Source organism: Acuticoccus sediminis, from assembly GCF_003258595.1.
Classification (GTDB): domain Bacteria; phylum Pseudomonadota; class Alphaproteobacteria; order Rhizobiales; family Amorphaceae; genus Acuticoccus; species Acuticoccus sediminis.
The window spans coordinates 1-55,837 of the sequence record NZ_QHHQ01000006.1 but is presented as its reverse complement, the minus strand read 5'-3'; the positions used below and the strand labels follow the sequence as shown (position 1 = coordinate 55,837).

Sequence of the window (55,837 nt, the reverse complement as noted above, 5' to 3'; positions counted from 1 at the left end):
CCGCCGCCCAGCCCGAGTAGGAGTTCAGCATCGACACCACGACCGGCATGTCCGCGCCGCCGATGGGGATGATGATGAGGCCGCCCAGCGCCAGCGCCGCCAGCACGATGACCCAGAACAGGAAACGCTGTGTCAGCACCATCTGGTCGGCGCCCACGAACCAGACGACGACCATGAGGAGGAAGATCAGCAGCCCGGCGTTGATGAAGTGGCGCAGCGGCAGGATGATCGGCTTGCCGGACATGCGCCCGTCGAGCTTGGCGAAGGCGATCACCGAGCCGGTGAAGGTCAGAGCGCCGATCGCCGCGCCGATCGCCATCTCGATCAGCGACAGCGTCTTGATGTGGTAGGGCGTGCCGATCCCGAACGCCTCGGGCGCATAGAGCGCGCCGGCGGCCACGAACACCGCGGCGAGGCCCACCAGAGAGTGGAAGGCGGCGACGAGCTGCGGCATCGCCGTCATCGGGATGCGCCGCGCCATGATGGCGCCGATCGCCCCGCCGATGCCGACACCGACGATGATGAGGAGCCAGCCCATGATGTCCGGCGCCGCCAGGACCAGCGTGGTCAGGATGGCGATCGCCATGCCGATCATGCCGAAGCGGTTGCCCTGACGGCTGCTTTCCGGATGCGACAGTCCCCGCAGCGCGAGGATGAACAGCACGCCGGAGATCAGGTAGAGGATGGCGGCGAGGTTGGGGCTCATCTCGGGTCAATCCGATTATCGTTGGCGCGCGGAGCGCAAGAATTGGCAGCGCGCGAAGCGCCGTGGCTCATTCCGCGACAGGTGCGGGAGTCGAGGGGGGCCGGCCCACCGTCATCGCTTCTTCTTGTACATCGCCAGCATGCGCTGGGTGACGAGGAAGCCGCCGAAGATGTTCACCGACGCGAGGATGAGCGCGATGAAGCCGAACAGCTTGGCCCACAGCGCGCCCTCCGCGTCGGCGAAGGAGACGCCGGTGGCGAGCAGGGCGCCGACGACGATCACCGAGGAGATGGCGTTGGTGACGCTCATCAGCGGCGTGTGCAGCGCCGGCGTCACCGACCACACGACGTAGTAGCCGACGAAGATCGCCAGCACGAAGATCGCGAGGCGGAAGATGGTCGGGTCGATCTGGCCGTGGGTGGCGGCGCTGGCCGCCGCCGCGAGAGCGTCGGCCTGGAGCGCGGCATGACCCGCCGCATCCGCCGCGATCGAGGCCGCGTGGGATGCGTCGGCCGCCTGCGTGGCCGCCTTCGCAGCGGCCGTCGCGGCCTGCGCGGCGTCGCTCGACCGCGCGGCGGCTTCGGCGGCGGTGCGCGCCGCTTCCATGGCGGCGCCGGCGTTGTCCTCGTTCATTCGCTCTTCCCTGGTCGCCGTTCCGGCATCACTGGCCGCGGCTCAGATATCGTTGGGTCGATCGGGCGTCAGCCCGCGGTGCTCGCGCTCTGGGCGGGTGCTGCCGGTGCCGTGCCGCCGAACCGCGGATGCACCATCGCACCGTCCTTGGTCAGCAGGGTCGCCGTCATCAGCTCGTCGTCCCACTTCGGCGCGAAGGCCTTCTCCTTGTCGAGGAGCACCGTGTCGACGAATGTGAAAAGGTTCTTGGCGTAAAGCAGCGACGCGGAGGCCGCGATGCGGCCCTGAACGTTGCGGTGGCCGATGATCGTCGTCGGACCGACGGTCACCACCTCACCCGCGACGGAGCCCTCGACGTTGCCGCCGCGCTCGACCGCGAGGTCGACGATCACCGAGCCCGGCTGCATCGAGGCGACCATCTCGGACGAGATCAGCTTCGGCGCCGGCCGGCCCGGAATGAGGGCCGTGGTGATGACGATGTCCTGCTTGGCAATATGCGTGGCGACGAGCTCGGCCTGCTTCCTGCGATAGCCCTCGCTCATCTCCTTGGCGTAACCGCCGGCGGTTTCCGCGGCCTTGAACTCCTCGTCCTCCACCGCGATGAACTTCGCGCCGAGCGAGGCGACCTGCTCCTTCGCGGCCGGACGCACGTCCGTCGCGGAGACCGCGCCACCGAGCCGGCGCGCCGTCGCGATCGCCTGGAGGCCGGCGACGCCCGCACCCATCACGAAGATCTTGGCGGCGGGCACGGTACCGGCGGCCGTCATCATCATCGGGATGGCGCGGTCGTAGACCTCGGCGGCGTCGATCACCGCCTGGTAGCCGGCGAGGTTCGCCTGGCTCGACAGGATGTCCATCGACTGCGCGCGGGTGATGCGCGGCATGAGCTCCATCGCGACCGTGGAGAGACCGGCCTCGGCCATCGCCTTGAACCCGTCGAGGTCGCCGTAGGGATCGAGCGCGCCGATGACGAAGGCACCCTTCTTCGCCGCCGCCACGACGGACGGGGACGGACGGCGCACCGTCAGGATGACATCGGCACCGCCGACGGCCGCCTCGGCCGTCGGAGCGATGGTGGCACCGGCTGCACGATACGCCTCGTCGGGCACGCGCGACTGTGCGCCCGCCCCGCTCTCGATTGCGACCTCGGCGCCGGCATTGACGTAGCGCTTCACAACGTCCGGTGTTGCGGCAACGCGCGTGTCTTCGGCCTCGGCCGGAACGGCGATCTTCAAGCGTAACCTCCCGTCGCGAACTTAACTGTCGCGTGCGTTATTATAGGAGGAAGACGGCCATGGCGATCAAGATGACCACGATGATTCCGACCCCCCACTTTATGAGCGAGATAAACGCCTCGTAGGTCTGCACGTGTTCCTCGAACTCCGTGCGCGGCGGGTTCCCGTTATCGTCGACGAGGGCGTAAGTCGGTTCACTGGCCATAAGAATCCTCCCGTTCAGCGCGTTCTACTGGCGCGCCATGACGCTGGCAAGAAAACGACGCCAAGCCAAGCGCGGTTAGGCCCAATCCTTTGGTTGGGTGTGTCCTAGACCAAAGTACGGACCCCGGATTGCGCCACGCGGTCGAGGAACCGCGCGTAGGTCTCGTCGAGCGCGGCCAGGATCTCAGGGTCGATCTCGACCTCGGTCCGGTCCGCGTAGCCGACGTAGGTGCGGCGTTGCTCCGGCTCCGCCGGCTCCTCGCCCTTCAGCACCTTCACCACGTTGCCGACGGAGCGCGCCATCCGCTCCTGCGCCACCACCGTGATCCGCTCGGCGGGAAAGACGCGTGTCAGCTGGTCGAAGAAGAGGTCGACCCGGAAGCGGTGGACGCTCTTGCGGTAGTAGTCGTCGACCGAGCAGTTGGCCCAGAACTCCGGTTCCCGGTGGACGAAATGGTTCGGATGCGTGCCGTTGCGGGCGATGCGCCGGTGCATGTTGTGCCAGGAGAGGAGCACCCGCGGCAGCGGGCGGAAACACAGGACGATGTCCGCCCCGCCCACCTGGTCACGCAGCGCCTCGAGGTCGGTCCGGCTGAGGACGTAGGACGGGCACTTGTGCACGACGAGCTTGTCGTCCGGCAGGTTGGTCCGGTCGGGGAAGCATGCGTCGACGGAGCCGTTCGGGGAGCGGATGACGTGAACGTCGTCCTCCTTCTCGAACCCGCGGATGAGGGCCGACGTCCCGCATTTGGGGAAACCGACGATAACGATCTCTCGCATGCGCGCCTTCGAACCGGACCAGCAACTTATCCGTGTTACTAAAGGCGCTTGCGCTTGTCAGCCCACCAGCACCGCGCGCCGGAGCCGGAGCGCGCCTAGAAGTGCTGGAACCGTCCGTCGAGGACCTCGGCGGCGTGGCCGTCGCGCAGGAGCGTCACGCGCGGCTCCCCGCTGCGGATCGTTCCGACCGGGGTCGCTGTGAACCCCAGCGCCTCGATCGCGGCGACGTAGCCGGCCACCTGCCCGTCCGGCATGGTGGCGAGGATCTGGTAGTCGTCGCCGCCGGTGACGGCGCGGTCGAACGCCGACGGATCGGCCGCGACCGCCGCCCGCACCGCCGCCGACAGCGGGACCGCCGAGAGGTCGAGCTCGGCGCCCGCGCCGGCCGCGCGGCACATCTTGGCGAGGTCGCCGATCAGCCCGTCCGAGACGTCCATCGCAGCGCTCGCGAACTCGCGCACCACACGCCAGGCCGCAACCGGCGGATCCGGCCACAGGTACGCACGGTCGAGCGCCTCGGCGTGCGAGGCGTCGATGGCATAGGGTGCCGCGAGCCGCGCCTGCAGGCCGAGCGCTGCGTCGCCGACGGTTCCTGTCACGACGATCCGGTGGCCCGGCCGGGCCGCCCTCCGCCGCACCGTCGCGCCGCCGCCCGTGCGCCCGAACGCCGTCACCGTGATCGTCGCGCCGCCGCCCGGCGAGGCGCGCAGGGTGTCGCCGCCCAGCAGGGTCACACCGTAGCGCGCTTGATCGGCCGCGAGACCCGCGGCGAACTCGCGCGCCCAGTCGCCCCGACAGTCCGCCGGGAGCGCCAGCGCCAGCAGGTAGGCGAACGGCTCCGCGCCCTTGGCCGCGAGGTCGGAGAGGTTCACCCGCAGCGATTTCGCCGCGATCGCCGCCGGCGGATCGTCGGGGAAGAAGTGCACGCCCGCCGCCAGCGCGTCGCAGGTGACGACGATGTCCCCCGCCCCGCCGGCGAAGGACGCCGCGTCGTCACCCAGCCCGTCCGCGCCGGCATCCGTCGCGAGCGGCGCGAACACCGTCGCAATCAGCGTATCCTCGTCCACGCCCCGTCAGCCGAGGAAGTCGAGGATGTGCCGCGCCACGACGTCCGGCGCCTCACGCGGAGGAAAGTGGTTGAGACCGGCGAGGACATGGCGCTCGTAGCGCGCGGCGAAGAGATCGCCCTTGCCGTCCGACGTCGCCGCCGCGGTGACCGGGTCGGCCTCGCCGTGCAGCATCAGCGTCGGCACGCGGATCGTCATGTCGGCGCGCTGTGCCGCCCGGAGCGCGTCGTACTGCGGATTCGGCGCCGCGTTGCCCCAGCGCACCGAGTAGGAATGGATCGTCACGTCCGGCCAGTCCGGATTGTCGAACACCGGCGCGGTCGCCTCGTAGGTCGCCGCGTCGAACGGGAAGTCCGGCATCCAGATCGTCCAGATGTAGTGGGCGAAGCCGCGCGGGTCGTCCTTCAGCCGCTTCGCCCCGTACGGCGTCGCGAAGAACCAGTGGTACCAGTAGTTCTGGACCTGGCCGAGCGGCATCGGCTGGTCCGCCGTGTTGGTGCCCCAGCCGACGGAGATCGCGACGCACGCGGTCACCCGCTCCGGCGCCGCATGGGAGGCCACGTATGCCGCGCGCGCGCCCCAGTCGTGGCCGACGAGAACGGCCGTGGCGAGGCCCAGCCCGTCCATCAGGTCGAGGACGTCCTGCCCCAGCGCCTCGAGGTCTCCGGACACGGTCGCGCCGGGGCGGAAGGTCGTCGCCCCGAAGCCGCGCAGACAGGGAACGATGGTCCGGTACCCGGCCGCGTGCAGCGCCGGCCGCACCGCGTCCCAGCAGCGCGGACCGTCAGGCCAGCCGTGCAGGAGGATGATCGGGCTCCCGTCCTCGGGGCCCGACAGCTCCGCGGTGATGACGAGCGTCGGCGTCTCGACCGTCACCACGGAAGCGGCTTCAGCCACCGATCGCCTCCGGGCGCACCTTGCGCGCAATCGAATCCAGCACGCCGTTGGTGAGGCGGGGTTCGTCCTCGCCGAAGAAGGCCTTCGCGACCTCCACATATTCCGACACGATCACGCGCATGGGCACATCCTCGCGGTACATCAGCTCGAATGTCCCCGCCCGGAGCAGCGCGCGCAAGGTGAGATCGATGCGCCGCAGCGGCCATCCAGACTTCAGCGCCTCGTCGATGGCGCCGTCGATGTCGCGCTGGTTCGCCACCACGCCCGACACGATGCCGTCGAACCAGTTCATGTCGATGGCGCGCAGCTCCTCGCCGTCGAGGTCCTGCTTCAGGCGGAAGATCTCGAATTCCTTGACGATGTCGCGCGCGCCGGAGCCGGTCACGTCCATCTGGTAGAGCGCCTGCACCGCCGCGAGGCGCGCGACGGCCCGCTTGTTGGCAGGTTTCGCCTTATTCTCCTTGCGCGGCGGTCTCATCGGGTGAGCGCTTCGCGAAGGTCGTAGAGGGCGATCGCCGCAGCAGCCGCATCGCCGCCCTTGTCCTTCTGCTTCGGGTCTGCCCGCACCAGCGCCTGCTCCTCGTTCTCCACCGTCAGAATCCCGTTGCCCAGCGGCAGCCGGTTCGCCACCGTAAGGTCCATGATCGCCCGATTTCCTTCGTTGGCGACAATCTCGAAATGGTACGTTTCGCCGCGGATCACGCAGCCCAGCACCGCGAAGACGGAGTACGGCAGATCCCGCCGCCGTGCCGACGTCAGCGCCATCGACAGCGCCGTCGGGATCTCGAGCACACCCGGGACGCTGATGACGTCCGCCTCGAACCGGCGCTTGGCGAACTCGGCCTTGGCGCCCGCCAGAAGCATGTCCGCGATGTGATTGTAGAAGCGGGCTTCGATGATGAGCGCGCGAGAAGCCATGATGTCGTCCTTCGAAACGCCGCGCGAGGCGGCTGTCGCCCTGTCGATCGCCGACGGGCCGCTTTGCTAGCCGGCTATCCGTGCGCCAACAAGGCGGGCGACGTACCGCGCAATCGTGTCGACTTCAATGTTGACGAGATCGCCGGGCCGCCGATCCGCCCAGGTGGTGACCGCCAGCGTGTGCGGAATCATCGCCACCGTGAAGGTCTCCCCGGGCTCGTTCAGGCCGGAATGGGGGATGGGCGCGGTCGCGATGGTGTCCGTCGGGTCGTTCACCGTCAGCGAGGTGCCGTCGAGCGCCACGGAGCCCTTGTGGGCCAGCAGCGGCATGAGCTGCGGCGGCGGGGCGAAGCGGAAGGTGGTCATCTCCTCCCCGTCGACCCGCTCGACGATCTCGGCCCGGCCGTCCACGTGACCCGAGACCAGGTGGCCGCCGAGCTCGTCCCCGGCCTTCAGCGACCGCTCCAGGTTGATGCGGTCGCCGGTCTTCCAGCTGCCGATGGTCGTCTTGTCCATGGTCTCGCCCGACACGTCGACGCTGAAGGCCGAGCCGGTGCCGTGCGGCTCCAGCGTCGTCACCGTCAGGCAGCAGCCGGAGCAGGCGATCGATGCGCCGATGGCGATCGACTCGACCGGGTAGGCCGACGCGATGGTGAGCCGTGCACCGTCCCCGAACGCCTCGCAGCGGGTGATGGTGCCGACGTCGGTGATTATCCCAGTGAACATCTATCGCAGCCAGTGAAGCCATCGGTCGTCGCCGACGGGTGACACGTGGCCCAGTGCGAAGCGTTGCGCAAGCCTTGAACGCCCCTCCCCGCCGAATGGGCGGACCAGATCCCCGCCGAGCGCATGGGGCCCCTCGATCCACACCACCTCGTCGATGAGATCGGCCGCCCACAGCGCCTCGGCGAGAGCCGCGCCGCCTTCCACCATCAGCCGCGTCACCCCGGCCGCCGCGAGGGTGGCGAGGGCCGCGGCCGGGTCGATCCGCCGGTCCGCGCCCCGGGGCACCGCGACCACCGTCGCCCCCGCCGCCTCCAGCGCGGCGACACGGCCCGCGTCGACGTCGGGAGCGGCGAGGATCGTCGGCCCGGCGACGGTGCCGAAGGTCTTGGCGGGGCCGGCGAAAATCGCCGCGGTCGGCGGCGTGCGCGCCTCGGTGTCGAACACCACGCGCTGGGGCGAGAGTCCGGCCATGCCCGGCAGGCGGCATGTCAGCGCCGGATCGTCGGCGAGGACGGTCCCGGATCCGACCGCGATGGCGTCATGCTCGGCCCGCATCACATGCACGAAGCGGCGCGTCAGCGGCCCCGTGACGGCGACCTGCCCCGCTCCGAGCCGGCCGATGGCGCCGTCCGCCGATACCGCGAGCTTCAGCGTGACGTACGGACGGCCGAGGCGCATGCGGGTGAGATGGCCGGCCATGTCGCGCGTCGCCTGCGCGGCGCCGAGGCCGACATCGACGTCGATGCCGGCCGCGCGCAGCCGGCTGGTGCCGCGCCCGGCGACTTCCGGGTTGGGGTCCTCGATCGCCACCACCGCGCGGGCGATGCCGGCGGCGATCAGAGCGTCCGCGCAGGGCGGGCTCTTGCCGAAATGAGAGCAGGGTTCGAGCGTGCAGTAGACCGTCGCGCCGCGCGCCGCGTCGCCGGCCTGCCGCAGCGCCACCACCTCGGCGTGCGGGCGTCCGCTGTCCGCCGTGCGCCCGAGCCCGACCACGACCCCGTCCTTGACGATCACGGCACCGACCGACGGATTGGGCGCGGTGCGCCCGTTCCCCTGCCGGCCGAGCGCCAGGGCCGCCGCCATCCACGACTGGTCCGAGCGGCGCGTCCCGGTGTCCCATGCGGCACGGGTCAGCATAGTCGATCCTTCCGGGTGTCCGTCCTGGCGAGCATGACACGCTGTGTAGATCGTCGCCGCCGCCCGGAACACCGCCGCGGCGCGTCCATCCTCAGCTCGCGCGTCGTCGCGCGGTTGCCGCGCCCGCTACTCGGCCGCGTCCTCGGCGTCGTCCGCGGCCGCGGCCTCGGCGGGCCCGCGGACCTGGCCGACGCTGTGGGCGAGCTCGGTCACGAACGCCTCGAAGTCCCGCGCCTCCGAGAAGTTGCGGTACACCGAGGCGAAACGCACGTACGCCACGTCGTCGATGCCCTTCAGCGCGTCCATCACGCGGTCGCCGATCTCGGCCGCCGTCACCTCGCTCTCCCCCGTCGCCTCGAGCTGGCGCACCAGGCCGGAGATCATCCGCTCTATGACCTCCTCGTCGATGCAGCGCTTGCGGGTGGCGATCTGGATGGAGCGGGCGAGCTTGTCGCGGTCGAACGGCTCGCGCTTGCCGGAACGCTTCACCACGGTGAGCTCGCGCAGCTGCACGCGCTCGAACGTGGTGAACCGACCGCCGCACACCGTGCAGGCCCTGCGGCGGCGGATCGCGGCCCCCTCCTCGGTCGGCCGCGACTCCTTCACCTGGCTGTTGTCGGCCCCGCAGTACGGGCAGCGCACGTCCTACTCGGCGTAGATCGGGAAGCGCGCCGTCAGGGCGTGCGCCTCGTCCTTCACCTTCTTCGACACCGCCTCGTCGACGTTGCCGCCCTGGTCCATGGCGTCGACCACCTCGGCAATCATGCGCGCCACGTCCTGGAACTCGGCGACGCCGAAGCCGCGAGTGGTGCAGGCCGGGGTGCCGACGCGGATGCCCGACGTCACCATCGGCTTCTGCGGGTCGTTCGGCACGCCGTTCTTGTTGGTGGTGATCGACGACAGGCCGAGGCCCTTCTCGGCGTCCTTGCCGGTCACCCGCTTCGGACGCAGGTCGACGAGGATCACGTGCGTGTCGGTCCCGTTCGAGACGATCTCGAAGCCGTGGCCCTTGAGCGCCTCGGCGAAGGCCTTGGCGTTCTCGACCACCTGGTGGGCGTAGGCCTTGTAGGCCGGCTGCAGCGCCTCGCCGAAGGCGACGGCCTTGGCGGCGATCACGTGCATCAACGGACCGCCCTGGAGGCCGGGGAAGATCGCCGAGTTGATCTTCTTCGCCATGTCCGGGTCGTTGGTCAGGACGATGCCGCCGCGCGGGCCGCGAAGGGTCTTGTGCGTCGTCGAGGTGACGACGTGGGCGTGCGGGAACGGGCTCGGGATGACGCCGCCGGCGACGAGGCCGGCGAAGTGGGCCATGTCGACGTGGAAGGTCGCGCCCACTCTGTCGGCGATCTCGCGGAACTTCGCGAAGTCGATGAGGCGCGAATAGGCCGAGCCGCCGGCGATGATGACGGAGGGCTTGTGCTCCTCGGCGAGCGCGGCGACCTGGTCGTAGTCGATCAGGCCGGTGGCCGGGTCGAGGCCGTAGGCGACCGCGTTGAACCACTTGCCGGACAGGTTGACCTTCGCGCCGTGGGTCAGGTGGCCACCCGCGTCGAGACCCATGCCGAGAAGCGTGTCACCCGGCTTGGCGCAGGCGAGCAGCACCGCCTGGTTGGCCTGGCTGCCCGAGTTGGCCTGCACGTTGGCGAACTCGCACCCGAACAGGCGCTTCACCCGGTCGATGGCGAGCTCCTCGGCGATGTCGACGAACTGGCAGCCGCCATAGTAGCGCCGGCCCGGATAGCCCTCGGCGTACTTGTTGGTCAGCACCGTGCCCTGCGCCTCGAGCACCGCCCTGGAGGCGATGTTCTCGGACGCGATCAGCTCGATCTCGTTCTGCTGCCGCTCCAGTTCGAGAGCGACGGCGCGGGCGATCTCGGGGTCGCTGTCGGCCAGCGACCTCTCGAAGAAGGGGCGGGTCTCTACGGCGTCACGCAAGCTCATATGGGCCTCCAAGCACTGTGGCGGGTGGCGTCTCCGCCGAGGTCATCGAGATAGCCAGCGTCCGGAGCCGGCGCAATGCGCCAGGCGACGGACCGGTGGCACGATTGCGACAGCGTGCCGACAGCCGTGCGGCCGCGCCATCGCGGTGAACGTTTCGCCCGAGGGGCGGAGCGCTTCGGGCAACGCGCCGGCGCGCCGGGCCGGCGCCGGCGATGCCGGGCGGCCGCGGGACGGGCACGGGGCGCTGGTAGCATCGCGCGTCGACGCGATCCAGAACGGCGCTGTGGATGAGAGGCATTGCGCACGCGGCGAGGCGGCCGGACACGGCACTGCGGGCGGAGCGGCCCGGTCGCGTCGTCGGCCGCCGGGCGGATCGGATCGGTCACGATCGTCCCTATCTGCGCGTGCGGGCCGGTCCGGTGGCGGTACGCGGCGCGCGAGGGGTCCCGGCAGCGGTCCCTGCGCGGTGCCGGCGGCGCGGTCCACGGCCCGGACGACGGGCGGAACCGGCGGCGGGGGCTCCCGGTCTGCTGCACGGTGCCAAAAGCAAAATAGCCGCGGGGCAAACCACGCGGCCATCTCAAGTTCCCACAGGTCTGCGAAACGTCAGTGAAGAAGTTCGCCACCCCTGTCGTAAGTCCTCACTGCGATCTCCGCCGCAGCTGGACTTCGGATAGTCTGATGCCCCTGCCCTGTCAAGTTAACTCGACCGGAACGGGCGACGGCGACCGGGCGCATCGCGCTCCGGCGGCCGGTCAGCGGACCGTCGTGCCGCCGCTGTAGGCGACCGTCTCGGTGCCGTCGCGGTTGTAGATGTCGTCGCGGAAGTGGACGACGCCGTCCGCGTTCACCCAGGCGGTGATGTAGGCGAACATGATCTGCGTCTGCAGCTTCAGCGGAACGTCGAGGCGCTCGCCGGTGCGGATGACCTGATCGACCTGGGCACGGTCCCAGCCGTTGGGGGCGAGCAGCCAGGTGATCAGCTCACGCACGTTCTGCACGCGCACGCAGCCCGAGGAGTGGAACCGCGCGCCCTCGCCGAAGAGGCCCTTCTGCGGCGTGTCGTGCAGGTACACCTGATGGGTGTTGTGGAAGTTGATCTTCACCGTGCCCAGCGAGTTCAGCTCGCCCGGCTCCTGGCGGAACATGTACTGCGTCGCCTCGTCGGTGTTCCAGTCGATCTCGTTGTACGAGTACTCGCGGGACTCGTTGCCCCACTTGTAGATCCGGATCTTCTGGTTCGCGAGGTAGGACGGGTCCTGCTGCATCTTCGGGATCAGGTCGCGCCGCACGATGGAGACCGGGACGGTCCAGTACGGGTTGAAGTTGATCTCGTGGATGCGGGACGTCAGCAGCGGGCTCGGCCGGTCGACCTTGCCGACGACCGCCGTGTGACGGGAGCGCACGCGCCCGTTCTCGACCGCCTCGATCTCCGCGGCGGGGATGTTGACCAGCACGTAGCGGTCGCTCAGCCCCTTGGAGAGGTCCTGGATGCGGTTGAAGTTCGACTCCAGCTGGCGCACCCGCACATGGGCCGGAATGTTCATCGCGATCAGCGTCGGCGCGTCGAGGATGCCCGTCGCCGGGAGGCCGTGGCGCAGCTGGAAGCGGCGCACCGCGGTCGCGACGTAGGAGTCGTAGACGTCCTGCCGTCCGCCGCGCTCCTGGAGGTCGCCGGTGATGATCAGCCGCTGGCGCAGGACCGGGACGTTCTTGTCACTGGTGCCGAGGCGCAGCGCCTGCTTCGGGGAGTTGACCTCGGGCCAGCCGCCGGACGCCGCGATGGTGCGATACTGCTCGATCACGAGCTGCATGCGGCCGAGGGCCTGCGGCGAGAGTGTCGGAAGCTGCGAATTGACCGCGTTGACTTCCGGCAGCGTCGCGTCGAAGCGCTCGGACCACTCGGCCTGGTGCTTGTAGTCCTGCAGTGCAGCGAGCGGGCTCTGCCCGAAATCCTGTGCCGAAGCCGGCCCGGACAGGGCCATCATGGCAAGACCGACACTCAAGGCGCCCAGACGGGCGAAGACAGAACGACGTGGCAAAACAGTCACGCGACCCCCCGGAACTCACGGAACTCACGTCGCGGTACCACGCAAACGCACAGCGAACAACGTATGATCATGCGAAAGGGGTGCGCAAGACCTGCGCTCACGACTTGGTGAGCGCGTTCACCGGGAGAGCCCGGCCGCTTCGCGCGCGGCCAAGCGACAGTCGGTCACAGGCGGTAGAGCACCTGGTCCTTCCAGAACCGGTCGAGGCGCTTCAGCGTCTGCGTCGCGCTCTCGAGCTGCTCGGAATCGACGCCGCCGATGGCGCCGAGCGACTGCATGTGCCGGTTGATCAGACTGTCGACCAGAGCCGCGATCTCGGCGCCCTTCTCCGTCACCGAGATCCGGACCGTGCGCCGGTCGCGGTTCGAGCGGCGCTGCTGAAGGTAGCCGAGCTCGTTCAGCTTCTTCAGGTTGTAGGAGACGTTGGAGCCGAGATAGTAGCCCCGCGTCTTCAGCTCGGAGGGCGTCAGCTCCTCCTCGCCGAGATTGTGCAGGAGGACCGCCTGCACGTTGTTGACCTCGTCCCGGCCGACCCGGTCGAGCTCGTCCTTGACGACGTCGAGGAACCGGCGGTGCGCGCGTTCGATCAGCCGGATCGCCTCCACGTACGCCTCGTTACCCCGTGGGGTGACGGGCGCATCCATCGCCCGGTCACATTCCGTCTGCCGCACCACAAAATTCATGGTTCTGCCTCATCGGTTACCGGCCCGTTCGGGCGCTTTTCCGCGAGGTTGGCCCCATGCGCTAAAGCGGTCCTTAAGCCGCAGCGTTAACCAAAGGTGAACGCGAGGCACGTGGCATTTGCGTCACAAGGCCTTAGCCGCCGTTCGGCAGCATTGACGCGATCGGGCAGACCGGCCCGACGCCGTTTCGGAATCGCCTCTACACCGCTTCGGCGGGTCCGCCTAGAGCCGGAACGCCCTGACACGATGTCTCAGGGCGGCGGACCCGTTCAGCGCGGCCCGTCGTGCCGCTTCCAGGTCTTCAGAACGGCCAGTCCGACGGCGAGCGCCAGCGCCGCGATGTTGCCCACGAGCGCCAGGATCCCGAACGGCACCGAGTCCGGCGACAGGATCGCGGCGACGACGGCGGCCAGCAGCGCGCTCGCCCACAGGACGATGCCCCACGGCGCCGCGAGCCAGAGGCCGACGGAGATCACCGGCATCACCACGGCGGCGACGGCGGTCGAGATCCACGGCCCGCCGGGGTTGTGCCAGCTCGCGACGATCACGTCCGTCTCGTAGCCGACGAGGCGCATCCAGACGATCACCGCCCCCGCAAGCCACACCGCCGAGGTGATCCGCACCACGGTCGCGAGGGCGATGCCGAGCGGGTCGTGGCCGTCGTGGTGGCCGGCCATCGCCGCGTGGATCGCGGCGAGCGACATCGGCGCGGTGCGCGACGTGGTCTGGCGCGGCGGCCTGGCGTCCCGTGCCGTCTTGGCCGGCACTGACTTCGCCCCCGCCGAACCGTTCTTCGCCGGAACCTTCCCGGTCTCGGCCTTGTCGGCGACCGTCGCCGGGACCTGGGCGGCCGACGCCTGCGCCTCGCTCACCGGGACCGGGAGCTGCGCGCCGGCCGGACCCGACGGCCCGTCATCGGGCGGTGGCAATGCAGGAGAGCCGCCGGGGCCTGAGGCCGCCGGAGCCACCGCGCGGCCCGCCGCCGTCGGCGCGCCGGCGGGCCGCGCGGTGCGCGTCGTCGCCGGCGGTTTCGCCGCGTCGGGCCGGGGCGCTCCCTTGCCGCCCTCGCCCCGGGTCGCGTCCCGGGGGCCGGCCGGGTCCTTCGGCTGGGTCCCGCCGGACCGGACGGGGGCGGCGGCGCGGGCGGTGGTCGCCGGTCCCTCCGCCGGCGCGCTGGTACGGGTCGGGGCGGTGGTGCGCATCAGACCGCGCGAGGATGCCGCCGCGGCGGTCTTCGCGGCGTCGTCGTCAGCAGGTCCGTCGGACGAGGCTTCGGGCGGCATCTCAGGCGCCATGGGCCGACCGGCCCGCCATGTGCTTCAGCCCCAGCTCGCCGTGCGGGCTCGGCGCGAAATGCGCCAGCACCTCCCCCGGATCCACCCGGTCGAGCTCCGCCGGATCCCACTTCGGCGCATTGTCGCGGTCGATCAGCACCGCGCGGATCCCCTCGTAGAGATCGTGCCCGTCAAGGATCTTGCAGACGATCGAGAAGTCCATCTCCAGAACCTCCGCCGGGTCGAGGTCCTTCGCGCGGCGGATCTGCTCGAAGGTCACCGACAGGCTCATCGGCGAGCGCAGGCGGATCTCGTCGGCGGCGATCTTGGCGAACTCGTTGTCCCTGCCGGCCTTCTCGAGCCGCTCCATGACCTCGATGACGCTCGGCGCCGCGAAGGCGTGCGCCATCACCTTCCGGTCCCCGGCATCGAAGGGCTCGGTCTCCACCGTCAGCTCGGCGAGCGCGCCGTCGAGGTCGCGGGCGTGCGCGACGCGGTCGAGCGCGGCGTCGAGCGAGCCTTCCACGGGGTGCGTCACGTAGCCGACGGCGGCGGCCATGTCCCGCTTGATGCGGTGGCCGGTGAGGCCGAGCCACATGCCCGCCTCGTCCTCCATCCGCGACAAAAGGTGCGTGGCGCCGACGTCGGGGAAGAGGCCGATCGCCGTCTCCGGCATCGCGAAGGTCAGCGTCTCGTTGGCGATACGGTACGGACCGTGCGCCGACAGCCCGACGCCACCGCCCATGCACACGCCATGGATCAGCGCCACGTACGGCTTCTGGTACTGCGCGATGCGGTTGTTGGTGCGGTACTCGTTGGCGAAGAAGTCCGTCGCGCCGGCGCGGCGATCGTAGACGGAGCGGATGTCGCCGCCGGCGCAGAACGCCTTCTCCCCCTCGCCGCGCACGGCGACCCGGGCGATGCGGTCGTCCTTCGCCCACTCGTCGAGCGCCTCGCCGAGCTCCAGCACCATGGCCTCGGTCAGCGCGTTAAGCGCCTTGGGCCGGTTCAGCGTGACGAGCCCCGCCCGGCCGACCGTGTCGAAGTTGATGTCGCTCATCGGTTGGAGGGCTTCAAAAGATGACGGGCGATGATGACGCGCATGATCTCGTTCGTACCTTCCAAAATCTGGTGGACGCGGAGGTCCCGCAGGAGTCGCTCCAGTGGATAGTCCCGCAAATAGCCATACCCGCCATGAAGCTGAAGGGCGTCGTTGACGATCTGGAAGCCCGTGTCGGTCGCGAGACGCTTGGCCATCGCGGCCAGCGCCGTCGCGTCGGGCGCACGGCGGTCCACCGCGCTGGCCGCTTTGTGCAACAGAAGACGCGCCGCCTCCAGCCCCGTCGCCATGTCGGCGAGGCGGAACTGCAACGCCTGGAACGCCTCCAGCGGCTTGCCGAACTGCACCCGCTCCTTCATGTGCGCGGCGGCGAGCTCCAGCGCCTCGGCGGCCGCGCCGAGCGAGCAGGCGCCGATGTTGAGCCGACCGCCGTCGAGCCCGGCCATCGCGATCTTGAAGCCATCCCCTTCCGCGCCGATGCGGTTTGCGGCCGGCACGCGGCAGCCGTCGAAGATCACCGCCGCCGTCGGCTGGGAATGCCAGCCGAGCTTCTCCTCCTGGGCGCCGAAGGAGAGCCCCGGCGTCCCGCCCGGCACGACGAAGGCGCTGATGCCGGCGGCCCCCTCCCCGCCGGTGCGCGCCATCACGAGATAGATGTCGGACGCCCCGCCGCCGGAGATGAACGCCTTCGCCCCGTCGAGGACGTAGTCGTCCCCCTCGCGCCGGGCCCTTGTGCGCAGCGACGCGGCGTCGGACCCGGCGTTCGGCTCGGTCAGGCAGTAGCTCGCGAAGTGCTCCATGGCGCAGAGGCGCGGCAGGTACCGGGCGCGCTGCGCCTCGTCGCCGAAGCGGTCGATCATCCCCGCGACCATGTTGTGGATGGAGATATAGGCCGCCGTCGACGGGCAGGCCCGCGCCAGCTCCTCGAAGATGATCGCTCCGTCGAGACGGGTCAGCCCCGACCCGCCGTGCGCCTCCCCGACGACGATCCCGCCGAAGCCGAGCGCGGCGGCCCGGCGCAGGACATCGACGGGAAAGGTGTGGTCGCGGTCCCAGTCGGCGGCGCGCGGCGCGATCTCCGTGCGCGCGAAGTCGGCGGCCAGATCCTTGATGGCCGCCTGCTCTTCGGTCAGGTCGAAATCCATTCCATCCTCCCGCGGCCACAAGACGACGGGCCGGCTCGGCGCGTCAATCCACGGCGGACACCGGTCCAACGCCGCCTCGCACCGCTGACGCATCGGCGCGGCCCGGACCGACGCTGCCTTTGACTTATGGGGCTGTCATCATGCCTCTAACCTGTTGTGGCGATATGGCGCCCTGCCGTCCCGCCGCCGGACGCCCGCCTGAGCCACCGCCCGAGGTCCATCGCACCCGTGACGCCCCCCGACCAGCCGCCCGCCCCCGACATCGCCCGGACCATCGACGCCCTCGCCGCGACGTCGCCGGACGAGGCCGCCCGCGCCCTGCGCCAGCTCCCCAAGCGGCAACGGGCGGCGGTCCTCGCCGCCATCGGCGAGCGGCGCCGCCAGGAGGTGATGCGCCTCGCGTCCCACGAGGACGGCACCGCCGGCGCCATCATGACCTCGCGCTACGCGGCCGTGGCGGAGACCCTCACCGTCGGCGAGGCGCTGCACCAGCTCGCCGCCGCCAGCGACGCCGAGACGATCTACCTCGTCTTCGCCGTGGACGCGGCCCACCGCCTCGTCGGCACGGCGGACCTGCGCTCGCTCATCGCAGCCGACCGCAGGGCGCCCGTCGCCGGCCTCCTCGACCGCTCCCCGACGAGCGCGCGCGTCGACGACGGCGACGAGGAAGCCGCCCGCCGTCTCGTCGAGGCGCGCGCCCTCGCCCTGCCGGTGCTGGACGGCGACGGCACCCTCGTCGGCATCATCACCTTCGACGACGCCCAGCGCTGCCTCGAGGCGGAGGCGCGGGAGGACGCCGACCGCTTCAGCGCCATCCAGTCGACGCCGCAGGAGAGCGCCTACCTCGACGTCTCGTTTGCCGGCGAGATGCGGCGGCGCGCGCCCTGGATCCTCGGCCTCGCCGTCGCCGGCCTGATGGCGGGCTACATCGTCCACATCTACGAGGACGCCCTCGACGCGCTCGTCATCCTCGCCCTCTACATGCCGATGGTCGCCGACACGGGCGGCAACGTCGGCACCCAGTCGGCCTCGCTGGTGCTGCGCGCCATCGCGACCGGCGGCGTCGGCCTGCGCGACGCCGGCCGGGTCCTCTGGAAGGAGACGCGGGTCGGGCTCGGGCTCGCCGCGATCCTCTTCCTCTTCGCGGTGCTGAAGGTGTGGTTCATCTCCAACGGCAGCGACGTCCCGACGGCCCTCACCCTGGAAGGAATCGGCGTCGCGATCGGCGTCGCCATCGCCGTCACCGTCGTCGTGTCGGTGCTGATCGGCGCGATGCTGCCGCTGATCGCGCTCGTCATCCGCGTCGACCCGGCCGTCTTCGCCGGTCCGGCGCTCACCACCATCGTCGATGTCGTCGGCCTCTTCCTCTACTTCCAGATCACCACGAGGATGCTCGGCATCGCGCTCGTCGAATGACCCGCCCGCGGCACCCCGGGCCCTTGCAAATTCCCGCCAATGGCATGCCACTTGCCTGATAGGTGTCATGCCAACGAAGGAGCGTTTCGGTGAGCGACGACTATTCCAACCGCAGCTACGGCGAGATCCCGGTCGGGTTCGGGGACAAGCCAGGCATCGTCGTGGTCGACTTCCAGGTCGGCTTTACCGACCCGCAATACCCGCTCGGCGGCGCCCCGCTCGTCATGCGCGCGGTCGAGAACACGGCCAGGCTCCTCGAGGTGGCGCGGCGCTACGACGTGCCGGTGGCGAGCTGCTACACCTCGTACATGAACGAGCGTGAGATGCCGTACTGGAAGATCACGGCCGTGCGCGACACGTTCCGCGACGACCACCCGTCCATCGCCCTCGACCCGCGCATCCATCAGCCCGGCTACGACGTCGTGGTCTGCAAGAAGGGCCCGTCCATCTTCTTCCAGACCGGCGTCGCCGACTTCTTCGCCAAGGAGCGGGTGGATACCGTCATCGTCACCGGTTGCAACACCTCCGGGTGCATCCGCGCCAGCGCCATCGACGCGTTCAGCCATCGCTACCGCACCATCGTGCCGGAAGACTGCGTCGGCGACATCGAGGAAGGCCCGCACCACGACAACCTGCGCGACATCGGCCGCCGCTACGTCGACGTGACGAACCTCGAGACCGTCCTCGGCCAGCTCGAGACCTGGCGCCAGCGCAACGCGCACTGAACCGGGCCGGGTCCCGCAGGAGCGGACCCGCCCGTCCACATTTCGCTACCCTTCATCCAAGCCATTTCGGGGGGCGTGCCCAGGCTCCCGCCCCTCGCTCATCCCCCGTCCGGCGGCGACCGCCCGATCGGCGGGCGCCCTGTCGCGCTCGCCCCGCCACGCGCTCGATGCGCCGGTGGTCGGCCTCGCGTCCGAATGCGGCCGAGAAACGTCGATATTGGGACGCTGTGCCTCTTTCTGGGACGCCCAGCCATTTATCGCGACGCTGTGACAATCGTAGGTTCGCTCGTATCGATGCAACCAGTCGGACAGAGCGGCCCGTTGAAACCACGAACATTGCCGGTAGCGCCGCTGCCGCCCTGCCCCGCCGTTGTCGTCGGCCGCGCCGGCTAGCCGGCGACCACAGCGTGCCGTCGGTCCGGCGACCGCCCGGCGTGCCGGATCGCCCGGAGGCGCCGCGCACGATCGACGGCCCGGAGACCCGACGGCCCGAAAAATCGACGGCCCGAAAAATCGATAGGCCCAGACAATACGGAGGAAGACCCATGTGCCGGACTTGTGAGGGTGGGACGCTGTCCCGCCGGACCGTGATCGCGGGCAGCCTTGCCCTTCCGCTCGCCGCGGCGCCACTCGTGAAGGCTGCGGCGCAGACCCCGGCGGCCGGCCGCCCGTCCTCCCCGGAGGAGGCGCTGCAGCGGCTGATGGAAGGCAACGCGCGCTACGTCGCGAACCAGCCGATCAACACCGACCACTCTGTCGGCCGCGCCGAGCGGGCGGCGGGTCAGCAGCCGTTCGCGGCGGTCGTGAGCTGCTCCGATTCGCGCGTCTCGCCCGAGCTGATCTTCGACCAGGGGCCGGGCGACATCTTCGTGGTGCGCGTCGCCGGCAACTTCATCAACGAGGACGGCCTGGCCAGCCTGGAGTTCGGCGCCGCCGTGCTCGGCGTGCAGACCATCCTCGTCCTGGGCCACTCCTCCTGCGGCGCGGTCGTCGCGACGATCGACTCCATCGAGGACCGCGAGCTCCCGCCGGGTCACCTGCCGAGCCTCGTCAACGCCCTGCGCCCCGCCGTCTACGACGTGATGGAGGAGAACCCCGCCGACCTGCTGGTCGCCGCGACCAGACGCAACGCGAAGCTCAACGCCGCGAAGGCGGTCGAGACCGGGCCGATCCTGTCCGAGCTGAGCGGCGCGGGGAAGCTGGCGTCGGCGGCCGGCGTCTACGACATCGCGACCGGCAAGGTCGAGCTGATCTGACCCGCCGGCGGTTCCGCGCCACGCGCCGTCCGCGTCCGGATCAAGGGCCCCCTCCCCGGAGGAGCGGCGGTCCGGGACACGGGCGCGGACAGTCACGAACCTGTCGAGGGACGAGGGTACACCTACGAAACGATGCCCCGCCCTCGACATGACCTTCGATACCGGTTTCGCCCGGGTGCTCGCCATCGGTCTCGCCGCGGAACAGCGGCGCGGCCGGCAACCTCGACGCGGCCGTCAAACCGCGAGAGCATACGATCGACATGGGGCGCTGAGACTTCGCATATAATGCGCCCAAACATAACAATAGAAGGGGGGAGTGCCGGGGTCACGAGACGGAGAACACGATGACGACGACTGACGACACGGCGGACATCCCGCCCGATCGCGCCCCGCTCTGGGTCGACCTCGCCCTCCAGGGCGGCGGCTCCCACGGCGCCTTCGCCTGGGGCGCGCTCGACCGCCTCCTCGACTATCCGTGGATCGAGGTGGAGGCGATCTCGGGCACCTCGGCGGGGGCGATGAACGCCGCCGTCTTCGCCCACGGCATGACGGCGGGGGGCCGCGACGGCGCGCGCAAGGCGCTGCACGACTTCTGGCGCGCCGTCTCGCGCGCGGCGAAGGTGAGCCCGTTCCAGCGCACGCCCATCGACCGGATGTTCGGCAACTACACGCTCGACAATTCGCCGATGTACATCGCCGCCGACCTGATGGCCCGCTTCGTCTCGCCCGCGGCGATGAGCGGTGTCTTCAGCTGGAACCCGCTGCGCGACATCCTCAACGAGACGATCGACTTCAAGGCGCTCGCCGAAGGACCGATCAAGCTCTTCATCACCGCAACCAACGTGCGCACCGGGCGCGGCCGCGTGTTCCGCCGCGAGGAGATCACGGCGGACGTCCTCCTCGCCTCCGCCTGCCTGCCGACGATGTACGAGCCGGTGTGGATCGACGGCGAGGCCTACTGGGACGGCGGCTACGCCGGCAACCCGTCGATCGCGCCGCTGGTGCGCGAGTGCCAGTCGCGCGACACCTTCCTCGTCCAGATCAACCCGGTGACGCGCCAGGAGGTGCCGCGGCACGCCCGCGACATCCTCAACCGCGTCAACGAGGTCTCCTTCAACGCGACGCTGCTGAAGGAGCTGAAGATGATCGCGCTGATGCGCCAGGTGGTCGACCCCGGCAACACCGAGGGCCGGCAGTGGGCGGAGATGCGCCTCCACCGCATCGCGAGCGACATGATGGTGGAGCTGAGCGCGTCCTCGAAGCTGAACGCCGAATGGGGCTTCCTGCGGATGCTGCGCGACGAGGGCCGCAAGGCCGCGGACGCGTTCGCCACCGAGCACGGGGCCGACGTCGGCGTGCGCTCCTCGTTCGACTTCGAAAGCCTGCTCGAGGGAGTGTGACCGGATGGGCCTTCTGGGAATTCTGATCGGCCTCGCGGTCCTGATGGCGCTCGCCTTCCGGGGCTGGACGATCCTCCTCCTCGCGCCGCTCGCCGCGCTGGTCGCGGCGGCCTTCTCCGGCGAGCCGCTGCTCGCCCACTGGACGCAGACCTTCATGGGGGCCGCCGCCGGCTTCGTCGCCCAGTTCTTCCCCCTCTTCCTGCTGGGCGCACTGTTCGGCAAGCTGATGGACGACTCCGGCTCGGTGAACGCGATCGCCGACTTCATGACGAGGACGCTGGGGCCGAAGCGCGCCATCCTCGCGGTCGTGCTCGCCGGCGCGCTGGTCACCTACGGCGGCGTGAGCCTCTTCGTCGCCTTCTTCGTGATCGCGCCGATGGGTCAGGCGCTCTTCCGCGCCGGCTCGGTGCCCAAGCGCCTGCTGCCGGCCGCCGTCGCACTCGGCACCTCCACCTTCACCATGTCGGCGCTCCCCGGCACGCCGGCGATCCAGAACGCGATCCCGATGCCGTTCTTCGGCACCACCGCGTTCGCCGCGCCCGGCCTCGGCCTCATCGCCTCCGTGGTGATGCTCGGCTTCGGGCTCTGGTGGCTGAACTTCCGCCGCGCCCGGGCCGCCGCCGCCGGAGAGGGCTACGGCGAGGCCGAGCCCGCCGCCGCGTCCGACGACCTCAAGGTCCGCGAGCTTGCAACCACCGCGAGCGAGTTCGACCCGATCGAGATCGAGGCCGGCGAAAGGAGCGCCAAGCAGCCGACGTTCGCGCTGGCCGTGCTGCCGCTCGCCGTGGTGGTCGTCGTCAACCTGCTGATGGCCCAGCTCGTCCTGCCGAGCCTCGACTTCGGCTTCCTCGCCGAGCCGCGCTGGGGCGGAACCAGCCTCGGCGCCGTCGGCGGTGTGTGGGCCGTCGCCGTGGCGCTGCTGTCGGGCATCATCGCGCTCCTCGTCACCTCCTTCCGGCGCCTGCCGAAGCTGCGCGACAGCGTGGACGCGGGCGCCAACGCCTCGGTGCTGCCGATCCTCAGCGTCGCGAGCCTCGTCGGCTTCGGCGCCGTGGTCGCGGCGCTGCCGGCGTTCGAGATGGTGAAGGACTGGGTGCTGGGGATCGAAGGCGGGCCGCTCGTCAGCCTGGCGGTCGCAACCAACATCCTCGCCGCGCTCACCGGCTCGGCGTCGGGCGGCATGACCATCGCCCTCGAGGCGCTGGGGCCGACCTTCATGGAGATCGCCGCGACCACCGGGCTCGACCCGGCCGTGCTCCACCGCGTCGCGGTGATCTCCTCGGGCACGCTCGACAGCCTGCCCCACAACGGCGCGGTCGTGACGATGCTCGCCGTGTGCGGCTCCACCCACAAGGACAGCTACTTCGACATCGTCATGGCGGGCGTGGTGAGCGCGCTCCTCGCCCTCATCGTGGTGATCCTGCTGGCGAGCTCGCTCGGCTCCTTCTGATCACCGAACTCCGATCCGGCGCCCGCAGACGCGGGGCCGGCGCATGGCGCTCGTGGGCGGAACACGCAGGCGTCACTGGCGGGGACCGGCCCGGTGCGCCACAGTCGGCACGGCGAGAACGCCGTGCCGTCAGCTCCGGAGCCAGCCCTGTCCGCGATCCGCCCCTCCGCCACCTCTGCCGACGCCGATGCCGCGACGGGGCACGCCGCGCCGCCGGCGGCGCATCCGGTGTCGCAGATCGCGGGCTATATCGTCTTCGCCGCCGTGTTCGTCGCGCTGGAGCCACTCATCGCCCGCGAGGTCGCCGTGTTCACGACCCACAACTTCGGCAAGCCCGCCTCGCCCTGGGACGCGCGGCTCATCCTCGTCCCGCTGATCACGGGAACGGCGCTCCTCCTCGCGAGCTACATCCCCCTCGCCGCCTTCGTCTTCCGCGATCCGCGCCGCGGCGCGGCGCACGTCCTGCAGTTCCTCGCCGTCGGCCTCGTCGTCGTCCTGCTGGCGAGCGCGGCCGACTACGCCCTCCTCCTCGCCGGTCTCGTCAGCGCTGCGGAGCACGACATCGTCGAGCCGTTCCTGATCGTCGCCCTCCTCTACATGCCGCTCGCCGAGTTCGCGTTTCGCCCGAGCGATGTAGCCGCCCCGGCAACACCGCACCCCTGACCCTCCGCGAGCGCGTGGACGGCGGCCGGCCCGATCCGTTAAGATCGCGGCCCAAGCGGTGAGAAGAGGCAATCATGGATATCGACCCCCGCACGATCGGCGGCTCGCCCGTCGACGTCGCCGGCGTGCTCAAGGGCCGGCGGATGCGCCGGACTCGCCGGATGGATTGGTCGCGCCGCCTCGTGCGCGAGAACACGCTGACGGTCGACGATCTCATCTGGCCGATGTTCGTGACCGAGGGGCACGGCGTGCGCGAGCCCGTGCCCTCCATGCCCGGCGTCTTCCGCCTGTCGGTGGACGAGATCGGCGCCGCCGCCGAGGAGGCGGCCGAGCTGAAGATCCCCGCCGTCGCCCTCTTCCCGTACACCGGGCCGGACAAGCGCGACGAACAGGGGAGCGAGGCCTACAACGCCGACAACCTCGTGTGCCGGTCCTGCCGCGAGATCGCCCGCCGCGCTCCCGGCGTCGGCATCATGACCGACGTCGCGCTCGACCCCTACACCAGCCACGGCCACGACGGGATCATGGTCGGCGACGAGATCGTCAACGACATCACGGTCGAGGCGCTGATTCGCCAGGCCCTCACCCAGGTGGAGGCCGGCTGCCACATCATCGCCCCGTCGGACATGATGGACGGGCGCATCGGCGCCATCCGCACCGCGCTCGACGAGGCGGGGCACGAGAACGTCCTCATCATGGCCTATGCCGCCAAGTTCGCATCGGCCTTCTACGGCCCGTTCCGCGACGCGGTCGGCGCATCCGGCGCGCTGAAGGGCGACAAGCGGACCTACCAGCTCGATCCCGCCAACGGCGACGAGGCGATGCGCGAGGTCGCCCTCGACCTCGACGAGGCGGCGGACATGGTCATGGTCAAGCCCGGCATGCCCTACCTCGACGTGGTGCGCCGCGTGCGCGAGAAATTCGCCGTGCCGACCTTCGCCTACATGGTGTCCGGCGAGTACGCGATGATCGAGGCCGCCGCCGCCAACGGCTGGCTCGACGGGGAGCGCGCGATGATGGAGAGCCTGATGGCGTTCAAGCGCGCCGGGGCCGACGGCATCCTCACCTACCACGCGCCGCGCGCCGCGCGCCGCCTCGCCGCCGGCTGATCCCGAGCCACGATGGACGCGCCCGCGCCCACGATCAGCCCGGACGCGATCCGCGAGGCGGCCGCCCGCCTCGAGGGCGTCGTCCTCAAGACGCCGTGCCTCGCCGCGCCGCGCCTGTCGCAGCTCACCGGAGCCAACGTCTTCGTCAAGTACGAGAACATGCAGCCGACCGCGTCCTTCAAGGAGCGCGGCGCCTACAACAAGCTCGTCTCGCTGACCGCCGAGGAGCGTGCCGGCGGCGTCATCGCCATGTCGGCCGGCAACCACGCTCAGGCGGTCGCCTACCACTCGGCCAGACTCGGCATATCGTCCGTCATCGTCATGCCGGAGCGCACGCCCTTCGTGAAGGTCGCCGCCACCGAGGGCCATGGCGCGCGCGTCGTGCTGGCGGGCGAGACCATCGCCGAGAGCGCCATCGCCTGCGCCGAGATCGCCTCGGCCGAGGGACGGCTTCTCATCCACCCCTACGACGATCCGCGAATCGTCACCGGCCAGGGGACCATCGGCTTCGAGATGCTGGCCGAGGTGCCGGACCTCGACACCATCGTCGTCCCCATCGGCGGCGGCGGCCTCATCGCCGGCATCGCCACGGCGGCCAAGTCCGTGAAACCGGAGGTCGAGATCATCGGCGTCGAGGCTGCGCTCTTCCCGTCGTGCCATGCGGCCCTGCGCGGCGAGGTCGGCAAGTGCGGCGGCTCGACGATCGCCGAGGGCATCGCGGTCAAGACCATCGGCAAGGTGACGCTGCCGATCATCGCCGAGCTGGTCGAGGACGTGATCCTCGTCGACGAGCCGACGCTCGAGTGGGCCGTCAACGCCTACCTCACCCTGCAGAAGACGATGGCCGAGGGCGCGGGCGCGGCGGGCCTCGCCGCGATGCTCGCCCAGCCGGAGCGCTTCCGCGGCCGCAACGTCGGCCTCGTCCTGTGCGGCGGCAACATCGACCCCCGCATAGCCGCCTCCATCATGGTGCGCGAGCTGACGCGGGCGGGGCGGATCATCTCCATCGAGTCCGACTATCCGGACGAGCCGGGGCTCCTCGCCCGCATCACCTCCGCCATCGGCGGCGCGGGCGGCAACATCCTCGAGGTGACACACAATCGCCTCGCCCTCACCCACCTCGCGCGCGAGACCTCGATTCGCCTGACGATCGAGACGCGCGACGACGCCCACGCCGAACGCATCGTCGAGGCGGTCCGCGCGGCCGGTCTGACGGTGCGCCTGTCCGAGCACGTCGAAGGGCGCTTCTGAAGCCTGATGCACGAGACGCTTCGAAAGGCACCGGTGTTGCAACCGCGCCACCAGCCGGCGCGGACAGCGCTCCCCCCGATGGCGCCGCCCTCGCCGGCGTGGCAGAGGTTTGCGGCTGGAGAACAGGGAGATCGAATGGGCCTCGTAGCAGGACGCGCCGAGAAGCAATGCATTTGATGCGGGGACCGGACATGACTGCAAAGGACGCCATTCCACAGGTGGATGGCGCCGAGCAACACTTTGACGAACGGCAGGTCCGTGCGCCAAAACCGCAAGGCGACACCATCATGAAGCGAGCCCACCGCTAAATGGAAGCCGATATCGCGATGATGGGGACCCTCCTCGTCATCGCCGTCTCCACCATCCTCTACGCGACCGAGCGCTACTCCATCGAGGCGATCAGCCTCGGTACCCTTGCAGCGTACGTCGCGATGTTCGCCGTGTTCGGCCTGCCCGCGGGCGACCAGTCGCTCGACGTGGCCGACATCCTGTCCGGATTCGCCAACTCCGGCCTCATCACCATCGTGGCGCTGCTGATCGTCGGTCAGGGCCTCTTCCACACCGACGCGCTGGAACGTCCGGCGCAGATCCTGGTGCGATGGGTGGTCAAGCACGGCACCGTCGGCATCGCGGTCACGTTCATCTCCATCGCCGCGCTCTCGGCCTTCCTGAACAATACGCCCGTCGTGGTGATGTTCATCCCGATCATCGCGACGCTCGCCACGGCGCTGAAGTCGTCGGGGTCGCGGTTCCTGATGCCGCTGTCGTTCGTCACCATCCTCGGCGGCATGACGACCCTGATCGGCTCGTCCACCAACCTGCTCGCCGCCAACGTCGCGCGCGACGCGGGGGCGGTGGACCTCTCCTTCTTCTCCTTCACGCCGTTCGCGCTGATGGTGGCCGGCATCGGCCTTCCCTACGTGCTCGGCGTCATGCCGCTGCTGCTGCGCGAGAACCGCTCCATGGCGGAGGCGATGCGCGCCCAGGGCGGCAAGCAGTTCATCGCCGAGATCCCGATCCGCGCGGGCCACCCGCTGGTGGGCGCGGAGTCCAAGCAGGGCATGTTCCCCCAGCTCCAGGACATGACCGTGCGGCTGGTGCAGCGCGGGGAGCGGCCGCACCTGCCCCCGTTCGAGAACGTGAAGCTCCAGCCGGGCGACATCGTCATCGTCGCGGCGACGCGTCAGGCGCTGGAGCGGGCGCTCTCCACCAAGTCGGCCGTGATGGGTCAGGAGGGCGGCGACGACAAGCCGCCGGGCGTCGTCACCCTCGCCGAGGCGATCGTCGCGCCCGGCTCGCGCCTGATCGGCCGCACCGTCGCCCAGTCCGGCTTCCGCGGCGAGGTCGGCTGCGTCGTCCTCGCCATCGAGCGCCGCTCGCGCATGCCGCGCATGCCGATGGTGGACATCCGCATGGAGGCGGGCGACGTCCTCCTCTTCGCCGGGCCGCGCAAGGCCATCGAGGAGCTGCGCGGCAACCGCGACGTGCTCCTGATCGACTGGACCGCGGCCGACGTGCCGGCGCGCCGCCGCGCCCCCGCCGCCATCGCGGTGTTCCTGTCGGTGATCATCAGCGCCGCCACCGGGATCATGCCCATCGCCGCCGCCGCCGTCCTCGGCGCGTTCGCGATGCTGGCGACGCGCTGTCTGAACACGCGCCAGGCCGCGCGCGTGGTCGACAGCCGGATCATCATGCTGATCGCCTCGGCCATCGCCTCGTCCAACGCGCTGGCGGCGACGGGCGGCGCGGAGGCCATCGCGCACGGTCTCCTGTCGGTCCTCGCCGGCGCGCCGCCGAGCGTCGTCATGTCCGCGCTCTTCATCATGATCGCGCTGACGACGAACATCATGACGAACAACGCCGCCGCCGTGTTGTTCACTCCGATTGCAATCGGAATCGCCTCAACCTTGGGCTTGCCGGCGGAACCCTTCGTCGTCACAGTCATCCTCGCGGCGAACGCATCCTTTGCGACGCCGGTGGCGTATCAGACGAACCTGCTCGTCATGGGACCCGGCCATTACCGATACCGGGACTTTCTCATCGCGGGTGGCCCGTTAGTTCTGCTACTGTGGGGCGCATTCTCGATCATAGGCCCATGGTGGTATGGTTTGTGATGGCCGTGTCGTAACGGCGGAAGGTAAGGCGGAGGCGTCCATCAGCCCATGGTGAAGTCGAACGACCGCTTCGACCAGAACGCGATGGCCGAGTCCGAGCGGGAGACGCCGGTCCGTCCCCGCCGCAGGGTCACCGTCCGCCGCCTGTCCGAGCACCCGCAGTTCTATCTGACGGCTCCTTCCCCGTGCCCGTACCTGCCCGACCGGTACGAGCGGAAGGTCTTCACCCACCTCGTGGGCGAGCGCGCCGAGGCGCTGAACGATCTCCTCACCCAGGGCGGCTTCCGTCGCTCGCAGAACATCGCCTACCGTCCCGCCTGCGAGGGCTGCCGCGCCTGCGTCTCGGTCCGCGTGGTGGTCGACGAGTTCGAGTGGACGCGCTCGCTGAAACGCGTCTGGCGCGAGAACATGGCGCTGGAGCGCCGTGAGCGCCCGCCGCTCCCCTCGTCCGAGCAGTACAGCATCTTCCGCGCCTACCTCGACCGGCGGCACGCCGACGGCGGCATGGCCGACATGACCGTCCTCGACTACGCGATGATGGTGGAAGACACCCACGTCGACACGCGCATCTTCGAATACCGCGAGCCGGGCGGGCGCAACCGCGGCCCGCTGCTCGGCTGCGCGCTGACCGACATCCTCTCCGACGGCCTGTCGATGGTCTACTCGTTCTATGAGCCGGACCTGCAGATCTCATCGCTCGGCACGTTCATGATCCTCGACCACATCATGCGCGCGAAGGAGATCGGCCTGCCGTACGTTTATCTCGGCTACTGGGTCGATGGCTCGGACAAGATGGCCTACAAGACCCGCTTCCAACCGCAGGAGCGGCTCGGTCCGAAGGGCTGGTCGCGCGGATAGTCGCGAGACCCGGGTGAACGGAACGGATGACTGACCAGGCCCAGAGCGGCGTCACGCACAGCAGCGCGCCGCCCAAGCGCACCACGCCGCGCGAGTACGGCTACGCGCCCGGCCGGCGCCTGCCCTACGTCGCCAACGTGAGCTGGCCGCGCTCGGGCCACGTCCTCCTGTCACGCATCCTGCGGCAGACGTTCCAGGGCTGGTTCGGCTACTGCGAGTACTACACGCCCCGGCAGATGGAGAACTCGCCCTGCTGCGGCAGCTTCCCGTGCGAGCGGGCGGGCCTCATCAACATGAGCAAGCAGCACGACTTCGGCTTCAAGGCCGAGCTGCCGTCCGATCACCCGCTGATCGTGCAGTACCGCTCCTTCCTGCCGTCGGTGGTCTCCCACTGGGAGCAGCGCATCGCCACCTCCTCCACCGAGGACAGCGAGGAGGCGTTCCGCGCCTTCGCCCTGAAGCAGGCGCTCGAGTACAAGACCTTCCTCGACCGCTGGGTGCACAGCGCGCGCACCAACCGCCTCCTCCTCCCCTACGAGGCATTCACCGCCAACCCCTCGCAGACGATGCGGCAGGTGCTCGCCCTGTTCGAGGCGAGCGACTACGTCGCCGCGATGGAGCGCGTCATCGCCACCGTCGACGGCCTCACCTTCGTCGACGGCGGGCAGCAGCGCATCAAGGGCGCCGGCATCGCCGACCGCCGCGACGTGTCGGCCTACCGGTACTACGACGAGCCGTTCTTCGCCGAACTCGGCACCCTCACCCGCACCGATCCGGCCTGATCTTTTCCGCCCCCACGCACCGACACGGGCGTGGGGCGCGACTGCCGCGCCTGAGCCTCGGCGCCCGGGCTCGTCGGTGCGCCGGGCGCTCCGGGGCGTGGCGTCGTCGCGGCGCCGCGGAGGGGCGCCTGCGGTGCCGTCAGTTGAACTTGTTCGTGCGCGGCATGCCCTGCGGGGCCATGCGGCCGGCCGAGGCGCGCTCGCCGCGCCAGTCGGCGAGGTCGTCCATCGAGCGGCGATGCTCCCGGCCCGACTTGTCGCGCCAGGTCAGCCCCTCGGCCGCCTTGAACGTCTTGATGTCGGAGAGGCCGCCGTCCTTGTAGCGCTGCAGCCGCACGCCACGGCCGCGCGCCAGCGTCGGCACCTGCTCGATCGGGAAGACGACCAGCTTGCGGTTCTCGCCGATCACCGCGACGTGGTCCCCGTCCGCCCGCACGATCAGCATGGCGACGTCGCTGTCGGCCGGTGACATGACGGCGCGGCCGCGCTTGGTCGTGCCGATCAGGTCGTCCGCGCCGACGATGAAGCCGCGCCCCATCTGCGAGGCGATGAGCCACTGCGACCCGGCCTCGTAGACGAACATCGCCGAGATCTCGACACCACCGGAGAGCTCCAGGATGAGCCGCAGCGGCTCGCCATGGCCGCGCCCGCCCGGCAGCTTGTCGGCCCCGAGGGTGTAGACGCGGCCGTCGGTCGTGAGGATCAGCAGCTTGTCGGTCGTCTGGGCGTGGAACCAGTGGCCCATCTGGTCGTCCTGGCGGAAGGCCAGCTTCTCGAAGTCGTCTGTGTGGCCCCGCAATGCGCGGATCCAGCCCTTCTGCGACAGGACCACGGTGATCGGCTCGCGCTCGATCATCGCCTCGGCGACGATGTCGGCGCTGATGGTGGACGGGGCGTCGGCGAAGGAGGTCCGGCGATGTCCGAGCTTCGTGTCGAGGCCGAAGAGCTTCCTCACCTCGCGGACCGAGCTGGCCACCTTCTGCCACTGCTTGTCTTCCGACCCGAGCAACGCCTCGAGCTCCGCCCGCTCGGCGGTCAGGCGCTCGTGCTCCTTGCGGATCTCCATCTCTTCCAGGCGCCGCAACGACCGCAGGCGCATGTTGAGGATGGCCTCGGCCTGCACCTCGGTCAGCTCGAAGACCTTCATGAGCTCGGCCTTCGGATCGTCCTCGTAGCGGATGATCTGAATGACGCGGTCGAGGTCGAGGTAGACGACGAGGAAGCCGTCGAGCACCTCCAGGCGGTGGACGACCTTCTCGAGCCGGTGCTGCGCCCGGCGGACCGCGACCTCCTTGAGGTGGTCGAGCCAGGCGCGGATCACCTCGATCAGCCCGACCACGCGCGGCACCTGCCCGCCCATCAGGACGTTCATGTTGAGCGGGATGCGGGTCTCCAGGTCGGTGACGCGGAAGAGGCTCTCCATCAGCAGCGCGGCGTCCACCGTCTTGGAGCGGGGCTCCAGCACGACGCGGATGTCCTCCGCGCTCTCGTCGCGAACGTCAGCGAGGAGCGGCAGCTTCTTCTGGTCCAGGAGCTCGGCGATGCGCTCGATCAGGCGGGACTTCGTGACCTGGTACGGGATCTCCGTGACGACGATCTGCCAGGTCCCGCGGCCGAGGTCCTCGATTTCCCAGCGGGCGCGGGTGCGGAAGCCGCCGCGGCCGGTGCGGTACGCCTCCGCCATGGAGGACGCGCTCTCGACGATCACGCCGCCGGTCGGGAAGTCCGGACCGCGGATCGGCCCGTTGTCCGGGTCGAAGATCGTCTCCAGCCGGGCGTTGGGGTGCTTGATGAGGTGAAGCGCCGCTTCGGCGATCTCGGCGGCGTTGTGCGGCGGCACGTTCGTCGCCATGCCCACCGCGATGCCCGACGCGCCGTTGGCGAGGAGGTTCGGAAATCCGCCCGGCAGCACCACCGGCTCGCGCTCGGAGCCGTCATAGGTGTCGCGGAAGTCGACCGCGTCCTCGTCGAGGCCGTCGAGCAGCAGCCGCGCGACGTCCGTCATGCGCGCTTCGGTGTAACGCATGGCGGCGGCGCTATCGCCGTCGACCGTGCCGAAGTTGCCCTGCCCGTCGACCAGCGGGTAGCGCACGGCGAAGTCCTGCGCGAGGCGGACCAGCGCGTCGTAGACCGCGGTGTCGCCGTGCGGGTGGTACTTACCGATGACGTCGCCCACCACGCGGGCGGACTTCTTGAAGGCCTGGCCCGGGTCGAGCCGGAGCTGGCGCATCGCGAAGAGCAGGCGCCGGTGCACCGGCTTCATGCCGTCGCGCACGTCAGGCAGCGCACGGTGCATGATCGTCGACAGCGCGTAGGCAAGGTAGCGCTCTTCCAGCGCCGCCTTCAGGTCAACGTTCGTGTCGTCGCTATCGCTCAACGCGGTCCTCCAGGGTCGGGGCGGTCCCCCGCGCACGCGGCATCGGCCTCGGTACGGCCGCGCGCTCCCGTCCTTCTTACATCGCCCGGCGCGTGGCCGACACCTCGCCGGCGGCTTCGTCCCGAGGTTTCGCGCAGCCGGCCACACGGCGAGCGGGATGAACGCCACCCCGTCCGCCCGGTTTCCCGCGCACGCCGGGCGCCTCCGCCCACGGACGCGCCGCTATGCACTTGCGGCAGGCAGATATCGCACATTCGAAGTGCACAACCGGAGAGGGATGCCCCATGTCTTGTGCAACGCGTCCCCCGGACGCCTACCGGAACCCGAAAGTTCGACCGATGATCCTCTACGCCATCACCTCGCCGGCTGTCCGGCGCGTCTTCTACTCCGTCATGCAGGTCCTGGCTCCGCCGCGCGAGCAGACCCGGATCGGCCGCTTCGGCCACTGACGGCCCGGCGACCGGCGGGCCCGGACGCAGCGGGCGACGAAGCCCGGACGCGCCTCCCGACCGACCGGCCGCGAACCTGTCGTCCTGGTTGATTCAATCAGGGTCGAAGTTGCGCTAGGGTCTCTCCCGTCCAGCCCCTGCGGGCGCTCGTCGACGGATGGACCATGAACTACCGCGCCATGGCACTCTGCCTCGCCGCCCTGACCGCATATGCCGCCGCGCCTGCCGCAGCCGACTCGCTGCTGGGGCGCACGGCGGCGTTCAGCGTCCTCGCCTACGACGAGCCGGACAAGCCCCGCTATCAGGGCCTCATCCACACCGCCACGATCTCGGACGAGATCGAGTTCGGCCTGCTGCCCGAAGGCGTGCAGAACGGCCTCGACGTCGTGCCGGTCATCGTCGACATCAGCGCCAACCGGATCGAGATCGATTTCTCCCCCTCTCCGCCAGGCCTGATCGCCGACGCGACCTTCAACGGCTACGTCCTCTCGTTCGCCCCGGACTGCCTGGTCTTCAACAACGCCAGCGTGGACGCCAGCGTGACCACGCTGCCGGTCGCCAACGGCGACATCACCATCGAAGGCCGTACGCTCTACGTGAACCTTCAGGGCCTCGCCTACGACAGGTCGAGCCACGTCGGCATCCTGCTCGACGTGACGGACTGCCCGCTGACCTGACGGGCGGGCGCCAGCCGCAGTCAGGTCCGGGACATGCCGGAGCGGCTCAGGCGGAGCGGTCGATGCGCGTGGCGGGGTCCATGTGGCGCGCGGTCCACCGGGCGTGGCGCCACGGGCGGCGGCCCGCTTCGGGGGGAAGGTCCGGCACCGGGTCGTAACCTGCGGCACCGAACGGATTGCAGCGCAGGATGCGCGCCAGGGTGAGCCACGAGCCGGTCCAGGCGCCATAGCGCTTCACGGCTTCGTCGGCATACTGCGAGCAGGTGGGGAGATAACGGCACTGACGGCCGAGGATCGGCGACAGGAGAACGCGGTAGACGTAGATCGCCCCGCGCAATGTCGCCGCGACCGGCCTCATGCGGCCTCGGCGAGGGTCGCCTTGCGGGCGGCTTCTAGGGTGGCACCGAAGGTGAGCATCGTGGAGGCGTGGCGGGACTTGTGCTCGCGCACCGGCTCCAGGTACTTCAGCTCCTCCCAGCGCTCGCCGGTCGGCGGCGGGCCGCCCTCCTTCAGCATCTTCTCCATCTGGTCATGGACCGTCTGGAGCTCGTCGACGGTGGCGCCGATCACGTGCCGCGCCATGATCGAGGACGAGGCCTGCCCGAGGGCGCACGCCTTTACCTCGTGCGCGAAGTCGGCGACGCGCCCGTCCTTCATCTTGACGTCGACGGTCACCTGGCTGCCACACAGGCGCGAGCGGTGCGTCGCGCTGGCGTCCGGCGCGTCGAGCCGCCCCAGCCGCTCGATATTTGCGGCGAAGCCCAGGATCTTGTCGTTGTAGAGGTCACTCAGCATAACGGCCCTCCTCCGTGAGCCAGGATATATGTCGTGACACGTGCCGCAAACAGCCTTGAACTACCGTCCAGCGATGCGAATGAGCAGGAGCGCGGAGCAACCTTCCGCCCGAAATTCGACGCCAACGGCCTCCTGACCGCCGTCGCCGTCGACGATGCGACCGGCGACATCCTGATGCTCGCCCACATGGATCGTACGGCGCTCGCCGCCACCCTCGAGACCGGCGAGGTGCACTACTACAGCCGCTCGCGGGGCAAGCTCTGGAAGAAGGGCGAGACGTCGGGCCAGATCCAGACGGTGCGGCGCATCCTCGTCGACTGCGATCAGGACGCGCTGGTGATCCGCGTCACGGTCGGCGGCGACGGCGGTGCCTGCCACACCGGGGCGCGCAGCTGCTTCTACCGCGCCCTCGGCGAGGACGGGACGCTGGTGCGGCCGGAGGACTGACCGTCCGGCGGCGTCCTGCGGAACAGGTTGGCCGGAATGATCGCGAGGACGAGCATCATGACGAGGCCGAGGCCGGCCGTACCGCCATGCCCGCCCTCGCCGGCCTGCGAGGCGCCGCCCGAGAGGACGAGGTAGAGCACCGCAACGAGCCAGCCCGGCCAGCCGATGTCGCGCGCCCGCTTGGCGACGATGTTGAGGTTGGCGAAGAGGAACGCGAACCCGGCGAGGGTCAGCACGACGATCGCCGGAATACCGATGGCGGGGACGACGGCCGCCTCTACCTCTTCGAGGTCGCCGGCGGCGAGATGGACGGCGGCACCGAGCGCGACGACGATCGCCAGCGCGGCCAGAAGGGCCATGCCGATCAGCCCCAGCCAGAGGCCGACGAACCTGGCCCGCCCGATCCGTCCGTCCGCGAGATCTCCGAAATAGGCCTTCAGCACCCGTCCAACGCTCTCCTCAGCCGGCCCGGCAAGGGGGCCGCGGGACTTCCAGGGGGCGCCTCGGAAGCCCGCAGCCCACCGTTTGCGTCAGGTCGACATGATGTAGTCGCGGATCTCGTCGCGCTCGCGCACGGCCTGCTCGATCCGGCGTTTCACCACGTCACCGATGGAGATGAGGCCTGCCACCTTGCCCTCGTGCACCACGGGCATGTGGCGGAACCTGGAGTTGGTCATCCGCGTCATGACGTCCTCGATGAGGTCGTCCATGGTCGCGGTCTGCACCGTCTGGGTCATGACCGACGACGCGGGCGCGGAAAGCGCGGCCGCCCCGGCACGGGCAATCTGGCGGACAATGTCGCGTTCGGACAAGATACCGGCCAGTCGATCGCCGTCCATGATGAGAAGAGCGCCAATCTTGCGACGGGAAAGTTCCTGCGCCACCTCCACCAGTGTGGCGTCCGGAGACATCGTGAAGACGTCGCCGCCCTTCTCCTTAAGGATTGCCTTTACTGTCATTGTTTGTCGCCTCCCAAGCCGTCAGAGGGAGGAGCGTCACACAATTTTAAGGTTGTGACTAGTCAGATCAACGTGGCGGTACCGGATCGAAAAATCGGAACAATAGGAGGCCGACGAGGAAGCCGCCGATGTGCGCTTCCCAGGCGATGGCCACCCCGCCGGACACCGAGCTGCCGATCCCGACGGCCAGGTTGATGCCGAACCAGATGACGATGAACAGCAGCGCGCTGCGGTTCCGGAACGTGTCGACGAGGCTCGTCGCCGGCCGGCGGAAGGCGCTGTCGTCGCCGCCGCGCCGCAGCACCAGCGGACCGTGCGAATCGAACACGAAGCGCGCGGCTGCGGCCATCTGTCCCGCAATGGCGGCCGAGGCGCCGACCACCGGGATCGGGTCGCCGAAGTGGAGCGCGAGGTGCAGCGCGGCTCCGCCCGCGGCCGCCGCCGCCGAGAACAGCCAGAACCGCAGCGGTCCGAAGCGGCGCGCCACGGCGCTGCCGAACGCCACCAGCCAGACGGTGTTGGTGAGGAGGTGCACCCACGAGCCGTGCAGCAGCGCGTAGGTCACGAAGGTCCACGCGTCCGCGCCGAGGCCGCCCGGGAAGGGGAAGAAGGTGTCGGCGTAGCGGGCCGGGATGAAGGCGAACCAGAGCTGCACCAGGAGGTCCTGCTGCTGGCTCACCATCGAGCGGGCGAACTGGACGACCGCGATGATCGCCACCATCGCCACCACCGAGCCGGGCAGCATGAAAGCAGGCTCGCGCGGCGGCCGACGGGGCTCGCCGTAGGGATCCGGGTGGGGCGGGTGGCCGTTGCCGGATCCCGGCTGCAGCCCCTCGGACGACGGCGGCGCGGCCCGGTGGCGCCAGGCGCGCGTCGGCTCCTCGTCCGGCTGCTGCGGGATGCGGGGAATGTGGCTCATGCCGGGCGCGGGCTGGCGGCCTCGGCCGCGGCGTATGGGGTCATGGCACTAGAAGTGGGTCGGTCATACCGGTTCGCAACCGGCGGCAAAGCGCCGCCAGTTCGCCGCGTAGCCCGCCGCCGAGCCGAGCTGGCGCGTGACCTCCTCGTCCGAGAGGGTCCGCACGGGCTTGGCCGGCGCGCCGAGCGCCATGGTGCGCTCCGGCACCACCTTGCGCTCCGGCACGAGGGCCTGCGCCCCCACCAGGGCATGGTCGCCGATGACCGCATGGTCGAGCACGACGGCGTTCATGCCGATCAGCGCGCCCCTACCCACGGTGCACCCGTGGAGCATGACCTTGTGGCCGATGGTCACCTCCGGCCCCAGCGTCAGCGGCGCGCCCATCGAGGTGTGGCAGCAGGCGAGATCCTGGACGTTGGAATTCTCGCCGACCTCGATCCACTCGTTGTCCCCCCGCAGGACCGCGCCGTACCAGACCGAGGCGCCCGCGAGCAGCCGCACGCGGCCGATGAGCACCGCCGTCGGAGCGATCCAGGTGTCGGGGTGGATGTCCGGCTCGATGCCGTCGAGCCGGTAGAGGGGCATCAGGCGGCGTCCTCGATGTCCATTTCGAGGATGGCCATCGTGAAGTTCCACGACAGCTCGCCTTCGTCCTCGTCGCGGTACAGCACGCCGATGAACTCTTCCCTGACGTACACCTCGGCCGAGTCGTCCTTCTTCACCTGCGGCCTGACGCTGAGCGTGTCGTTGCCGAACACACGACGCATATAGGCCTCGAGCTTGGCCATCTCGGTCTTTTTCACCGGAATCTCCTGGAGTTTGGACCGTTCACCCGGCGATCGCGCCCGGTGCGGTATCGGTCTGCACGCTGCCCGAAGGCAGCTTCACGATCAACACCCGCCGTCCGCTGATCAACGCACCAGCGTGACGATCATCCCGAAACAGGGGTATCGCAAGCGTCTTTTGCAGCGGCGGATGGGTCGACGTGGGGGAATGTCGCCCGTTCCCGCAAGTGCGCCGAGGCGCATGGGCTGCGCGCGGAACGGCGCGGCCGGGTCGGGTCGGACGTCGTGGAGTGCGCCCGCTAGAGGCGCGTCGCCTGGACGACGACGTCGGATTCGTCGCCGGACTTGACCGTGAAGGAGCGGCGGAACTCGGTGTCGCGGTGGTGTGCGACGACCTCGTAGTTGCCGGCGGCGAGCGTGATGTTGGCGTGGGCGCCGACGCGCTCGTAAATGGGCTGGCCGTCGTCGGAGTAGACCGTCCACGACGTGTTGGCGAGGGCTTCGCCGCCGGTGTCGCGCACCAGCTTGAGGCGGACCTTGCCGGCCGAGTGGCGCAGCGATACGCGGGTCAGCTTGCCCGCGTCGACGGTGACGTCGGCGCTGCGGACCGCGTTGATGCCGCCGTAGCGGCTCACCACGTGGTACGTCCCGGCCGGGAGGCGGGCGATGGCGCCGGCGCGGATGTCGCCGAGGAGGACGCGGTCGTCGTCGGCCACCATGTAGAGCTGGAATTCGGTGTCCTTGGAGACCGGCTGGTTGCTCTCGTCGAGCACCGCGGCGAGCTGCAGGCCGCCGGCGTTCAGCACGAGCGTCTCGGAGGTCACCGGCTTGTAGAGGTCGATGGTCCGGGTGACGGCGGCGCGGCCGTAGCTCGCGTGGACCACGTAGCGGCCCGGCTGAAGGCGGAGCTCGAGGTCGCCGCCGCTCGCCTTCTCGACCAGCGGAAGCTGGCCCGAGGCGGTGGGTTGGTCGCGATAGACGCGCCAGGTGACACCGGATCCGATCGGCCCGGACTTCTCCGCCAGCTTGCCGACGAGATAGAGGGCGACTTCGCCACCCACGTCCGGCCGAAGCTCGGCCCGGGTCGGGGTGGAGGGGGCGTAGGCCGCGATCTGGGAGGAGCCTCGGTAGTCACCCCCGCCCATGAGCTCGGCGATGGCGGACTGGGGGTCGGGGTTGGCGGCAGTCGCTCGGAACGGGTGGGGCTTCGGTACGGGGACAGTGGCGTTCGCAACGCAGGGGACAGTGCTGAGTGCGATAATCGCTGTTGCTGTCCAACGTTTCATCACGCGTCCCTCGATCGCTCGAATAGCCCGCCAGGCAACAGCACGACACACAAAGGCCCGGCGAAGTGCGGTTGGCCCGCACCTGTTAACCTCTGACGTGGTTGATACCTTATTGCAACGATGACCGACCATTGAGTGTAAAGCGCTCAGAACTTGTCAGGAGTGGATGGAATGCACGGGCTGCGTGACTATTTGGCAACGCGTCGAACGACGGCGGCGAACTTTCTCGGCTCTCCCGGCCCCGACCAGGCGACGCTTGATCAGATGCTCACGATCGCCGCGCGCGTTCCGGACCACGGCAAGCTCGCGCCATGGCGCTTTATTGTATTCGAGGGCGAGGCGCGAGAGGCGGCGGGCGAACTGATCGCGCGGATTGCCGCATCCTCGGATGTGAAACGCGACCTCGAGGAGGAGCGCCAGCGCCTGACGCGGGCCCCTCTGGTTGTAGCCGTGGTCAGCACCGCCGGGCCGCACGTGAAGATCCCGGAATGGGAGCAGATCCTGTCTGCCGGGGCGGTTTGCCTCAATCTCATCCACGCCGCGCACGCCTTCGGCTTCGGCGCGCAGTGGTTGAGCGGCTGGTTCGCCTATGACCGTGACGTGCTGGCCGGGCTCGGAATCGGACCGGATGAAAATGTCGCGGGCTTTATCCACATCGGGACGCCCGAATTCACACCCTCCGACCGCGACCGCCCCGACCTCGCGGCGATCGTCACCCGCTTCCAGCCAGCGACCGAGGCGGGCTGAGCCCCTCCCACCGGCGACACCGGCCGCGCCCGCGGCCTCCCCTGTCGCCCATCCCCGCGATGCGTCCACCGCATCCGGACCGCGTGTGGTTTCGTTGACAGTCATCGTCACCCGTGACCGCCTGATGCGGTCGGCTCTGGATGTTGCCACGGTGCCACACCGTGCTTGCCCGGGGCCGACCGGAGGTTCGGGGGCCGCTGACTATCAGTCATGCGCGGAACCGCCCTGCGGGCCCGCCTGACGACGGCGCCCGGCCCGAAACGACCGCGGCTCGTCGGCTGAATAGAAATATCGTGCAGGACCGGACGGCGGATCCGGCGGTCAGTTGCCGCCCGGATCCGGCCGCCCGGAGCGGCGCCGCAGCTCCTTTCCGGGCAAGGCTCCCGATGCGGCGGACGGCTCGCGCGGCGAACCGGCGGCGGGCCGGCCGCGCGCAGCCTTGATCTCGGCGACGCGGTCGGCATCCTCGGCATGGAGATGGCGGCCGCGCTCGGCGATCTCGCGCGCGTACTCGTCGTAGGTGAGGCCGAGCGCCGCCGCGTTGCGCAGGCGAATCTCCATCGCCGCGCGGGAGACCGGCGCGCGCTGCTTCCGGTAGGCCGCGCGCCACGCGAAGAAGGTGCCGAGATGCTCGCCCCACGGCGGCCGGTGCTCCAGCGGCGGGCCGCCGTTGTGGCCGATCGGCGCCGGGTCGACACCCGCGACCGCCGAGGCCGCGACCATCACCGTTCTGCGGCGAATCAGAAGCCGGTCGACGATGGCCGTTGCTCCCATCCCGATGAGAGGGCCGGACCGGCGCCGTCCCGCGGGCAGGCGCCGCCCGACATCAGCGCTTGCCCTTCGCCTTGGCCGCCTCGGCGTCCGCATCGCGCGAGCGGCGGCGCGCGGCGTTGACCGGATCGACCAGCGGCACCCGCGTCCCGGACGCGATCACGCGCGGATGGTACGGCTCGCGCGCGAAGACGGCCTCGGTGATCGGCCAGAAGGTGTCGAGCGGGAGGCTCTCGTACTCCGGATCGAACGAGGCCTGGTCCCACCGCTCGCAGAACAGGACCGCGTCGTCGTAGAAGGGGTGGCCCTCGTGACGCTTGCGCGCGTTCCGGTCGCCGCCGAAGTGGTGCGCGTAATAATAGCGCTGGAAGAGGCCGTGGTGCGCGACCACCCAGGTGCACTGCTCGCGCACGTAGGGGCGGATCACCGACGCGGCGAACTCGTCGTGATTATAGGGCGCATAGACGTCGCCCATGTCGTGCAGCAGCGTCGCGACGATCCAGTCGTCGTCGGCTCCGTCCCGGTAGGCGCGCGTGGCGGACTGGATCGAATGCTCGAGGCGGGAGACGCGGTATCCGGACTCGGCGCTGTCCAGAGCCTTCAGCCCCTCGAAAAGGCGCGTGGCGACACCGGATGCGGCGGCCCGCTCATGCTCCTCGAGGAAGAGGTAGTCCTCGCGGTCCCCCTCCGCCATTTGCTTGAACTTGACCGTATCCACACCGTCCTCCGTGGGCGGCACGGACCCGCCTCCGAATGGGGGTCCGCGCCGTTCTCAATGGCTCTCACTCATCGCGGGCCGTCAGACAAGCGCCGCGATGGCGCACCTGAGCCTTAACTTGCCCGCGCGAGTGCAGTTTCTACCAGTTGTGTCCAGTAGGAACAGCCCACCGGTATCAACTCATCGTTGAAATCGTAATTTTCATTGTGAAGATTCGCGACATTCTCGCCCACACCGGCGAAAATGAACGCACCGGGACGCTCCTCCAGCATGAAGGCGAAGTCCTCGCCACCCATGGTCGGCGTGGCGTCGCGGTCGACGTTGGCCTCGCCGACGATCTTCGCGGCGATGTCGCCCACGAACTGGGTATCCTCCTCGTGGTTGACGAGGACGGGGTAGTCGCGGCGGTAGTGCAGCGTCGCCTTGACGCCGTAGGCCGCCCCCACCTGCTCGACCACGGCGCCGAGCCGCGCCTCGACGAGGTCGCGCACCGGCGCCTTGAGGGTGCGCACGGTCCCGGTCAGCGTCGCCGTCTGCGGGATGATGTTGTCGGCGGTGCCGGCATGGAACGTCGTCACCGAGACGACGGCCGAGTCCGCCGGGTCCACGTTGCGGCCGACGATCGACTGCACCGCCGTCACGATCGCCGAGCCCGCCACGATGGGGTCGTGCGACAGGTGCGGCTTGGCCGCGTGGCCGCCGAGCCCCTCGATGGCGATGGTGAAGCGGTCGGCCGAGGCCATCAGCGCGCCGGGGCGGACGAGGAAGGTGCCCACGGGCTTGCCCGGCCAGTTGTGCAGCCCGAAGACGCGGTCGACGTTGAAGCGGGTGAGCAGGCCGTCGTCGATCATCGCCTTGGCGCCGCCGCCCCCCTCCTCGGCCGGCTGGAAGATCAGCACGACGGTGCCGTCGAACCTGCGCGTCTCGGCGAGGTACTTCGCGGCGCCGAGGAGCATCGCGGTGTGCCCGTCGTGGCCGCAGGCGTGCATCTTGCCGTCCACCCGGGAGGTCCAGTCCTTGCCGGTCTTCTCCAGGATCGGCAGCGCGTCCATGTCGGCCCGCAGTCCGATAGTCGGCCCGGAGCCGCTCCCCCTGATCACGCCGACGACACCGGTCCGGCCGATCCCGGTCGCCACCTCGTCGCAGCCGAACTCCCTGAGGCGCTCGGCGACCACCGCCGCGGTCCGCGTCGTATCGTAGCCGAGCTCCGGGTTCTCGTGCAGGTCACGGCGCCAGGCGGCGATCTCGTCGGCGAGATCCGCAAAACGGTTCACGATAGGCATCAGTGGCTCCAAACGTCGGAAGGCTCGTTTGAACCATAAGAGCACGAAACACGCCATAACGTGCGCGTGTCCCGACGCGCGGACGGCAAGGCCGGCGGGAGGTGCCCGAAACTGTCGCAGCCCCGAGACGTTCATCCCTCAAGGGGTCAAATATTTACCAGAATTCGCAAGACGGCGGCGTGTCTTTACGCAATCATTCCCCGCGCCGGCCCGATCCTCGCGCAGGCGTTGTGGACGCTGCCCCGGCGACGCCATAACCCTCGCAACAGAAGCCTGGGGCGGCGCGGTCCGTTGCGGGCCCACCAAACGATGACGAGGAAACGCTCATGAGCGATATTATTCCAGTTCCGGCCTCCATCGCCTCCGCCGCCTACATCGACAAGGCCAAGTACGAGGAGATGTATGCCGCTTCGGTCGAGAACCCGGACGCCTTCTGGGCGCAGGAGGGCCGGCGAATCGACTGGATCAAGCCGTTCAAGACCGTTCGCAACGTCGACTACACGTACGGCAGCGTGTCCATCAAATGGTTCGAGGACGGCACCCTCAACGCCTCGGCCAACTGCCTCGACCGGCACCTCGCGGAGCGCGGCGACCAGACCGCGATCCTCTTCGAGCCGGACGATCCGAACGCCGAGGCGCAGCACATCACCTACCGGCAGGTGTACGAGCGCGTGTGCAAGTTCGCCAACGTCCTGAAGGCGCTCGGCGTCGGCAAGGGCGACCGCGTCGTGATCTACCTGCCGATGATCCCCGAGGCGGCCTACGCGATGCTCGCCTGCGCGCGGATCGGCGCCATCCACTCGGTGGTCTTCGCCGGCTTCTCGCCCGACAGCCTCGCCAACCGCATCAACGACTGCGAGGCGAAACTCGTCATCACCGCCGACGGCGCCCCCCGCGGCGGCCGCGTCACCAACCTCAAGGCCAACGCCGACACCGCACTGAAGCACTGCGCCGCCAGCGTGAAGTGCCTCGTGGTGAAGCGTACCGGTCAGGACATCGCCTGGTCCGCGGACCGCGATTCGTGGCTCGACGAGATGGAGGCCGGCGTCCCGGCCGAGTGCCCGCCGACGGAGATGAACGCGGAAGACCCGCTCTTCGTCCTCTACACCTCCGGGTCCACCGGCAAGCCGAAGGGCGTCGTCCACACCACCGGCGGCTACCTCGTCTTCGCGGCGATGACCCACCAGATCACGTTCGACTACAAGCCGGGCGAGGTCTACTGGTGCACCGCCGACGTCGGCTGGGTCACGGGACACACCTACATCGTCTACGGCCCCCTCGCGAACGGGGCCATCTCGCTGATGTTCGAGGGCGTTCCGACCTACCCGGACGCCGGCCGCTTCTGGTCCGTCGTCGCCAAGCACAAGGTCAACACCTTCTACACCGCGCCGACCGCCATCCGCGCCCTGATGGGCAAGGGCGAGGAGATCGTGAAGAAGCACGACCGCTCCTCGCTCAGGATCCTCGGGACCGTGGGCGAGCCCATCAACCCGGAGGCCTGGCGCTGGTACTACGAGGTCGTGGGCGACAAGCGCTGCCCCGTCGTCGACACCTGGTGGCAGACCGAGACCGGCGGCCACCTCATCACCAACCTCCCCGGCGCGACGCCGATGAAGCCGGGCTCGGCGACGACGCCCTTCTTCGGCGTGCAGCCGGCCGTGCTCGACCCCGGCACCGGCGAGGAGCTCAGCGGCAAGGCCGAGGGCGTGCTGGTGATCAAGGACTCCTGGCCGGGCCAGATGCGCACCGTCTGGGGCGACCACCAGCGCTTCATGGACACGTACTTCCAGCAGTATCCCGGCACCTACTTCACCGGCGACGGCTGCCGGCGGGACGAGGACGGCTACTACTGGATCACCGGCCGCGTCGACGACGTGCTCAACGTGTCCGGCCACCGCATGGGCACCGCAGAGATCGAGTCGGCGCTGGTGGCGCATGAAGCGGTGTCGGAGGCCGCCGTGGTCGGCTACCCGCACGACCTCAAGGGCCAGGGCATCTACTGCTACGTCACCCTGATGGCCGACCGCGAGCCGACCGAGGCGCTCCGCACCGAGCTCCAGAACTGGGTGCGCTCCGAGATCGGGCCGATCGCCAAGCCGGACCTCATCCAGTTCGCCCCGGGCCTGCCGAAGACCCGTTCCGGCAAGATCATGCGCCGCATCCTGCGCAAGATCGCCGAGGACGACTTCGGCGCGCTGGGCGACACCTCCACGCTCGCCGAGCCGCAGGTGGTCGACGACCTGATCGAGAACCGGCAGAACCGCAAGACCGACGCCTGATCCGGCGGCGCCGCGAAAGGCGCCCCGACCGACCGACCAGCTCGCCCGGCCCACACGCCGGGCGAGCTTTTTTTCGATCCGGCAAGCGTCGCGCCCGATCCTCCGAACCGGATCCCGGCGCGCGATACTTGCGACGGGGTTGGCAGCGTGAAATAGACTTGATGCGTCAAGTTAAGCGAGCGCGCGATGCCTTCCGAGACCAACCCCGTCCTCTCCGCCATCGACACGGCCTTCACCCTGCCCTCCGGCGACGTCGCCGTCTATTTCGCCGCAGACGGCGAGACGATCGACTTCGTCACCAGCATCGGCACCTGGTCGAAGTACGAGAAGGCGCAGGTGATGGCCGCGCTCGATACCTACTCGACCTACGCCGACCTCTCCTTCCGCGTCACGACCGACCCGGACGAGGCGGACTTCAGGCTCACCAAGTCCGCCGCTCCCGCCGGCTCCCTCGCGTTCATGAACCCGCCCGACCCGTCCTACGGCGACGCCGCCGGGCTCGCCTGGTTCAACGCCGGCTTCAACTGGAGCGGCCCCAACGGCGGGCTCCTCGACGCGGGCGCCTACACGTTCACGATCTTCCTGCACGAGTTCGGCCACGGCCTCGGCCTCGCCCACCCGTTCGACGCCAGCAGCGGGTCGACCGTCATGCCCTCGATCGGCCCCGGTCCCGGGCTCGACCAGGGCGTCTACACCGTGATGACCTACAACGACGGGTGGCCCGAGGCGCCGGCCGGCTCCTCCGACAGCCGCGCCTACGGCTGGAACCTCACCCCCTCCCCGATCGACATCGCGGTCATCCAGGAGAAGTACGGCGCGAACCTCGCCACCGGGGCCGGCCGCACGAGCTATGTGCTCCCCGCCGAGAACGGGCCCGGCACCGGCTACGCGGCGATCTGGGACGTCGACGGCCTCGACACGATCATCCACGAGGGCGACCAGGCGGCCGTCATCGACCTGCGCGCGGCCACGCTGCGCGCCGCGGAGGGCGGCGGCGGCTTCGTCAGCCACGCCGGCGATGTCCATGGCGGCTTCACGATCGCCAACGGGGTCGTCATCGAGAACGCGATCGGCGGCTCGGGCGACGACACGATCATCGGCAACAGCGCGGCCAACCGGCTCAACGGCGGCGCCGGAGCCGACGTCATGACCGGCGGCAAGGGCGACGACATCTACATCCTCGACGACGCGGGCGACGAGACGCACGAGGCCCGTGGCGGCGGCATCGACACGATCCGCACCAGCCGGGTGGACGTCGCGCTGCGCGATCACGCCTTCGTCGAGAACGTCTCGCTCTTCGGCCGCCGTCACCTCGATGCCGAGGGTTCGCGGGCGGACAACGTCATCGAGGGGAACCGCGGCGACAACGTCCTGTCGGGCGGCAAGGGGGACGATGTCCTCTTCGGCGGCCTCGGCTTCGACGTTCTCGACGGCGGCGCCGGGAACGACACGCTCACCGGTAGCCTCGGCCCGGACACGCTGACCGGCGGCGCGGGCGCGGACACGTTCGTCGTCACCCTGGACGACGGCCGCGCGACGATCACCGACTTTACCCCGGCCGACACACTGGACCTGACGCAGTTCGGCCTCGGCTCCTTCGCCGACGTCGCGGCGGCGCTGACGGTCGAGGACAACGGCACGGTGATCCAGCTCGACGGCGCCCGGGTCTTCCTCGTCGGCGTCGCCGACGGCGGGATCTCAGGGGACATGGTGCTGATCTAGGGAGCGCCGAAGCGTCCGGTTTGCGCCCGCGCCTTCGGGCGCAGGGTGCTCACGGGGCGGCGCTGCCCCCTTGCGCGGCGCCCACGACGAAGCGCGCCCGCCGGGTCATCCCGGGGACGTCGTCTCTAAGATCCCGTCGCGGCGAAGCGGCCTGCCGGCCACCAGCGGGCGACTCCGTCCCGGTTTGGATGGGTTCAGGGCGACGCGGGTGCCGACTCGCCGGCACGCGCGTGCGAAAAAGGGGCGCCGAAGCGCCCCCGCGAGGCCGGACGCCGGAGCGCCCGCAAGCCCGGCGCGATTACGCGCCCGGAATGCCCTTGAACTTGCTCTTGAAGCGGGAGATGCGGCCGCCACGGTCGAGCAGCGTCTGCTGACCGCCGGTCCACGCCGGGTGCGTGCGCGGGTCGATGTCGAGCGCGATACGGTCGCCAGCGCTGCCCGCGCAAGACCGCGTCACAAACTCGCTGCCGTCCGTCATCACGACGGTGACCGGATGATAATCCGGGTGAAGATCCTTTTTCATGCCTCGCCTCGTTCGGTTGCGGCGGGACGCCGTCGCGGTCCGGGGCACGCCTTGACGTCGCGCCGCCGCCCACTCTCGCCGATCCCGGGAAACCGGACGGATCTAAACCTTCGCTCCGCTCCATGCAAGCCGTCACGACGCATTGACTTCTCAAGCTTCAAAGAGTTCTGAAAACCTATGAAGCCGCGCTCCGCATCGCCCTCCGTCCCCGCCGCCGAATCGAAACGCGTGCGCCTCGCGCCGCTCAGGTTCCTGTGGCCCTACGCGCTCCGCTACAAGGGACGCCTCGCCGCCGCATTCGTGGCGATGCTGGCCGCCACCGGCGCCACCCTCGCGGTGCCTATGGCCGTCCGCCGCATGATCGACCACGGCTTCGGCCCCGACAATGCCGGCCTGATCGACAGCTACTTCACCATGCTGATCGTCGTCGCAGGCGCCCTCGCCCTCGCCTCTTCGTCGCGCCTCTACCTGGTGACGACCCTCGGCGAACGCGTCGTCGCCGATGTCCGCTCCGACGTCTTCGCCCGCGTCATGACGCTCTCGCCCGGCTATTTCGACCGCACCCTCTCGGGCGAGATCGTGTCGCGCCTCACCGCCGACACCACGCAGATCAAGGCCGCGGTCGGCTCGTCCGCCTCGGTCGCGCTTCGCAACCTCCTCATGTTCATCGGCGCGATGGCGATGATGGTGGCGACGAGCCCGACCCTCTCGGCCACCGCCCTCGCCGCGATCCCCGTCCTGGTGCTGCCGCTCGTCGCCGTCGGCCGCCGCGTGCGCCGCCGCTCCCGCGCCGCGCAGGACAAGATCGCCGCCATCTCCGCCTACGCCACCGAGGCGATCGGCTCGGTCCGCATGCTCCAGTCCTTCGGCGCCGAGCGCCGGACCGCGGACCACTACAGAAAGGGCGCCCTCGAGGCCTTCGGCGCCGCCAGGAGCGCCACCGCGGCCCGCGCGGTGCTGACCGCCGTCGTCATCTTCATCGTCTTCTCGGCCATCGTCGGCGTCCTCTGGATGGGCGCGCAGGAGGTGCTGCGGGAGAACCTCACCGCCGGCGCCCTCAGCCAGTTCGTCCTCTATGCCGTGTTCGCCGCCGGCGCCCTCAGCGAGCTCAGCCAGGTCTGGGGCGACATCGCCCAGACCGCCGGTGCCGCCGAGCGCCTCTCGATCCTCGCCGCCGAGGAGCCGGACGTGGCGAGCCCCGCCAGCCCCGTCCCCTTCCCGCAGCCGGCCAAGGGCGCGGTCCGCTTCGAGAACGTCTCGTTCGCCTACCCCGCCGAGCCGGCCCGGCCGGTCCTGAACGGTGTGTCCTTCATGGTCGAGCCGGGTGCGACCGTCGCCCTGGTGGGACCGTCCGGCGCCGGGAAGACGACGATCTTCCAGCTGATCGGCCGCTCCTACGACGTCGGCGACGGCGCCGTCCTGCTCGACGGCGTCGACGTCCGCCACGCCGACCTCGCCGCCCTGCGCGAGCGAATCGCGCTGGTGCCGCAGGACACCACCATCCTCGCCGCCTCCATCGCCGACAACATCCGCCTCGGCCGGCCGAACGCCACCGACAGGGAAGTCGTCGAGGCCGCCCGCGCCGCGCACGTCGACCGCTTCGTGATGGCGCTGCCCGAGGGATACGATACCGTCGTCGGCGAGCGCGGCATCACCCTCTCCGGGGGGCAGCGCCAGCGCATCGCCATCGCCCGCGCCATCCTGAAGGACGCCCCGCTCCTCCTCCTCGACGAGGCGACCTCCAGCCTCGACGCCGAGAGCGAGGCCCACATCCAGGCCGCCCTCGAGCACCTGATGGCCGACCGCACCACCATCGTCATCGCCCACCGCCTGGCGACCGTCGTGAAGGCCGACCGCATTCTCGTCATGGAGGACGGCGCCGTCGTCGACGCCGGCACGCACGCCGAACTCAGCGCCCGCGACGGCGTCTACCGCCGCCTCGCCAAGCTGCAGTTCCACAACACCGCGACCGCCGCTCCCGAGGACGAGCCGGCGGAGGGATAGGATTGACGCCGCCCCTCCCCGGGGGCACAGCCAGACCGGTGTTCAAAGCCTACGCCTTCCTCACCCTCGCCATCGTCGCCGAAGTCATCGCGACGCTCGCCCTCTCGCGGTCCGGGAGCCTCACCCGCGCCGTGCCGACCGTCATCACCGTCGTCGGCTACACGGTCTGCTTCGCCTGCCTCTCGGTGCCGATGCGGGTCCTGCCCACCGGCGTCGTCTACGCCATCTGGTCGGGGCTCGGGATCGTCCTGATCTCGCTCATCGCGTGGCTGCGCTTCGGTCAGGCCCTCGATACCGGAGCGCTCGCGGGGGTCGGCCTCATCGTCGCCGGCGTCGTGGTGATCAACGTGTTCTCGAACATCGCCGGGCATTGAACATTGAAGGCGGAGGCGCCCCGCCCCGCCGCCGGCGTCGCGGCGCGATGAGAGGCCGAGTGCGAGGGAGTTCCCCCTCGCGCTCCCCCGCCTCGCCGGCGGGCAGGCGTTCAGATCAGACGACCGCGAAGTGGCGGTCGACTGAGCTGAACACCTGATCCAGCCTCGGTCGGGCTGCGGCCGCGTCAAGGGTGAAGGCTTCGCCCGCGCTGCGCGCGCCCTTGACCCGGCCGCATCCCTCGGGCCTCGCAGGAGGGGCCCGCGGGGTGCCGGGCGTCAGCGCTCGGTCAGCTTGAGCTCGATGCGGCGGTTGCGCTCGTAGGCCTCCGGCGTGTCCTCGTCGACCAGCGGATTGAACTCGCCGAAGCCGGCCGCCACCAGGCGCTGCGGCGGAACGCCCTGCTCGATCAGGTACTGCACCACCGAGATCGCTCGAGCGGCCGAAAGGTCCCAGTTGGAACGGAAGCGGCCGCCCGATATCGGACGCTTGTCCGTGTGCCCGTCCACCCGCAGCACCCAGTCGATGTCGTCGGGGATCTCGCCGTCGAGCTCGATCAGCTCCCGCGCGAGCGTCGCCATCTCGTCCCGGCCCGCCGGGTTCAGCGCGTCCGAGCCTGACGGGAACAGCACCTCGGACTGGAACACGAAGCGGTCGCCGACCACCTCGATCCCCGACCGCTCCGCCAGGATCTCGCGCAGCCGCCCGAAGAAGTCGGAGCGGAAGCGGTTGAGGATCTGCACCCGCTCGGCCAGCGCCACGTTGAGGCGCCGGCCGAGGTCGGCGAGCCGCGTCTGGCTCTCCTTGCCCTGCGACTCGGACGCCTCCAGCGCCTCCTCCAGCGCGGCGATCTGCTGCCGCAGGCCCCGGAGCTGCTGGTTGAGGAGCGCCACCCGCGACAGGGCGTCGGCGCCGAGCGCCTGCTCCTCCTGGAGCTGGTCGCGCAGCCGCGTCACCTCGGCGTCGGACGCCGCGTCCTGCTCGTCGCCGCCCGCGACGATCCCCTGGAGCTGGTCGCGCTGCGACTTCAGCGCGTTGAGGCTCGCCGTCATCGCCGAGACCTCGTCCTCCTGCTGCGTGTTGCCGGCCCGCTCCAGCGCGAGGAGGTCGGAAAGCTCGGCGATCTGCGCGTTGAGGCGCGCCAGCGCCGATTCCCGCCCCGACAGTTCCTGGCTCAGGAAGAACTGCGACAGCATGAACAGCGACAGCAGGAAGATGATGACGAGCAGCAGCGTCGCCATCGCGTCCACGAAGCCCGGCCAGTAGTCGGCCCGCTGCTCGCGGCGGCGGCGTTGTGATAGCGGCATCGACGCCCCCGTTCAGGTTGCCCGCGCGCCTACGCGCGCTCGTCCGCCTCGAGAGCCCGGTTGAGACGCACCAGAAGCTCCTCGATGCGCTCGTTCTGCGCTCCCTGCGCCTCGGCCCAGTCGATCAGCACCTTCTGCTCCCGCCGCGTGTTCTTCACGATCGCCTGGATCCCCTCGGCGAGCGTTCCGAGCGCCTTGGCGGTCTGCCGGTCCATCCCGCCCGAGCCCGAGGCGGCGATGACCTCCGACAGGCGCTGTACCGAATGGTGCAGGTCCAGCGCCGCCTGCGACACCCCCGTCCCCTCGAGATCGTCGACGATGTCGGTCAGGGTCGAGAGCCAGTCCTCGAGCTCGGTGTAGAAGCGGTTCTGGGCCTGGCCGGCCTGGAGGTCCAGGAAACCGACGACGAGCGAGCCCGTCAGACCGAACAGCGAGGACGAGAACGCCGTCCCCATGCCCACCAGCGGCGCCTCCAGACCGGACTTGAGGTTCTGGAAGATCACGGCCGAATCGCCGGACGTGACGTCCAGCGACTGGATCGTCGCGCCGACGGAGCCCACCGTCTGCAACAGGCCGTAGAAGGTGCCGAGCAGGCCGAGGAAGACCAGGAGGCCGATGAGATAGCGCAGGATGTCGCGCTTCTCGTCGAGGCGGGTGCCGATGGTGTCGAGCATCGCCCGCATCGTCACCGCGCTCATCACCGTCTCGTCCACGCCGTCCCGCAGCAGCGTCGCCATCGGCGCCAGGAGCACCGGCTGGCGGCGCGCCGGCTGCCCCGTCCGGAACCGGTTCACCCAGGCGATCTCGCGGAAGAGCCGCGTCACCATCACGACGGACAGCAGGATACCGAGCACACCGACCGCGATGATGAGACCGTTGAGAACCGGGTTCGCCATGAACGCCTCGGTCACGGTCTCGAACTGCATGAAGATCAGGAACGCCACCAGGATGACGAACAGAACCATGCGCCACAGGTACACCTGCGGCGTCGACAGCTTATAAGGGTCCTTATTGCGCGCCATAGGGCCTCGCTGTAGCCGAGTTCGAGGTTCATCAAAACCTCAGGGAGTGTTCGACGCGACCTCTCGCGCCGACACTCAACACCTTAATGGCAATTGAAGCTGAATGCCCTATGAGCGGGGGCCGGCTTTGGCGGGACCCGCCGCATCCACCATTTTCAGCAGCGAGCGGTGCACCTGCTCGTTCCCCGCGACGACCGACGCCGTCTCGAAGAACCTGTCGCGCCCGGAGGCGTCGCTGACGAAGCCGCCCGCCTCGCGGATGAGGACGATGCCCGCCGCCATGTCCCACGGCTTCAGGTCGTGCTCCCAGAAGCCGTCGTAGCGGCCCGCCGCCGTCCAGGCGAGGTCGAGCGCCGCCGCGCCCGGCCGCCGGATCCCCGCGACGCGCCCGAAGAGCTGCTGCAGCTCCGAGAGCGTGCGTACCTGGTTGCCGTGGCCCATGAACGGAAGCCCCGTGCCGATCAGGCAGTCGGCGAGGTCCGTGCGACCCGACACGCGCAGGCGCCGGTCGTTCATGAACGCACCGTTGCCCTTCTCGGCGACGTAGAGCTCGTCCATCACCGGGTTGTAGACGACGCCCGCCACCAGCTCGCCCTGACGTTCCAGCGCGATCGACACCGCGAAGATCGGCACGCCGTGCAGGAAGTTGGTCGTCCCGTCGAGCGGGTCGACGATCCAGCGGTGCTGTCCGTCCGAGCCCTCGACCGTGCCGCGCTCCTCCATGAGGAAGCCGTAGGACGGGCGGGCCTTGGACAATTCGCGGTAGACGATCTCCTCGGCCCGCATGTCGGCCTTGGAGACGAAGTCCGCAGGCCCCTTTCGCGACACCTGAAGGTTTTCGACCTCCCCGAAGTCCCGGGCGAGGGAGCGGCCGGCCTTGTCGGCGGCGGCCACCATCACGTTGAGAAGCGCTGAGCGGGCCATGGGATCCTTGTCGTTGGTCTCGGGCGTGTCCGGAAGGGGCCCGTCTCGGGCCTGTCCCCACTGCCATGGCGCCATACCGGCGGCGAGATCAACGGTCTTTTGGTTCGATGGGCCATGCAATTCGGCACCAGGCGGACCCGCCGGCAGCTCCGGGCGCCACCCTCGGCCCTGATTGCGCTCGGATTTTCCGCCCCGCAACGCCCGCCTCGGGTGGTGCCGGCGCAGCCGGCCGGATCGGCGCGTGACAGGTGCTGCCGGCCCTCGCAGGACGAGCGGGGATGGCTCAGTCGTCGTCCGCCTCTCCGTGCCAGGAGGTATATTCCCTGAGCTCGAGGCTGAGGCCCTCGGTGCGCACCGCGCTCGGCACGGTGGGGCCGGCGGTATAGCGGGCTTCCTTGGCCCGGCCGAAGGGGCCGACCCGCTCGCGCTCCCGGTCGTCGTGCTTGCGCTCCTCGCCGTCCCGCTCCCGCTGCGGGACAAGCTCCGGCGGCTTCGCAAGGGCGGCGGCAATGCGCGTCACCGCGAGCGCGGCGACGTCCGGCACCGCGCTCGCCGCGACGCCGGGCACCACCTCGTCGCCGGCCGCTGCCGCGGGGAGACCGGCGGACGGCGCGCCGGACGGGCGCTGCCCCGACGGCGCGGACACCGTCCTGGCTGCGCCGGACGTCCCGGGCGTGCCTGCCACGATCATGTTGCTGATGAAGCCTGTCATAGATGCCGATGTCCGGTTCAGATCGCGGGGCGCCGCGCCCCAACCTCCCAATGCAGTGACGCCGTGGAAAGTTTAGGGCGCAGGGCCGCGACCGACAGGCAAATCAGTCATGGCACAATCGCTGCGGCCGGAACGGGCGCGGCCCTGGATGACGCTCCGGACCGGGGCCGGCACTGTCGCCAAACCGCCTCGCGCCGTGCAGCGCCTGCGCGGCACGCTGGACCGGCTGGCCGGGCCCCGCCGCCCGGGGCGGCGGGAATGCGCTCACGCGGCGGGCGCGGGCAGGTCAGTCCGCGCGGCGGACGTAGGCGATTTCTTCGGTGTCGACGATGATCTTCTCGCCCGCCTCGATGAACGGGGGAACCATCACCTTCACGCCGTTCTCGAGCACCGCCGGCTTGTAGGACGAGGACTGCGTCTGCCCCTTCACCACGGCATCGGCCTCGGTGATCTCCAGCGTGACGTGCTGCGGCAGGGTGATGCCGATCGGCTTCTCTTCCCAGATCTCCACCGTGACGGTCATCCCGTCCTGCAGGAACGCGGCGCGTTCGCCGACGAAGTCCTCGGCCAGCTCCATCTGCTCGTAGGTGTCGTTGTCCATGAAGACGAGCTGCTCGCCTTGCTTGTAGAGGTACTGGAAGTCCTTCTGCTCCAGCCGCACGCGCTCGACGGTGTCGGCGGAGCGGAAGCGCTCGTTGAGCTTGCGACCGTCGAGGAGGTTCTTCAGCTCGACCTGGGCGAAGGCGCCGCCCTTGCCCGGTTTCACGTGCTGGACCTTCACAGCGGCCCAAAGGGAGTTCTGATGCTCCAGCACGTTGCCGGGGCGAATTTCGTTGCCGTTGATCTTCATGACCGTTCCTGAAAGGGCGGGAGCGCCGGGAGCCGGACCGCCGCCCGGCCGAGGCCGCCGCGACAGGACCCACCCGCCGCGGGCGTACGCGCCCCGAAAACCACAGGCTGCGACGAACCGCAAGCCGGAGCGCTATCGCTCCATGAAGGCCGCGGCCCGCCGACGCGCTTCGGCCACATCTTTCGCCGCCGCCGCGCCCATGTATCCGTCGAGGTAGAAGTCCGACACACCGGCCTGACGGGCGATCAGGTGCCACTTGATCGCCTCGACCGGATCGGGCTGCACGCCGCGGCCGTTGGCGAGCACCCGCGCGTAGCGGTTCATCGCCGTCGGCAGGCCGCGCCGCGCGGTCGCCTCGAGATAGTAGGCGGCGGTCGCCTCGTCCCGGTCGGCGCCGATCCCGTTGAAGACGCGCGTGGCGTAGGTGAGCATCGCCGCCGGGTCGCCGTTCTCGGCCGCGCGGCCGTACCACCGCGTCGCCTCGACGTCGTTCGGCGCCGTGCCGCGCCCGTCCTCGTACATCACCGCGACGGCGTACTGCGCGTCGGCGATGCCGCCCTCGGCGGCCTGGAGCATGTAGCGGAACGCGTCTCCCGGGTCCTCCTGCCGGCCCTCGCCCTTGATCAGCATCAGGGCGAGGCTGTGCGCGGCATCGGCGGAGCCCTCCTTGGCCGCCGCCTCGAAGGCATCGGCCGCGCGGGCGGAGTTCTTCGGCACCCCCCGCCCCATCAGCAGCATCCCGGCGAGGCGGGTCTGCGCCTCGGCCGAGCCGAGGTCGGCGGCGACCGCGTACCAGCCGGCCGCCTTGGCGAAGTCCTGGTTGACGCCGTTCGCCTCCTCATAGAGCCGGCCGATCAGCGCGGCGGCCGCCGGCTCGTTCTCGGCGGCGGCCCTGAGGGCGACACGGAAGGCGGTGCTGTAGAGGCCGCGCTGGTAGGCGCCGTAGGCGTAGTCGGCCAGCGAGAGATCGTTCGCCGTGTCGATCGCCATCTGTGAGGTGAAGCCGGAATAGGGCGAGGCCGAAGACACGACGACGCCCGGCCCCTCCTGCTGCGGGACGATGGGCGGCGTGTCGAGGGGCATCGGCAGGAAGCCCCGGCGCTCGTTCCCGGGACGTCGCTCCGACGGGCCGAGATTATCGCCCGGCCACTCCCCTGTCGTCGCGGGGGCGGAGCGCGTCACCACGGCGACGGGACGCGACATGGCGTCCTCCTCGCGGCCGTAGGGCTCCTCGGGCGTGGACCGCTGGGTGGCGGCCTCTTCGAACTCGGCCGCGAACGGATCGCGCAGGCGGGCGCCGTCCTCCTGGCCGGCGGCCTCGGGAACGTCCATGGCGAGCGCGGGCGCCGGCTCGCTGCGCCGGATTCCGGGGGGCGCGCTGCGGGGCTCCGGCGAAGCGTCCGCCGCTCCGGTTCCGTCCGGCGATGGTCCGGGCGGCGCAACGCCCGGCAGGCCGGCACCCGGGAGCGCGACGCCGGGCAGCGCGCCGGCCGGCTCCTGCGTCTCCGCGGTGCTCGCCGCGGACCCGTCGTGTCCGGCCGGATCCTGCGTGGCGAGATCGGGCGCGGCCGCTTCCGGCGTGTCCGTGTCGGTCCCGGCCGGCGGCGCTGCCGCGGCGGCGGTTTCGGCATCGTCGGACGACGGCGCGGCTTCGGTCTCCGCGAGCGGCGGCCGGGCGGGTTCGTCCGCGGCGACATCGCCGGCGGGCCCGGACTCCTGCGCCGCCTCCGGGGCGGGCTCGGTGCGTGCGGCCCCGGCGTCCGGCGCGGGAGCCGGTTCGGCGGCGACGGCGGTCCCGGCCGGGGCCTCGTCGGCCTCCGGCGAGGTGGCCGCGACGGGCGCGACCGTTTCGGGCGCCGCATCGTCGGCGACGGCGGGCTCGGTGGGCGGAGCCGTGTCGGGTGTCGGGTCGGGCACGGGGAGCGCCATGATCGACTGATCCGGCTCGCGCCCGGCGCCCGCTCCCGCGACGCTCTCGCCGGGTGCGGTCTCTCCCGGCCCGGTCTCTCCCGGCCCGGTCCGGAGGGGCGCGCTCTCGACGGGCGCGGTCTCGACGGCCGGCGGCGCGATCTCGCGCACCCCCACCGTGCGCACCGGCGGCGCAACGTCCTCGGGCGTCTCGGCCAGGCTTGGTGTTTCGGTCGCTGCGGGGGTCGCGGGCACCGCACCGGCGGCAGGAGTGGTCGTGGCCGTCTCGGCCGCCGCAGCCGGGGCCGGGGCCGGGGCCGGGGCCGGGGCGTCCGCGGTCGCCGCCGGAGGCGTCCCGACTGGCGCTGCCGGAGGGGAGTCGGCGATCGCCGGACGGTCCGGCGTAGCGGGGGGCGGCGTCGCGGGGGCCGGCGCTTCGGTCGCGGCTGCGCCGGCCGCCGTGGCAGGCGTCCCGGACGCCGGCGCCGGCGTCTCGGTGGACGGCGCCGGGGCGGCCCCG

55 protein-coding genes (1 of these 55 cut by a window edge) are annotated in these 55,837 nt (G+C 70.2%); 18 read left to right on the top strand and 37 right to left on the bottom strand.

Annotated features, from left to right (window positions below; all coding sequences use genetic code 11):
* The 18 genes from DLJ53_RS24275 to DLJ53_RS24190 form a co-directional block, all read right to left on the bottom strand.
* A protein-coding gene (locus tag DLJ53_RS24275) for an NAD(P)(+) transhydrogenase (Re/Si-specific) subunit beta (protein ID WP_111350076.1) crosses the window boundary here: on the bottom strand, positions 1–706 show its 5' portion. The gene continues 701 nt to the left of window position 1, outside the view; the window shows 706 of its 1,407 coding nt (coding positions 1–706); its start codon is at positions 704–706; its stop codon lies off the left edge, out of view.
* A 111-nt stretch (positions 707–817) separates the two neighbouring features.
* The gene (locus DLJ53_RS35795; protein WP_111350622.1) at positions 818–1,312 is read right to left on the bottom strand and encodes a proton-translocating transhydrogenase family protein; all 495 of its coding nucleotides are present in this window, start codon (positions 1,310–1,312) and stop codon (positions 818–820) included.
* Between the two features lie 95 nt (positions 1,313–1,407).
* The gene (locus DLJ53_RS24265) at positions 1,408–2,574 is read right to left on the bottom strand and encodes an NAD(P) transhydrogenase subunit alpha (protein ID WP_111350075.1); all 1,167 of its coding nucleotides are present in this window, start codon (positions 2,572–2,574) and stop codon (positions 1,408–1,410) included.
* Between the two features lie 40 nt (positions 2,575–2,614).
* Positions 2,615–2,779, bottom strand: coding sequence for an aa3-type cytochrome c oxidase subunit IV (locus tag DLJ53_RS24260; protein ID WP_111350073.1), 165 nt, complete (start codon positions 2,777–2,779; stop codon positions 2,615–2,617).
* Positions 2,780–2,883: 104 nt separating this feature from the next.
* Positions 2,884–3,558: a hypothetical protein gene (locus tag DLJ53_RS24255; RefSeq protein WP_111350071.1), complete on the bottom strand. Its 675-nt coding sequence runs from the start codon at positions 3,556–3,558 to the stop codon at positions 2,884–2,886.
* 95 nt (positions 3,559–3,653) lie between these two features.
* Positions 3,654–4,625 (bottom strand): thiamine-phosphate kinase, encoded by a 972-nt coding sequence (gene thiL, locus DLJ53_RS24250; RefSeq protein WP_111350069.1) that lies wholly within the window; start codon positions 4,623–4,625, stop codon positions 3,654–3,656.
* A 6-nt stretch (positions 4,626–4,631) separates the two neighbouring features.
* Positions 4,632–5,522, bottom strand: coding sequence for an alpha/beta fold hydrolase (locus tag DLJ53_RS24245; protein WP_202913336.1), 891 nt, complete (start codon positions 5,520–5,522; stop codon positions 4,632–4,634).
* Positions 5,515–6,000, bottom strand: a complete 486-nt coding sequence (gene nusB / locus DLJ53_RS24240; RefSeq protein WP_111350066.1) for a transcription antitermination factor NusB — start codon at positions 5,998–6,000, stop codon at positions 5,515–5,517. Before nusB ends, DLJ53_RS24245 begins: the two co-directional genes overlap by 8 nt.
* Positions 5,997–6,440: a 6,7-dimethyl-8-ribityllumazine synthase gene (ribH, locus tag DLJ53_RS24235; RefSeq protein WP_111350064.1), complete on the bottom strand. Its 444-nt coding sequence runs from the start codon at positions 6,438–6,440 to the stop codon at positions 5,997–5,999. Before ribH ends, nusB begins: the two co-directional genes overlap by 4 nt.
* Positions 6,441–6,506: 66 nt before the next feature.
* The gene (locus DLJ53_RS24230; RefSeq protein ID WP_111350062.1) at positions 6,507–7,166 is read right to left on the bottom strand and encodes a riboflavin synthase; all 660 of its coding nucleotides are present in this window, start codon (positions 7,164–7,166) and stop codon (positions 6,507–6,509) included.
* The gene (gene ribD / locus DLJ53_RS24225; protein WP_111350060.1) at positions 7,167–8,303 is read right to left on the bottom strand and encodes a bifunctional diaminohydroxyphosphoribosylaminopyrimidine deaminase/5-amino-6-(5-phosphoribosylamino)uracil reductase RibD; all 1,137 of its coding nucleotides are present in this window, start codon (positions 8,301–8,303) and stop codon (positions 7,167–7,169) included. It lies immediately after the preceding gene.
* 126 nt (positions 8,304–8,429) lie between these two features.
* Positions 8,430–8,945, bottom strand: a complete 516-nt coding sequence (gene nrdR, locus DLJ53_RS24220) for a transcriptional regulator NrdR (protein WP_111350058.1) — start codon at positions 8,943–8,945, stop codon at positions 8,430–8,432.
* A gap of 3 nt (positions 8,946–8,948) precedes the next feature.
* Positions 8,949–10,244 carry a serine hydroxymethyltransferase gene (glyA, locus tag DLJ53_RS24215; RefSeq protein ID WP_111350056.1) on the bottom strand — a complete coding sequence of 432 codons (1,296 nt, stop codon included), beginning with the start codon at positions 10,242–10,244 and terminating at the stop codon, positions 8,949–8,951.
* A gap of 755 nt (positions 10,245–10,999) precedes the next feature.
* Positions 11,000–12,232 (bottom strand): L,D-transpeptidase family protein, encoded by a 1,233-nt coding sequence (locus DLJ53_RS24210; protein ID WP_111350054.1) that lies wholly within the window; start codon positions 12,230–12,232, stop codon positions 11,000–11,002.
* Positions 12,233–12,459: 227 nt separating this feature from the next.
* Complete coding sequence (locus DLJ53_RS24205; protein ID WP_111350052.1) at positions 12,460–12,939, bottom strand: MarR family winged helix-turn-helix transcriptional regulator; 480 nt, start codon at positions 12,937–12,939, stop codon at positions 12,460–12,462.
* Between the two features lie 308 nt (positions 12,940–13,247).
* Positions 13,248–14,273: a DUF6163 family protein gene (locus tag DLJ53_RS35315; protein ID WP_111350050.1), complete on the bottom strand. Its 1,026-nt coding sequence runs from the start codon at positions 14,271–14,273 to the stop codon at positions 13,248–13,250.
* The gene (locus tag DLJ53_RS24195) at positions 14,263–15,312 is read right to left on the bottom strand and encodes an enoyl-CoA hydratase/isomerase family protein (protein WP_111350049.1); all 1,050 of its coding nucleotides are present in this window, start codon (positions 15,310–15,312) and stop codon (positions 14,263–14,265) included. Before DLJ53_RS24195 ends, DLJ53_RS35315 begins: the two co-directional genes overlap by 11 nt.
* Positions 15,309–16,457 carry an acyl-CoA dehydrogenase family protein gene (locus DLJ53_RS24190; protein ID WP_111350047.1) on the bottom strand — a complete coding sequence of 383 codons (1,149 nt, stop codon included), beginning with the start codon at positions 16,455–16,457 and terminating at the stop codon, positions 15,309–15,311. The genes DLJ53_RS24195 and DLJ53_RS24190 overlap by 4 nt, the downstream gene beginning before the upstream one ends.
* Before the next feature lie 228 nt (positions 16,458–16,685).
* Between DLJ53_RS24190 and mgtE the strand changes: the two genes are divergently transcribed.
* From mgtE to DLJ53_RS24135, 11 genes are all read left to right on the top strand, one after another.
* A complete protein-coding gene (gene mgtE, locus DLJ53_RS24185) occupies positions 16,686–17,873 on the top strand; it encodes a magnesium transporter (RefSeq protein WP_162409512.1) in 1,188 nt (395 codons plus the stop codon).
* An 89-nt stretch (positions 17,874–17,962) separates the two neighbouring features.
* Positions 17,963–18,598, top strand: coding sequence for an isochorismatase family protein (locus tag DLJ53_RS24180; RefSeq protein ID WP_111350043.1), 636 nt, complete (start codon positions 17,963–17,965; stop codon positions 18,596–18,598).
* Between the two features lie 545 nt (positions 18,599–19,143).
* On the top strand, positions 19,144–19,854 hold the full coding sequence (locus tag DLJ53_RS24175) for a carbonic anhydrase (protein WP_111350041.1): 711 nt from the start codon (positions 19,144–19,146) through the stop codon (positions 19,852–19,854).
* Positions 19,855–20,198: 344 nt separating this feature from the next.
* A complete protein-coding gene (locus tag DLJ53_RS24170; protein WP_111350039.1) occupies positions 20,199–21,254 on the top strand; it encodes a patatin-like phospholipase family protein in 1,056 nt (351 codons plus the stop codon).
* Between the two features lie 4 nt (positions 21,255–21,258).
* The gene (locus tag DLJ53_RS24165) at positions 21,259–22,704 is read left to right on the top strand and encodes a GntP family permease (protein WP_111350037.1); all 1,446 of its coding nucleotides are present in this window, start codon (positions 21,259–21,261) and stop codon (positions 22,702–22,704) included.
* Between the two features lie 123 nt (positions 22,705–22,827).
* Positions 22,828–23,367 carry a hypothetical protein gene (locus tag DLJ53_RS24160; protein WP_111350035.1) on the top strand — a complete coding sequence of 180 codons (540 nt, stop codon included), beginning with the start codon at positions 22,828–22,830 and terminating at the stop codon, positions 23,365–23,367.
* Between the two features lie 143 nt (positions 23,368–23,510).
* Positions 23,511–24,476, top strand: a complete 966-nt coding sequence (gene hemB / locus DLJ53_RS24155; protein ID WP_226583013.1) for a porphobilinogen synthase — start codon at positions 23,511–23,513, stop codon at positions 24,474–24,476.
* 12 nt (positions 24,477–24,488) lie between these two features.
* Positions 24,489–25,727, top strand: coding sequence for a threonine ammonia-lyase (locus DLJ53_RS24150; protein ID WP_111350031.1), 1,239 nt, complete (start codon positions 24,489–24,491; stop codon positions 25,725–25,727).
* 308 nt (positions 25,728–26,035) lie between these two features.
* Positions 26,036–27,841 carry a sodium:proton antiporter gene (locus DLJ53_RS24145; protein WP_111350029.1) on the top strand — a complete coding sequence of 602 codons (1,806 nt, stop codon included), beginning with the start codon at positions 26,036–26,038 and terminating at the stop codon, positions 27,839–27,841.
* Positions 27,842–27,925: 84 nt separating this feature from the next.
* Positions 27,926–28,699 (top strand): arginyltransferase, encoded by a 774-nt coding sequence (locus DLJ53_RS24140; protein WP_202913350.1) that lies wholly within the window; start codon positions 27,926–27,928, stop codon positions 28,697–28,699.
* A 26-nt stretch (positions 28,700–28,725) separates the two neighbouring features.
* Positions 28,726–29,481 (top strand): hypothetical protein, encoded by a 756-nt coding sequence (locus DLJ53_RS24135; protein ID WP_111350027.1) that lies wholly within the window; start codon positions 28,726–28,728, stop codon positions 29,479–29,481.
* 139 nt (positions 29,482–29,620) lie between these two features.
* On the opposite strand, the gene parC is transcribed toward DLJ53_RS24135, so the two are convergent.
* Positions 29,621–31,858, bottom strand: coding sequence for a DNA topoisomerase IV subunit A (parC, locus tag DLJ53_RS24130; protein WP_111350025.1), 2,238 nt, complete (start codon positions 31,856–31,858; stop codon positions 29,621–29,623).
* 613 nt (positions 31,859–32,471) lie between these two features.
* Between parC and DLJ53_RS24125 the strand changes: the two genes are divergently transcribed.
* Positions 32,472–32,984 carry a hypothetical protein gene (locus tag DLJ53_RS24125; protein ID WP_111350023.1) on the top strand — a complete coding sequence of 171 codons (513 nt, stop codon included), beginning with the start codon at positions 32,472–32,474 and terminating at the stop codon, positions 32,982–32,984.
* Positions 32,985–33,030: 46 nt separating this feature from the next.
* Here DLJ53_RS24125 and yidD read toward each other — a convergent pair whose 3' ends face one another.
* Entirely contained in the window at positions 33,031–33,342 is a 312-nt protein-coding gene (gene yidD / locus DLJ53_RS24120; RefSeq protein ID WP_111350021.1) for a membrane protein insertion efficiency factor YidD, read from the bottom strand.
* Complete coding sequence (locus tag DLJ53_RS24115; RefSeq protein WP_111350019.1) at positions 33,339–33,779, bottom strand: iron-sulfur cluster assembly scaffold protein; 441 nt, start codon at positions 33,777–33,779, stop codon at positions 33,339–33,341. The genes yidD and DLJ53_RS24115 overlap by 4 nt, the downstream gene beginning before the upstream one ends.
* Before the next feature lie 33 nt (positions 33,780–33,812).
* On the opposite strand from DLJ53_RS24115, the gene hisI reads away from it, so the two are divergent.
* The gene (hisI, locus tag DLJ53_RS24110; protein WP_111350017.1) at positions 33,813–34,226 is read left to right on the top strand and encodes a phosphoribosyl-AMP cyclohydrolase; all 414 of its coding nucleotides are present in this window, start codon (positions 33,813–33,815) and stop codon (positions 34,224–34,226) included.
* Here hisI and DLJ53_RS24105 read toward each other — a convergent pair.
* The 6 genes from DLJ53_RS24105 to DLJ53_RS24080 form a co-directional block, all read right to left on the bottom strand.
* Positions 34,178–34,669, bottom strand: a complete 492-nt coding sequence (locus tag DLJ53_RS24105) for a DUF805 domain-containing protein (RefSeq protein ID WP_111350015.1) — start codon at positions 34,667–34,669, stop codon at positions 34,178–34,180. The two genes, hisI and DLJ53_RS24105, sit on opposite strands and share 49 nt — an antisense overlap.
* A gap of 87 nt (positions 34,670–34,756) precedes the next feature.
* Complete coding sequence (locus DLJ53_RS24100; RefSeq protein ID WP_111350013.1) at positions 34,757–35,185, bottom strand: CBS domain-containing protein; 429 nt, start codon at positions 35,183–35,185, stop codon at positions 34,757–34,759.
* A gap of 67 nt (positions 35,186–35,252) precedes the next feature.
* The gene (locus DLJ53_RS24095; protein ID WP_146620078.1) at positions 35,253–36,104 is read right to left on the bottom strand and encodes a rhomboid family intramembrane serine protease; all 852 of its coding nucleotides are present in this window, start codon (positions 36,102–36,104) and stop codon (positions 35,253–35,255) included.
* 63 nt (positions 36,105–36,167) lie between these two features.
* Positions 36,168–36,689, bottom strand: a complete 522-nt coding sequence (locus DLJ53_RS24090) for a gamma carbonic anhydrase family protein (protein WP_111350012.1) — start codon at positions 36,687–36,689, stop codon at positions 36,168–36,170.
* Positions 36,689–36,907, bottom strand: a complete 219-nt coding sequence (locus tag DLJ53_RS24085) for a DUF3126 family protein (RefSeq protein ID WP_111350010.1) — start codon at positions 36,905–36,907, stop codon at positions 36,689–36,691. Before DLJ53_RS24085 ends, DLJ53_RS24090 begins: the two co-directional genes overlap by 1 nt.
* Positions 36,908–37,188: 281 nt before the next feature.
* The gene (locus DLJ53_RS24080; protein ID WP_111350008.1) at positions 37,189–38,034 is read right to left on the bottom strand and encodes a hypothetical protein; all 846 of its coding nucleotides are present in this window, start codon (positions 38,032–38,034) and stop codon (positions 37,189–37,191) included.
* 312 nt (positions 38,035–38,346) lie between these two features.
* Here DLJ53_RS24080 and DLJ53_RS24075 point away from each other — a divergent pair, with 312 nt between their 5' ends.
* Positions 38,347–38,922 carry a nitroreductase family protein gene (locus tag DLJ53_RS24075; RefSeq protein ID WP_111350006.1) on the top strand — a complete coding sequence of 192 codons (576 nt, stop codon included), beginning with the start codon at positions 38,347–38,349 and terminating at the stop codon, positions 38,920–38,922.
* A gap of 321 nt (positions 38,923–39,243) precedes the next feature.
* On the opposite strand, the gene DLJ53_RS24070 is transcribed toward DLJ53_RS24075, so the two are convergent.
* The 3 genes from DLJ53_RS24070 to DLJ53_RS24060 all read right to left on the bottom strand — a co-directional run bounded on the left by DLJ53_RS24070 (position 39,244) and on the right by DLJ53_RS24060 (position 41,694).
* Positions 39,244–39,645 (bottom strand): hypothetical protein, encoded by a 402-nt coding sequence (locus tag DLJ53_RS24070; protein ID WP_202913334.1) that lies wholly within the window; start codon positions 39,643–39,645, stop codon positions 39,244–39,246.
* 103 nt (positions 39,646–39,748) lie between these two features.
* Positions 39,749–40,411 (bottom strand): HD domain-containing protein, encoded by a 663-nt coding sequence (locus DLJ53_RS24065; protein ID WP_111350005.1) that lies wholly within the window; start codon positions 40,409–40,411, stop codon positions 39,749–39,751.
* Between the two features lie 113 nt (positions 40,412–40,524).
* The gene (locus DLJ53_RS24060) at positions 40,525–41,694 is read right to left on the bottom strand and encodes a M20 aminoacylase family protein (protein WP_111350003.1); all 1,170 of its coding nucleotides are present in this window, start codon (positions 41,692–41,694) and stop codon (positions 40,525–40,527) included.
* A gap of 326 nt (positions 41,695–42,020) precedes the next feature.
* Between DLJ53_RS24060 and acs the strand changes: the two genes are divergently transcribed.
* Together acs and DLJ53_RS24050 are read left to right on the top strand one after the other, a co-directional pair.
* Positions 42,021–43,973 carry an acetate--CoA ligase gene (acs, locus tag DLJ53_RS24055; RefSeq protein ID WP_111350001.1) on the top strand — a complete coding sequence of 651 codons (1,953 nt, stop codon included), beginning with the start codon at positions 42,021–42,023 and terminating at the stop codon, positions 43,971–43,973.
* Positions 43,974–44,159: 186 nt separating this feature from the next.
* The gene (locus DLJ53_RS24050; protein WP_111349999.1) at positions 44,160–45,695 is read left to right on the top strand and encodes a M10 family metallopeptidase C-terminal domain-containing protein; all 1,536 of its coding nucleotides are present in this window, start codon (positions 44,160–44,162) and stop codon (positions 45,693–45,695) included.
* 298 nt (positions 45,696–45,993) lie between these two features.
* Here the strand turns inward: DLJ53_RS24050 and rpmE are convergent, their stop codons facing one another.
* A complete protein-coding gene (rpmE, locus tag DLJ53_RS24045; RefSeq protein ID WP_111349997.1) occupies positions 45,994–46,218 on the bottom strand; it encodes a 50S ribosomal protein L31 in 225 nt (74 codons plus the stop codon).
* 177 nt (positions 46,219–46,395) lie between these two features.
* On the opposite strand from rpmE, the gene DLJ53_RS24040 reads away from it, so the two are divergent.
* The gene (locus DLJ53_RS24040; protein WP_111349995.1) at positions 46,396–48,222 is read left to right on the top strand and encodes an ABC transporter transmembrane domain-containing protein; all 1,827 of its coding nucleotides are present in this window, start codon (positions 46,396–46,398) and stop codon (positions 48,220–48,222) included.
* A gap of 38 nt (positions 48,223–48,260) precedes the next feature.
* Positions 48,261–48,596: a DMT family transporter gene (locus tag DLJ53_RS24035; protein ID WP_111349993.1), complete on the top strand. Its 336-nt coding sequence runs from the start codon at positions 48,261–48,263 to the stop codon at positions 48,594–48,596.
* 276 nt (positions 48,597–48,872) lie between these two features.
* Here DLJ53_RS24035 and DLJ53_RS24030 read toward each other — a convergent pair whose 3' ends face one another.
* From DLJ53_RS24030 to DLJ53_RS24005, 6 genes are all read right to left on the bottom strand, one after another.
* A complete protein-coding gene (locus DLJ53_RS24030) occupies positions 48,873–49,901 on the bottom strand; it encodes a peptidoglycan -binding protein (RefSeq protein ID WP_111349991.1) in 1,029 nt (342 codons plus the stop codon).
* A gap of 29 nt (positions 49,902–49,930) precedes the next feature.
* Entirely contained in the window at positions 49,931–50,923 is a 993-nt protein-coding gene (locus DLJ53_RS24025) for a flagellar motor protein MotA (RefSeq protein WP_111349989.1), read from the bottom strand.
* Between the two features lie 108 nt (positions 50,924–51,031).
* Positions 51,032–51,847 (bottom strand): inositol monophosphatase family protein, encoded by an 816-nt coding sequence (locus tag DLJ53_RS24020; RefSeq protein ID WP_111349987.1) that lies wholly within the window; start codon positions 51,845–51,847, stop codon positions 51,032–51,034.
* 283 nt (positions 51,848–52,130) lie between these two features.
* On the bottom strand, positions 52,131–52,559 hold the full coding sequence (locus DLJ53_RS24015; protein ID WP_111349985.1) for a hypothetical protein: 429 nt from the start codon (positions 52,557–52,559) through the stop codon (positions 52,131–52,133).
* A 286-nt stretch (positions 52,560–52,845) separates the two neighbouring features.
* Entirely contained in the window at positions 52,846–53,409 is a 564-nt protein-coding gene (gene efp, locus DLJ53_RS24010; protein WP_111349983.1) for an elongation factor P, read from the bottom strand.
* A 132-nt stretch (positions 53,410–53,541) separates the two neighbouring features.
* Positions 53,542–55,837: SEL1-like repeat protein (locus DLJ53_RS24005; RefSeq protein WP_211100672.1), on the bottom strand; the 2,296-nt coding region annotated here is incomplete at its 5' end.

What these genes read in the sequence shown, in the direction of transcription:
- DLJ53_RS24210 (WP_111350054.1), bottom strand. Translation starts at nt 12,232, where the DNA reads ATGATGGCCCTGTCCGGGCCGGCTTCGGCACAGGATTTCGGGCAGAGC.
- DLJ53_RS24145 (WP_111350029.1), top strand. Translation starts at nt 26,036, where the DNA reads ATGGAAGCCGATATCGCGATGATGGGGACCCTCCTCGTCATCGCCGTC.
- DLJ53_RS24170 (WP_111350039.1), top strand. Translation starts at nt 20,199, where the DNA reads ATGACGACGACTGACGACACGGCGGACATCCCGCCCGATCGCGCCCCG.
- DLJ53_RS24030 (WP_111349991.1), bottom strand. Translation starts at nt 49,901, where the DNA reads ATGCCGCTATCACAACGCCGCCGCCGCGAGCAGCGGGCCGACTACTGG.
- DLJ53_RS24070 (WP_202913334.1), bottom strand. Translation starts at nt 39,645, where the DNA reads ATGGTCGCGGCCTCGGCGGTCGCGGGTGTCGACCCGGCGCCGATCGGC.
- efp (WP_111349983.1), bottom strand. Translation starts at nt 53,409, where the DNA reads ATGAAGATCAACGGCAACGAAATTCGCCCCGGCAACGTGCTGGAGCAT.
- ribD (WP_111350060.1), bottom strand. Translation starts at nt 8,303, where the DNA reads ATGCTGACCCGTGCCGCATGGGACACCGGGACGCGCCGCTCGGACCAG.
- DLJ53_RS24150 (WP_111350031.1), top strand. Translation starts at nt 24,489, where the DNA reads ATGGACGCGCCCGCGCCCACGATCAGCCCGGACGCGATCCGCGAGGCG.
- DLJ53_RS24195 (WP_111350049.1), bottom strand. Translation starts at nt 15,312, where the DNA reads ATGAGCGACATCAACTTCGACACGGTCGGCCGGGCGGGGCTCGTCACG.
- DLJ53_RS24015 (WP_111349985.1), bottom strand. Translation starts at nt 52,559, where the DNA reads ATGACAGGCTTCATCAGCAACATGATCGTGGCAGGCACGCCCGGGACG.
- nusB (WP_111350066.1), bottom strand. Translation starts at nt 6,000, where the DNA reads ATGAGACCGCCGCGCAAGGAGAATAAGGCGAAACCTGCCAACAAGCGG.
- yidD (WP_111350021.1), bottom strand. Translation starts at nt 33,342, where the DNA reads ATGAGGCCGGTCGCGGCGACATTGCGCGGGGCGATCTACGTCTACCGC.
- DLJ53_RS24090 (WP_111350012.1), bottom strand. Translation starts at nt 36,689, where the DNA reads ATGCCCCTCTACCGGCTCGACGGCATCGAGCCGGACATCCACCCCGAC.
- DLJ53_RS24080 (WP_111350008.1), bottom strand. Translation starts at nt 38,034, where the DNA reads ATGGGCGGGGGTGACTACCGAGGCTCCTCCCAGATCGCGGCCTACGCC.
- hemB (WP_226583013.1), top strand. Translation starts at nt 23,511, where the DNA reads ATGCGCCGGACTCGCCGGATGGATTGGTCGCGCCGCCTCGTGCGCGAG.
- DLJ53_RS24125 (WP_111350023.1), top strand. Translation starts at nt 32,472, where the DNA reads ATGAACTACCGCGCCATGGCACTCTGCCTCGCCGCCCTGACCGCATAT.
- rpmE (WP_111349997.1), bottom strand. Translation starts at nt 46,218, where the DNA reads ATGAAAAAGGATCTTCACCCGGATTATCATCCGGTCACCGTCGTGATG.
- ribH (WP_111350064.1), bottom strand. Translation starts at nt 6,440, where the DNA reads ATGGCTTCTCGCGCGCTCATCATCGAAGCCCGCTTCTACAATCACATC.
- acs (WP_111350001.1), top strand. Translation starts at nt 42,021, where the DNA reads ATGAGCGATATTATTCCAGTTCCGGCCTCCATCGCCTCCGCCGCCTAC.
- glyA (WP_111350056.1), bottom strand. Translation starts at nt 10,244, where the DNA reads ATGAGCTTGCGTGACGCCGTAGAGACCCGCCCCTTCTTCGAGAGGTCG.
- DLJ53_RS24255 (WP_111350071.1), bottom strand. Translation starts at nt 3,558, where the DNA reads ATGCGAGAGATCGTTATCGTCGGTTTCCCCAAATGCGGGACGTCGGCC.
- DLJ53_RS24190 (WP_111350047.1), bottom strand. Translation starts at nt 16,457, where the DNA reads ATGGATTTCGACCTGACCGAAGAGCAGGCGGCCATCAAGGATCTGGCC.
- DLJ53_RS24020 (WP_111349987.1), bottom strand. Translation starts at nt 51,847, where the DNA reads ATGGCCCGCTCAGCGCTTCTCAACGTGATGGTGGCCGCCGCCGACAAG.
- DLJ53_RS24230 (WP_111350062.1), bottom strand. Translation starts at nt 7,166, where the DNA reads ATGTTCACTGGGATAATCACCGACGTCGGCACCATCACCCGCTGCGAG.
- DLJ53_RS24050 (WP_111349999.1), top strand. Translation starts at nt 44,160, where the DNA reads ATGCCTTCCGAGACCAACCCCGTCCTCTCCGCCATCGACACGGCCTTC.
- DLJ53_RS24075 (WP_111350006.1), top strand. Translation starts at nt 38,347, where the DNA reads ATGCACGGGCTGCGTGACTATTTGGCAACGCGTCGAACGACGGCGGCG.
- DLJ53_RS24060 (WP_111350003.1), bottom strand. Translation starts at nt 41,694, where the DNA reads ATGCCTATCGTGAACCGTTTTGCGGATCTCGCCGACGAGATCGCCGCC.
- DLJ53_RS24140 (WP_202913350.1), top strand. Translation starts at nt 27,926, where the DNA reads ATGGCCGAGTCCGAGCGGGAGACGCCGGTCCGTCCCCGCCGCAGGGTC.
- DLJ53_RS24115 (WP_111350019.1), bottom strand. Translation starts at nt 33,779, where the DNA reads ATGCTGAGTGACCTCTACAACGACAAGATCCTGGGCTTCGCCGCAAAT.
- DLJ53_RS24260 (WP_111350073.1), bottom strand. Translation starts at nt 2,779, where the DNA reads ATGGCCAGTGAACCGACTTACGCCCTCGTCGACGATAACGGGAACCCG.
- DLJ53_RS24025 (WP_111349989.1), bottom strand. Translation starts at nt 50,923, where the DNA reads ATGGCGCGCAATAAGGACCCTTATAAGCTGTCGACGCCGCAGGTGTAC.
- DLJ53_RS35795 (WP_111350622.1), bottom strand. Translation starts at nt 1,312, where the DNA reads ATGGAAGCGGCGCGCACCGCCGCCGAAGCCGCCGCGCGGTCGAGCGAC.
- DLJ53_RS35315 (WP_111350050.1), bottom strand. Translation starts at nt 14,273, where the DNA reads ATGGCGCCTGAGATGCCGCCCGAAGCCTCGTCCGACGGACCTGCTGAC.
- DLJ53_RS24165 (WP_111350037.1), top strand. Translation starts at nt 21,259, where the DNA reads ATGGGCCTTCTGGGAATTCTGATCGGCCTCGCGGTCCTGATGGCGCTC.
- DLJ53_RS24040 (WP_111349995.1), top strand. Translation starts at nt 46,396, where the DNA reads ATGAAGCCGCGCTCCGCATCGCCCTCCGTCCCCGCCGCCGAATCGAAA.
- DLJ53_RS24100 (WP_111350013.1), bottom strand. Translation starts at nt 35,185, where the DNA reads ATGACAGTAAAGGCAATCCTTAAGGAGAAGGGCGGCGACGTCTTCACG.
- DLJ53_RS24095 (WP_146620078.1), bottom strand. Translation starts at nt 36,104, where the DNA reads ATGAGCCACATTCCCCGCATCCCGCAGCAGCCGGACGAGGAGCCGACG.
- DLJ53_RS24135 (WP_111350027.1), top strand. Translation starts at nt 28,726, where the DNA reads ATGACTGACCAGGCCCAGAGCGGCGTCACGCACAGCAGCGCGCCGCCC.
- DLJ53_RS24205 (WP_111350052.1), bottom strand. Translation starts at nt 12,939, where the DNA reads ATGGATGCGCCCGTCACCCCACGGGGTAACGAGGCGTACGTGGAGGCG.
- DLJ53_RS24175 (WP_111350041.1), top strand. Translation starts at nt 19,144, where the DNA reads ATGTGCCGGACTTGTGAGGGTGGGACGCTGTCCCGCCGGACCGTGATC.